Below are 57,166 nucleotides of genomic sequence, written 5' to 3' on the forward strand. Positions count from 1 at the left end.
CCAGTGCGGCCTACGCCGTCCTGGTCGGGATCTGCGCCGGGCTGGCCGTGCGGGTGTCCCTCGGGGTCGTGCCGGCACGGCCGTCCGAGCTGGCGATCCGCACGGTGCTGGAGCGCGGCGGGCTGCCGGTCACCTCGTTCCAGCCGCACGACGACGCCGCGGGCCGGATCACCTACCTGGCCGCCGACGGCACCGGCCGGACGCTGGTGGTGACGGTCATCGACCCGGACCGGCGCGGGGTGCCGCTGGCGCGCCGGGCCGGCCGGGTGGTCCGGCTGCGCGCCGCCGTCGTCGGGCATCCGGCGCTGTCGCTGCGCGGACAGCTGGAGCGCCGGGCGCTGACCACCTCGCTGACCACTGCCGCCGGGGTCACCGCGCCGCAGGTGCTGGCGCTGCTGTCGGCGGGACGGGCGCTGGTGCTGGTCGAGCAGCCGATCGGCGGCGAACCGCTGCGCGCGGCCGCCGACGGCGCCGTCCCGTCGGACCTGGGCCCGGCCTTCGCGGCCCTGCGCCGGCTGCACGGCACCGCCGTGGCGCACGGCGCGCTGAGCGCCGAGACGGTGCTCGTGCAGCCCGACGGCGGCGTCGGCTTCGCGGACTTCACGCTCGCCCAACCGGCGGCCACCGAGCTGCAGCGGGAGCTCGACGTCGTCGCGCTGCTGGTCGCCGCGGCGGTCGTCGTCGGGGTGGCGCCGGCCGTGGCCGGGCTGCGGTCCGGGTACCTGTCCGACGCCGTCGCCGAGGCCCGGCTGTCCGCGCTGCTCCAGCCTCTCGTGCTGCCCCGGCCGACCCGGCGGGCCCTGCGCGGCACGTCCGTGCTGGCGGACCTGCGGGCCGCGCTGGCCCACCCGGCCGTGGCCCGGGCCGCCGGGCGCCCGCCGCGGCTGGAGCGGCTGCGCCCGCGGACCGTGGTCAGCGTCGTCGGCGGCACGGTGGCCGCGTACGTCCTGGCCACCCAGCTCTCCCACGTCAACCTGGCGCAGGTCTTCGCCCACGCCCGCCTGGGCTGGCTGGGCGCGGCGGTGCTCGCCTCGGCGGTGACCTACGTCGGTGCGGCGCTGGCGCTGCACGCGTTCGTGCTGGTCCGGCTTCCGCTCGGCCGGACCACACTCGTCCAGCTGGCGTCGTCGTTCCTCGCCCTGGTCACCCCGCCGACCGTCGGCCACGTCGGCCTGAACATCCGCTACCTGCAGCGCAGCGGGGTGCCCGCCGCCACCGCCGCCGCGGACGTGGCGGTCAAGGAGGCGGTCACCGTCGCCGTGACCGTGCCGGTGCTGCTGGTCTGCGGCTGGCTGAGCGGGGTGTCCGGGTCCCGGCTGTCCTTGCTGCCCAGCGGCGACGTGCTGGTGGTGCTGGCGGCGACCGCCGCCGCGGTCGCCGTCGTCGCCGTGCTGCCGCCCACCCGGCGCCTGGCCTGGCGCCGGTTGCAGCCGCTGGTCCGGCAGACCGTGCCCCAGCTGGTGGCGGCGCTGAGCAGCCCGCGCCGGCTGGTGCTGGCGGTCACCGGGGTGCTCGTGCTGGACGCCGGGTACGTGCTGGCCCTCGGCGCCTCGTTGCGCGCCTTCTCCGCCGAGTTGCCCATCACCGTGCTGGTGGTGGTCTACCTGGCGGCATCGGCCATCGGGTCGGCCGCACCCACCCCCGGCGGCCTCGGCGCCGTCGAGGCGGCGCTGGTCGGCGGGCTGACGGCCACCGGCATCCCGGTCGCCATCGCCATCCCGGCGGTGCTGGTGTTCCGGGCGGCGACCTTCTGGCTGCCCGCGCCGCTGGGCTGGGGGGCGTTCGTCCTGCTGCAGCGGCGCGGCCGCATCTGACCGCGCCGGCCGCGGCGTGGCGGATCAGGTCCAGTACAGCAGGCGGGCCCCGGGCAGCCGGGTCGCGACGGCGTCGCTGAACCAGCCACGCAGGTCGGCCATGACGTCCGCCGGGTAGACGTACTTGACCCCGCCGAACTTGGAGCGCTTGGCGCGGCGGCGGTCCTCGTCCATCTCCAGCCGGGTGGCCGGGTACCAGCCGAGCAGCACGTCCTTGCTGGCCGGCGTGAACCGGTGGGTGATGATCTCGGCCGTCAGGTCGACGTCCGGCACGCCGGCCAGCTCCGCGGCGACCCGGTCGAGCAGGCTGCCGTACGACTCCTGCCACCCCGGTACCGGCATGACCGGGGCGATCGTCAGGCCCACCGGGTACCCGGCCCGGGCCAGCCGGCCCAGGGCGTGCAGCCGCTGCGGCATCCGGGCGGTCCCGCCCTCGAAGCGGCCGGCGACCTCGTCGGCGTTGACCGAGAACCGGACCCGGGTGCGGCCGCCGTGCGGCAGTCCGGTCAGGCCCGCCACGTCGTCGAACTTCGTGGTGAACCGCAGGGACGGCGCGTCCCCGTAGCAGCCGGTGCCGACCCGGGTGATGGCCTCGGCGAGCGACCCGGTCAGATGCTCGATGCCCAGCGGATCGGTGTAGCAGGACAGCTCGAACGTGGTGCCCTCGTGGCCGCGGTCCGCGGTGCCGCTGGTGACGGCGCCCCGCCCGGCGTGCGTCCGGATACCGTCCAGCACCTCGTCGAGGTTGGCGTACGCCCGGGTCACCGGAGGTCCGGCCAGCGACCCGGCCAGGTAGCAGTACTGGCAGTGCGCCGGGCAGCCGCGCGCCAGGTCGATCCGCCAGTCGGCGCTCGGCGGGATGGGCTGTGGCTTGCGCACGCTCGGCGGGGCGACCACGACGGCCAGCGTCGACTTGGCGCGGGCGTACACCTCGCGCTCGTTGCCCTCCCGCAGGCCGGTCACCTGGTCGCCGCGGAGCACCTCGATGTCCTGGACGCCGGCGGCCTCGCACCGGGCGACGATCTCGCGCGTGTGCGGCAGCTCCGCGGCCGACCGGGTGATGCGGACGTGCCGCGGGATCCAGCGCCGCACCGCACCGTCGGGACCGGCCTCCGCGGGGGCGGGACCGGCCGGGGTGCGGGGAGCCCGGTCGACCAGGGCGACCGAGGCGGGCACGGGCGGCTCGAGCGGCTGGGGGACGGACGGGGCGACGACGGCGGCGCTGGGGGTCACACCTGGATCAACACCGCGGCGCTGCGCGGCCTTCCCCCCCGCCGACCGGTGATCGGGATCTGTCGTCCGGACGGGGAGCCGGGCGCGCGTGCCCCGGTCCACGACGAACCGGGTCGCCGCTCGTCACCGGTCGGCGTCGCCGTGCCGTCCCGCGACCCCGGCCCGCAGCAGCCCGGCCTGCACCAGCAGGTCCCGCAGCCGGCGGTCCAACCCCCGCATCGAGGCGTCCGCGCCGGCGGGGCGGTCGTGGGTGATCCAACACCGCTCGGCGGCCAGCAGCAGGGCGCGGTGCACGTCGAAGCGCTGCAGCTCGGGTCCCGCCGTCACGCCGTACGCCCGCACCAGCTCGGGTACCAGTGCCGGTTCGTGGTGCTCGACGTGCACCGCGGTCAGCGCCAGGTCGGCGAGCGGGTCGTCCCAGCCCGCCTTCTCCCAGTCGACCAGCCCGGACGGCGCCCGGTCGGGGGCGAGCAACAGGTTGCCGCCGTTGACGTCGTGATGGCACAGCACGGGACGCCGGCAGCCGGCCAGGGCATCGCGGCGGGTGCGCAGCAGCCGGCCGACGCCGTCCGCCAGCTCCGGCGGGCCGCCGCTCGAGCGGAACTCCGGCTCCAGCGCCACCCAGCGGCGGTGCACCCGTTCGACCGCGTCCGGACCCGGTCCGTCCGCTGCGGCGTCCCCGGCGTCGTCGTCCGGGACCACCGGCCCGAACCGCGCGCCGGTGCGGCGGTGCAGGGCCCGCAGCACGCCCGCGGCCGCCCGCAGGATGCCCGCCGTCTCGGCCACCGTGCACCGGGGGCGGACGTCCGACCACCGCTCCCCGGGGAGCCGGCCGATCACCAGGTAGGCACCGGCCGGCCCTCCCGGTCCCGCCGGTGCGGTGCCCCGTGCCGCGACGGCCGGCACCGGCACACCGGGCAGCCCGGCCGCGAGGCGCAGCGCGGCGTCCTCGACCAGCGCCCGCGACGCCGCCGGCGCCGGGAACACCTTGAGCACCCAGCGCGAGCCGTCCGGGGCGGCGAGGCCCGTCAGGTGGCCGACCGCGCCCTGCACCGGCGGCCGCCACGCGTCGGGGACCATCCCGAGCCGCGCCCGGACGTCCTCGAGCGCGGCGCGGACGGCGGCGTCGGGGGCCCGGGCGGCGGCGTCGGGGGCTGGGCCGGTCACCGGGACGGGCTGCCCGAATGGGGGCGGGTCACGCCAGCAGGCTGACGATGCCGGCCGTCACGCCGACCACCAGCCCCAGCAGCACGGCCAGCAGCAGCACCTGGCCCGCCGTGAGCCGTCGCCGGCCACCGGGCGCGGGCTGCTCCCGGGCGGGGGCCTCGCGCGCGGCCCCGGCCATCGCCCGCAGCGCCTGGGACAGCACGGTCTCCGGATCGCCGGGGCGGTCCTGCGGGCTCACCGCGCCCGCATGATGTCGCCCAGCTTGGCGACCGCGCGGCTGGCGGTGGACTTGACCGTGCCCTTGGACAGCCCGGTGGCCTCGGCGATCTCGGCCTCGGAGAGCCCGCCGTAGTAGCGCAGCACCAGCACCTCGCGCTGCCGGGGGGCGAGATCGGCGAGGGCGGACACGACCGCCTGGTGCTCGGCCGTGAGCAGCGCCAGCGACTCGGCCGACCGTTCGGTGCCCGGATGCGGCGGCACGTAGGCGCGGGCCGTGCGCCGGCGCCGCAGCATGGATCGCGAGCCGTTGACCACCGCCGTCCGCAGGTACCCGATGGCAGCCGCGGTGTCGCGCAGCCCCGACCAGTTGCGGAAGAGCCCGGCGAAGGCCTCCTGCACGACGTCCTCGGCGGACGCCTGGTCGTCGACCAGCAGGATGGCCAGCCGCACCATGCCCATTCTGTGGGTGCGGTAGATGTCGTCGATCGTCATCGGGCCGCCGGACGGCCGCTCGTCCGGCGGCATGGGGTTCAGGGTGACCAGCGAGCCGAGGGTCCGTTCCACGTCGGACTCGTAGCTCGGCGGGTCGGCGACCGCACCGTCCGGGGCGCCGTCGTGGTCCGCCGGGCGGGCGTCCGCCGACGCCCGGTCCTGCGCCATCCCGACCCCCGTCCGTCCGTCGTCGCGCGGTCCGACCGCCACCCAGCCGTCGCCCGGTTGGTTCCGCCGGCGGGCTGCCCCGATCCTGGCACGGCCGGCCGACGTCGGGGCGCACGGCCGCTGCCCGACCGGCGTGACGGTCGCCCGGTCGTGGCTGGTCGGAGGGGTTGTCGCGGCCGGTGACGGGCCCTGCGCGGACCGGCGCACCGCTGTGCGTGGCGTCGTCGGGGTTACGGGATTGTTACCGCTGGCGAGCGATCACGACTTGCGCATCGGCATTGCAAGCGTTTTCATGCTCAGGTGCTGTGAGCGCCCTCACAGCGGTTCGTGTCCAGGAAGAGAGGTCAGCCGAGTGTCACGTACGTCGGCCAGCAGAGCGATGGCGAGCATCGCCGGGATCGGTGCCGTCGCGCTGATCCTGACCGCCTGTGGCGGTAGCGACAACAGCGGCGGTTCCAGCAGTTCCAGCGCGTCCAGTGTGTCCTCCAGCTCCTCCGACACCGCCTCGTCCAGCTCGGCCGGCACCGGCTCCGGCAGCGAGAGCTCGCCGGCAGCGCCGAACTCCGGTTCCTCGTCTGCGTCGAGTGGCGGGTCTTCCGGTGGTTCGAGCTCCGGCTCGGCACCGACGAGCGGTGGGTCACTGCCCAACGACGACGCCACGTGGTGCGACGACACCAAGAAGGCCTTCCCCGACATCTCCGGCAAGACCGTCACGGTCTACGCCGGGATCACCGGCGACGAGGGCACGCAGCTGTCCAGCTCGTGGAAGGACTTCACGACCTGCACCGGCGTGAACGTCACCTACACCGCGGACAAGAACTTCGAGACCCAGATCGTCCAGCAGGCCACCGCCGGCAACGCGGCCAACATCGCCTTCGTGCCGCAGCCGGGCCTGCTGCAGCAGCTCGTTGCCACGGGCAAGGTCGTCGAGGCGCCGGCCCAGGTCGCCGCCAACGTCGACAAGTACTGGGACAAGGGCTGGAAGACGTACGGCACGGTGGACGGCAAGTTCTACGCCGCCCCGCTGGGCGCCAACGTCAAGTCGCTGGTCTGGTACTCGCCGAAGATGTTCAAGGCCAAGGGCTACACCGTGCCCACCACGTGGGAGGACATGGTCGCGCTCTCGGACAAGATCGCCGCCGACAACCCGAGCGGTCCCGCGGCGTGGTGCGCCGGTATCGAGTCCGGCACGGCCACCGGGTGGACCGCCACCGACTGGCTGGAGGAGGTCGTCCTGCGCCAGGCCGGCCCGGACGTCTACGACCAGTGGATCGCCCACAAGGTCAAGTTCTCCGACCAGCCGATCGCGGACGCGCTCAAGACCGTCGGGTCGATCTGGAAGAACAGCAAGTACGTGAACGCGGGCATCGGTGACGTCGCCTCGATCGCCAAGACCGCCTTCGCCGACGGCGGCCTGCCGATCCAGTCGGGCAAGTGCTACATGCACCAGCAGGCGTCGTTCTACGCCACGAACTTCAAGGGCACCCCGACCTTCGGGCCGGACGGCGACCTGTACGCCTTCTACGAGCCGGCGATGTCCGACAAGAACTTCGGCAAGCCGATCGAGGTCGGCGGCGAGTTCGTCGCTGCGTTCTCCACCAACCCGGAGGTCCAGGCGTTCCAGTACTACCTGACCACCGCGCACTGGGCGAACAACCAGTCCAAGTCCTCCAAGTCGCGCATCTCGGCGAACAAGGGCCTGGACATCAAGAACGTCGCAGACCCGATCAACAAGCTGTCCGTGCAGATCCTGCAGGATCCGACTTCGGTGTCCCGGTTCGACGCCTCGGACCTGATGCCGGCCGCGGTGGGTTCGGGTGCCGAGTGGTCGCAGCTGACCGCGTGGATCACCGGGCAGGACGACGCCACCACCCTCGCGGCGATCGACGCCGCATGGCCGGCCAGCTGACGCGCGGCCGGCTCCGCGGCTGACAGCTCGTGACAGCCCGGACCCCGTCGCCCGCACCCGGGGGGCGGACAGGCACTTCGTAGTGGGGGGGCAGGTGGCTCGACCCGGTTCGACCGGGTCGGGCCATCTGCTTCCCGCTTGTGCAGGACCTGTCGCGCCGGCAGGCGGTGCCGCACGACCGAACTTTCCGCTACCGCCTGACCGACGAGAGGAGTGAAGGCGAGTTGACTCAGACCCTGACCCGGCCGACCGAGCCGGCGCACGTGCGCAAGGAGCCCGCCGGCAACAACTGGATCACCTGGCTGGTCGGCGCGATCCTGGGCGTCATCATCGTGGCGCTGGTATGGATCGGCTGGAAGGCATTCACCGGCACCAAGATCCTGTTCGACTCGACGAAGTCGCACGGCTGGTTCCTGAACATGCTGTTCAACCCCACCTCGGCGGTCCAGAAGATCATCGTCATGGTGCTGGCCATCGCCCTGTTCGTGGGTGTGATGGCCTTGATCCTGTTCCTGGTGGACCGCGAGCGGGTGCCCAACGGCACCCTGGTGCTCGGCTTCCTCGGCCCGGTCATCGTCGCGGTGTCCGTCGGCTTGGTGTGGCCGGCGGTCAAGACGATCTTCCAGTCCTTTCGCAAGTTCGACCAGTTCGGCCGCGACCTGGGGTGGAACGGCTTCCACAACTACGGCTACATCTTGTCCATCGGCAAGGGTGACCTGATCATCAACACGGTGCTCTGGGTCTTCCTGGTGCCGATCTTCGCGACAGTGTTCGGACTGGTCTACGCGGTCCTGGTCGACCGCACCCGGTTCGAGGCGGCGGCCAAGGCCTTGATCTTCCTGCCGACCGCGATCTCGATGGTGGCCGCGTCGATCATCTGGCGGTACGTCTACTACGCGCCTGCGCCGTCCGGCCAGCCACAGGTCGGCTTGGCCAACGCCGTCGTCACCGCATTCGGCGGGTCGCCGTCGAACTGGACCCTGAAGTTCCCGCAGGCCACCTTCGCGATGATCGTCGTGATGATCTGGATCCAGGCCGGGTTCGCGATGACCACGCTCTCCGCGGCGATCAAGGCGGTTCCCGACGACATCATCGAGGCGGCTCGGATCGACGGCGCCAGCGGCATGCGGCTGTTCCGTTCGGTCACGGTGCCCACCATCCGACCGACCCTGGTCGTGGTCATCACCACCGTGGCGATCGCCTCCTTGAAGACCTTCGACATCGTCAACGTGATGGGCGGCAACCTGCCCAACAACGACATCCTGGCCAACGCCTTCTACCGGCAGATCACGGTCTCGCAGCCCGGCTTCGCCGGTGCGAGCGCGGTGCTGATCTTCGTCATCGTGCTGCCCGTGATCGTGTTCAACGTCCGTCAGATGAAGAAGTCGGAGGGCATCCGATGACGACCACCACCCCGCCGCTCATCGCGGCGCCCGAGCCGCAGCCGACCGGCCGCCGGCTGCGGGCCGCGCAGCGGGCGCAGGAGGCCAAGACCAAGCTCTCCTCGCCGTGGGCCTCCCTCATCGCGGTCGTCATCGCCGTCCTGTGGACCATCCCGACCATCGGTCTGCTGATCAACTCGGTGCGGTCGGAGCCGGGTCCGTCCAGCTCCGGCTGGTGGCGCCTGTTCGGCAGCGACGGGGTGGGCAACGTCATCCACTTCTCGTTCACCAACTACAGCCGGGCCTGGACCGGAAACGGCACCGGCAACCCGATGTCCGGGTTCATCCTCAACACCTTCGTGGTGACGCTGCCCGCGGTGTTCATCCCGGTGACCCTCGCGCTCCTGGCCGCCTACGCCTTCGCGTGGATCGACTTCAAGGGCAAGAACTTCCTCTTCGTGGCGATCTTCGCGCTGCAGATCGTGCCGATCCAGGTGGCGCTGCTGCCGCTGCTGACCATGTACTCCAACTTCGGGCTCACCAGCTCGTTCTGGTCGATCTGGCTCTCGCACACGATCTTCGGGCTGCCGCTGGCGATCTTCCTGCTGCACAACTTCATGTCCGAGATCCCCGGCAGCCTGGTCGAAGCGGCCCGGGTGGACGGCGCCGGTCACGTCAAGATCTTCCTGCGGGTACTGCTGCCGCTTCTGGTCCCGGCCATCGCGGCGTTCAGCATCTTCCAGTTCCTGTGGGTCTGGAACGACCTGCTGGTCTCGCTGACGTTCGCCGGCCCGAACACCACCCCGATCACCCGCGGCATCCAGGGGCTGACCACCCAGTTCGCCTCCGCGGCCAACGTGCTCCCTGCCGCCGCGATCATCGCCATGCTGATCCCGCTCGCCGTGTTCCTGTCGCTGCAGCGGTTCTTCGTCCGCGGCCTGCTGGCCGGCAGCGTCAAGGGCTGATCCCGTGAGCCCTCGCGCACTGGGTGGCGGGGGAAGCGCGACCGGCAGCACCGCCCTGCCCCCGGACCCCGACCGCATGGTCGGGGCCGGGGGCATCGTGGAGGTGGCGGCGCTGGCCGGGGTCTCCCCGGCCACCGTGTCCCGTGCCCTGCGCGGCCTCCCCGGCGTCTCGGCGAGCACCCGGGCCGCCGTCCGCGTCGCCGCCGAACAACTCGGTTACGTCGCCTCCGCGTCCGCCTCCGCGCTGGCCCGCGGCCGCACCAGTGCGGTCGGCGTCCTGGCCCCGTGGATCTCCCGCTGGTTCTTCGCCGCGGTGATCGAGGGCGCCCAGGAGCTGATCACCAGCCACGGGTACGACATGCTGCTCTACCCGCTCGGCGCCAACGCCGGTCCGGACGCCGGCCCGGTCGACGCGCGAGCCCTGCACAAGCGGGTCGACGGGGTGCTGGGCCTGAACGTGCCGGCGTCGATGCCCACCGACTCGCTGCGGGACCTGCGGGTCCCGCTGGTCACCGTCGGATCGACGGTGCCGGGCCTGTCCGGGGTCCAGGTCGACGACGTCCGGATCGGCCTGGAGGCCACCCGGCACCTGCTCGGGCTGGGTCACAGCCGGATCGGCTTCCTGGGTCTGGACCCGGACGACCTGTACGGCTTCACCGTCGCGGCCGACCGGCACCGCGGCTACGTCCAGGCGCTGGAGCAGGCAGGCATCGAGCCCGACCCGCGGCTGACCGAGGTCACCGGCTGGGCCGTGCAGGGCGGCGAGGCCGGGTTGGGGCACCAGCTCGAACTGGCCGCTGCCGCCGGCCGGACCCTGCCGACGGCGTTCGTGGCGGTGAGCGACGAGGTCGCCATGGGCGCGCTCTACGCAGCCCGGTGCCGCGGCATCCGCGTGCCCCAGGACCTGTCCGTCATCGGCGTGGACGACCACGACCTGTCGTACCTGTTCGACCTGACCACCGTGTCGCAGCCGGTCCGCCGGCAGGGCCGGCTGGCGGCGGAGCTGCTGCTCGAGCAGATGGAGGGCGGCGCGGCGGCCCGCCCGCGCGTCGTGCAGATCGACCCGGGTCTGGTGGTCCGGTCGACGACCGGGCCGCCGCGGGACTGAACGGCGGTCCCGGACACGCCGGCCCGGTTCCCTTCCGGCGCCCGACGGATCCGTGCGGCGGTGACCGGCGGCCTGTGGCCGGCGGCCCGGTGGCGGGCGGCGGGTGGCCGGTGCCGGATCCGGTGCGGTCGGTCCGTCGCGTCAGCCGACGAGCTCGGCCGCGGGTTCGGCGATCCGGCGGCGGTCGCCGGTGTAGCCGAGCGTGGCGGCGACCATGACGGCGCCCGCGACGGCCAGCGCGGCGCCGACCCACATCGTCGCGCGGTAGCCCAGGCCCACCTCGATGACCAGGGCGCCGAGCCCCGCGCCGATGGCGTTCGCGACGTTGAACGCCCCCTGGTTGGCCGCCGAGACCAGGCTGCCGCCGGTGCCGGCCTCCACGATGATCCGGTTCTGGACGACCGGGCCGAGCGAGAAGGCGACCATCCCGAACGCGACCAGCGTCACGACGGCCGGCACTGCGGCCGCCGAGGTCACGGTGAAGGCGACGAGCAGCAGGGCGACCACCGCCAGCCCCCAGGCCACGACCGGCATGCCCCAGCGGTCGCCGAACCGACCGCCGACCAGCGTGCCGACCGTCGTGCCGGCACCGAACAGCGCCAGCACCACGGTCACCCCGGTCGGACCGAGGCCGGACAGCTCCGTCAGGATCGGGGTGACGTAGGAGTACACGGCGAACAGCGAGCCGAACCCGACCGTGGTGATCGCGAGGCCGAGCCACACCCGCGGCCGGCGGAAGGCGCCCAGCTCGGCCCGCACGTCGATGCGGACCTGGTCCTCGGGCAGCAGCAGCCGCAGCGCCAGCACGGTGAGCAGGCCGATGCCGGCCACGGCGGCGAAGGTCAGCCGCCACGTCAGGTGCTGACCCACCCAGGTGCCGGCCGGGACGCCGACGACGTTCGCCACGGTCAGCCCGACGAACATCAGCGAGATGGCCTGCGTCGCCCGGTGCGGGGCGACGGCGCGCCGCGCCGCGATGGCGCCGACCCCGAAGAACGACCCGTGCGCCAGTGCGGTGAGGACCCGCGCCGCCAGCAGGACCTGGAACGAGGGGGCCAGCGCCACGAGCAGGTTGCCGGTGACGAAGACGGCCATCAGGGTCATCAGGGTCTGCCGGGTGGTGAGCCAGGTGGCGACCAGCGTGGTGGTGGGGGCGCCGATCACGACGCCGATGGCGTAGGCGGTGATGACGACGCCCATCGCCGGCACGGACACGTGCAGGTCGGCGCCGATCTGCGGCAGCAGGCCCATCATGACGAACTCGGTGCAGCCGATTCCGAAGGCGCCGACGGCGAGCGCGAAGAGTGCGCGCGACAAGAGGACTCCCAGAGGTGCGATTGAGGTACCGGGACGCCCCTGGCCCGCCACGGACATCTTGCGCCGTGCGAACAGATTTGTCGAATCGTTTCGACCGCGTTTTCGGGGCGCGACCCGGCCGCAGCGCCGGCTCACCGGCGCGGGATACTGTCGCGGACATCGGCGGCGCCAGCACGGCTCGTCGCCTCGCCCGACGGCCCGCGGGACAGCACCGGGCGACCATCTCGATCCCGCGGCTGCTCCACCGCCACGAAAGGACGCGTGCGCCATGCCTCTGGCCACTCCCGAGACGTACTCCGCGATGATCGACCGGGCCAAGGAGGGCGGCTTCGCCTACCCGGCGATCAACATCACGTCGTCGGAGACGATCAACGCCGCCATCAAGGGCTTCGCCGACGCCGGCAGTGACGGCATCATCCAGGTCTCCACCGGCGGTGCCGAGTTCGCCTCGGGCACCGGCATCAAGGAGATGGTCACCGGCGCGGTGGCGTTGGCCGAGTTCGCCGGCGTGGTCGCCGACAAGTACGGCGTCACCGTCGCCCTGCACACCGACCACTGCCCCAAGGACAAGCTGGACAGCTACGTCCGGCCGCTGCTGGCGCTGTCCGCCGAGCGGGTCAAGGCCGGCGGGAACCCGCTGTTCCAGTCGCACATGTGGGACGGCTCCGCGGTGCCGCTCGACGAGAACCTGGTGATCGCCGAGGAGCTGCTCGAGCTCACCCGGGCCGCCAAGGTGATCCTCGAGATCGAGATCGGCGTCGTCGGCGGCGAGGAGGACGGCGTCGCCCATGAGATCAACGACAAGCTGTACACGACGCCCGAGGACTTCATCGCCACGGTCGACGCGCTCGGGCTGCCGCAGACCAACGACTACATCGTCGCGGCCACCTTCGGCAACGTGCACGGCGTCTACAAGCCGGGCGGCGTGAAGCTGCGGCCGGCCGTGCTGAAGGCCGGCCAGGACGCGGTGGCCGCCAAGCTGGGCATGCCGGAGGGGTCCAAGCCGTTCGGGCTGGTCTTCCACGGCGGGTCCGGGTCCTCGGCCGAGGAGATCGCGGAGGCGGTGTCGTACGGCGTGGTCAAGATGAACATCGACACCGACACCCAGTACGCCTTCACCCGCCCGCTCGTCGGGCACTTCTTCACCAACTACGACGGCGTCCTGAAGGTCGACGGCGAGGTCGGCAACAAGAAGGCCTACGACCCGCGCTCCTACCTCAAGCTCGGCGAGGCCGGCATGGCGGCGCGCATCGTCGAGGCGTGCCAGCAGCTCGGCTCGGCCGGGACGTCGCCCACCGCCTGACCCTTCTCCGCGCTGCAGTCGCCGGCCCGCCCCCGTCCCCGGGGGCGGGCCGGTGGCATCTGCGCACCGGTCCGGCCGCCGCGCCGCTCCGTGGCGGCGCCGACGCCGTACCCACTGCTCCGTGACGGCTGGTGGTGCTCGGCCGGGTCCCCGACGCGGCGACGGCGGCGGACGGGTCGGACACCCAAGGCGGGCCGATCCCCAGTGGACACCCGGTCACCCATCGGTGTAATTCCAGATGTGTAATTCTGGACCGGCGTGTCGAGCGTGGGAACGCAGGGACAAGACGCTAGAACTGAGTGTGCTGGGACTCTTGTGACTTCTGTGACCGGCGTCGTACCGTACGTGCGGGCGACCGTCGGGGAAGCCCGTCGGTGCCCGCGGCCCCCGCCTCGCGCACCGGCACCGCGGTCGTCGCGGAAGCGGGCCGGGCGGGGCTGCAGCAGGGTCGGCGTCATGGGAAGAGGCACCGGCTCGGACGGCGAGGACGCCTGTCCCCGTGCGGCAGCGGCCACCGGAGGCAGGCATGCGCCGTACCTTGTCCATCGCATCGGCGGTCGCCCTGGCGGCGGCCTCGATGCTGGTCGCCGCGGGCACCGCGCTGGCCGATCCGTCCGCCGACGCCTGGGCGTCGGTCCGGAAGTGCGAGTCGAGCGGGAACTACGGCATCAACACCGGCAACGGGTACTACGGCGCCTACCAGTTCGACGTGGCCACCTGGCGATCGGTCGGCGGCACGGGGCTCCCCAGCGACGCCAGCCCTGCCGAGCAGGACTACCGGGCGCTGTACCTGTACCGGCTCCGCGGCTGGTCGCCGTGGATCTGTGCGGCGCTCTCGGGCGTCACCGAGGACTCCAGTGCCCGGTCCGGCCGGGTGCCGACCCGGGCCGAGGCGGCGTACATGAGCGGCGGCTCGGCGAGCTACTCGCCGGTGGACACGTCGACCTGCCGGGTCGGATCCACCACCGCGCCGCCGTGGGGTGGCGTTGCCTTCACCCAGGGCCACACCTACCGCGACCTCACCTGCTGGCAGCGCCAGCTGGGACAGCAGGGCTACGGGCTGCAGGGATCCGGGTACTTCGGGGCTAACACCCTGGCCGCGCTGCACCGGTTCCAGGCCGCGAAGGGACTGCCCGCGTCGAACTCGATCGACCAGCGGGCCTGGGTCGCCGCCTGGGGGACCTCCGGTGGCGTCAAGCCCGGCGTGACCCCGGTGCCGGCCAAGCCCGCGCCGGCCAAGCCCGCCCCCACCAAGCCCGCACCGGCCAAGCCCGCTCCGGCGAAGCCGGCTCCGGCCGCACCTGCGGTCGCGGTGTGGCCAGGGCTGACGAAGGCGGCCTGCCACGTGGGTGCCGCCACCGCGCCGGCGTGGCCCGGCAAGTCCTGGACGTCCGGGGCGTACGACCGCGACCTGGCCTGCTGGCAGATGCAGATGGGTGCCCGCGGCTACGACCTGCACGGCAACGGCTGGTTCGGGGCCAACACCCTGGCGGCCGCCAAGGACCTCCAGAATCGCAACAGGCTCGGCGGGTCCGGACTGATCGGCCCGAAGACCTGGAAGGCCGCCTGGGAGGGCAAGGCCCGCCGCTGACCGTCGGCCGGGACGGAGACACGTCGGGGGTGTCTCCGTCCCGGTCGACACCACGACCCCCGCACCGCCGTAACGCCCACCCGGGCGGCGGCGACATCCCTGGCAGGTCTGCCCCTGCGGACCCGCACCGACCGACGCACGGAGCCGGTGCATCGAAGAGGCCCGGAGCACGCCGCTCCGGGCCTCTTCGCTGTCCCGGGCCACTCACGCGACGCCACCGCACGTCTCGCAAGGCCGTGCCCGGGACGGTCGGGCTGCCCGGTGTGGTCGCCGCGGGCGCTCAGGCCGCCGGCAGCGCCTGCGCCGCCACCCGCAGGTCGGCGACCAGCCCGGCGAAGGCCTCTTCGCGGGTCTGCGGGTCGGCCCGGAGGACGGCCGAGGGGTGGATCGTCGCCAGCAGCAGGTGCGTCCGGGTCTGCACGCCGGCGTATGGTCCCGCCTCCGGCGGCCAGTCGAGCAGCAGGCCACGCTGCTGGGTCACCCGGAACGACGGGCCCATCAGGGCCTGCGCGGCGGTCGCGCCGAGCGCCACCACGACGTCCGGCTCGACCGCGCCGAGTTCGGCCCGCAGCCACGGGGCGCACGCCCGAATGTGCCCGGCGCCGGGGGTGGCGTGGATGCGCCGGGTGCTGCCGGCGGTGCTCTTGAACCGGAAGTGCTTGACCGCGTTGGTGACGTAGGCCCGCTCGCGGTCGATGCCGGCCTCGGCCAGCGCGCGGTCGAGCAGCCGTCCGGCGGGGCCGATGAAGGGCCGGCCGGCGCGGTCCTCGGCGTCCCCGGGCTGCTCGCCGACCAGCATCAGCGGTGCGCCGCGCCGGCCCTCGCCGAAGACGGCGTGGGTGGCGTCCTGGTACAGCTCGCAGCCGCGGCAGCCCTGCACCGCCTCGGACAGTTCCGGCAGGTCGGGGTCCGGCGTGTGCGGGAGGAACGGGGTCGCGTCGGTCCTGGCGGGCACGAAGCTCCCGGTTGCCCCGACGGGTGCCCCGCAAACGCGGTCCGGTGCGGGGCCCCGCCGATGGGACGTCGCGGCCCCGGGTGGGACGTCGCGGCCCCGGGGGGGACGTCGCGGGTCAGCCGGCCGGGGTGGTCGCCCGGAAGCCGAGGGCGCCGGAGCCGGCGTCGTAGAGGTAGTCCACCTGCGACAGCGCCCAGCGGCTGATGTTGAAGAAGCTGCTGTCGCCGTTCTCCGCGAGGTTGTGCCCCCACTGCACCGACCGCGGCGCGTCCGGGCCGCCGACGGTGAAGCTGTAGATCGGGGCGCCGCCCAGGGCGGGCAGGCCGACCTGGATCTGCTGTCCGGCGGCCACCGAGGGCCGGCCGCCGGTGCGGGACGCCGTCGTCGGGGGATCCACGCCGGCCGGTACCTGGACGATCGCGTAGGGCAGGCCGGTGTCCAGCAGCAGGGAGCCGCACTGCGCGGGCAGCCCCCGGACCGCCAGGCAGGCCGACGGAGCGGCCCAGTCCGCCGACTGGCTGCCGCCGGTCCGCTGCAGGCCGACCGTGCGGAAGCCGTCCGCGGTGTCCTGGCCGATCCCGAGGGTGACGGTGCCGCTGCCCAGGACGTATCCCGGCGTCAGCTGCCCGGCGTCCATGTCGGCCAGGTGCAGGAACGGGTTGATCGCCGGTCCGGAGTAGGTCGAGTCCGGGTTGTCGCTGCCGCGGTCGAAGCCCACGCCGAGCATGGCGACGCGCGCCGACGGGCTGCAGCTGCCGTGGGCGTCGCAGACCCGGTCGACCGCGCGGACCAGGATCGGCGAGGTCGTCGCCGGGCCGCCCGCCGCGTCGGTCGTCGACGAGAACTGCAGCGTGGTGCGGACCCACTCGCCCGAGTAGTGCATCCCGCTCGAGGAGTAGGTGAAGCCGGAGAACGTCTGTCGCGGCTGCAGCGGGGACCAGTCGTCGCCGAGGTACTGCCGGGAGATCACCACGCCGTTCGATCCGGTGTCCACCAGCATCGTCACCGGAGCCCCGCCGGCCGCGCGGACCGAGAGGTGGATGCCGTCCGCCAACCAGTCGGACGCCAACGGCAGCACGTGCGGGCTGCCGTGGCCGACGGCCGCCGCCGCGCCGGTGGGGGAGCCGCCCGACCCGGCCACCATCGCCGCCGTCCCGGTCACCGTCGCCGCCGACCCGGTCGCGGAGCCGCCGGTGGTGGCCGGCGATCCCTGCTCCGCACAGCCGGCGGCCAGCACCAGCGCAGCCACGCAGGCCGTGGTCAGCCGCCGACCGGTCCCGCCTCCGTGGAGGCGGTCCGGGTGGGGCGTCGCGCCGGGATCGCGGCAGGTGAACCGGGACATCGCATACCTCCACGATCGCTGTCTGTAGCGAAAGAATCGCAGACAGCGACGAGCGGCGCGGGTCTTTGACGGGATCCGTCGCCACCCCAGGCCGGTGGCGGATCCGCCTTCCCGTCAGGCGGCGGCGAAGATCGGCGGCAGTAGCAGGAACATGGACATCGACCAGGTGATGTGGGTCAGGATCGGCGCCAGGATGCCGCCGCTCGCCCGTCGTTGCAGGCCCAGCACGAAGCCGAGGGTCACCGCCGCGAACACCAGCATGATGTTGCCGCTGGCCAGGGTCACCGCGGTGTAGACGAGGGTGGAGATGAGCACCGGCTGCCGGACGCCGATGGCGGCGTAGAGGCCGCCGCGGAAGAAGATCTCCTCGGCGATGCCGTTGACCAGCGTGATCACCGCGACGAGCGGCGCGGAGCCCTCCCGTGCGTGCGCGAGCACCGAGTCGACCAGGCGGTGCAGGGGCGCGATGTCGCGGACGACGAGCGCGCCCGCCACGAACACGACGACGACGGCCAGTCCGGTGAGGACGGGGATCAGCACGGGCCGCCGCATCCGGCCGCGGGTGCGGCTGTAGCCCAGGTGCAGCGGCCCGGAGATCAACCCACCGGCCACCCAGACGGCGGCGAGTCCGAAGGTCAGCGGGTAGAACGCGGGATCGGCAGGACGGACCGAGAAGGAGAGCCCGAGCAGCAACCCGCCCGCGCACAGGGTGAGCGCGGCGATCACCCGCCGCCGTCGGAAGTCCCGGTCGGGTTCCTGGTGATCGCGGGCGACCTTGGTCACCAGCGCGTTGACGAAGATCCGGCGCCCGGCCGCCCAGAGCCCGTCGGTGCCGTCGGCGCCGCGGGCGATCGGCGTGCTGCCTGCTCCCGAGGCGCCGACGGCGCTGCCGGTCCGGCCGGGACTGCTGGTCCTGCTGGTCCTGCCGACGCTGCCTGCGCTGCCGGTGCCAGCGGTGCTGGCGGTGCCGCCTGCGCTGCCCGTGCCGCCTGCGCTGCCCGCGCCGGTCGGCGTGCCGGACTCGCCCCGGGTGGTCACGGCGCCTCGGCCGGCCGTGGAGCACCGGCGGGCGGCGTGCCCAGTGCGCGCTCGCGGTCGGCCAGCGCCAGCCGCACGGCTTCGTCGTACCCGGTCAGCTCGCCCGGCAGCAGGGACCGGATCGCCTGGTCGGTGACCACCACCTCGTTGGTCATCGAGTCGATCAGGTTGCGGCCCGTCTCGGCGTCCACGTCCGTGACCAGCGCCAACCATCCCGAGGACAGGCGCGGGGTGAGCAGCGGCACCGACAGCACGGGCAGCACCCGACGATTCATCACCAGCGCGGCCCGTTGCAGCATGTCGATGTACCGCAGCACCTCCGGCCCGCCGACCTCGTACGTGCGGCCGGCGGCCTCGGGGTGGTCGAGGACCCCGGCCAGGTACCGGATGACGTCCCGGAGGGCGATGGGCTGGGTGCGCGTCTTGACCCACCGCGGCGCGACCATCACCGGCAGGTGTGCCACCAGCTGCCGGGTGATCTCCCACGAGATGCCGCCGTGGCCGATGACCACCGCGGCGCGCAGCACGGTCACCGGGACGCCGCCCTCGGCCAGCAGGCGTTCCACCTCGCGGCGGGACCGCAGGTGCGGCGACAGCGTCCGCTCCTCGCCACCCAGTCCACCCAGGTAGACGATCCGTGAGACGCCCGCCTCGGCGGCGACGCGGCCGAAGGCCGTCGCCGCGTCGGCGTCCTTGCGGACGAAGTCGGTCGAGTCCAGCGAGTGCACCAGGTAGTACGCGGCGTCGACGCCGGCCAGCGCCGCCTCGAGCGAGGCCGCGTCGCCGACGTCGCCGTACACCGCCGTGCCGGGCCCGTCGTACTCGGCGGGGCGCCGGGTCATCGCCCGGACGTCGTGCCCCGCATCGGCGAGCGCCCGCACCAGGTGCGAGCCGATGAAGCCGGACGCCCCGGTGACCAGGATCCGCCGGCCGCCGCCGCCGGTCATTCGACCGGGTCGAGCACGACGACCGGGATCTGCCGGTCGGTCTTGGTCTGGTACTCGGCGTAGTCGGGCCAGACGGCCACGGCGCGCTCCCACCAGCGGTCCCGCTCGGCGCCCTCCGCGGTGTGGGCGCGGTAGGTGCCCACCTGCGCGCCGTCGCGGACCGTCACCACCGGGTCGGCCAGGATGTTCAGGTACCAGACGGGGTGGTCGGGCGCGCCGCCCTTGGAGGCGACGGCGGCGTAGCTGCCCTGGTGCTCGACGCGCATGAGCGGGGTGCGGCGCAGCGCGCCGGTCCGCCGGCCCGTCGTGCTGACCAGCATGATCGGCACGCCGCGGAGCGTGGTGGCCTCCTGCCCGTTGCTCTCCTCGTACTGCTCGGCCTGATCGGCCGCCCAGTCGCTGGCCCCCCGGAGGTACTGCCCCCGCGCCACCTGCTCCGCCATGCCGTTCCTCTCTGGTCGCCGCGTAGAACCGCGGTCGGTGTTCCCGGCCAGTGTGCCGGTCGGTCCCTCGCCGACGCCCCACTGTGCCGCGGGCCACCGACAGCGAGTGGATCCGGCGCCCGCCGCCGGGCCCGCGATCCCCACGTCGACCGGCTGTCCACACCCCCGGATCGGCTGCTGGGCCGGCGGTCGGGCCCGTCGCAGTCTCGGGTGCGACCGGCGCGGTGCCGGTCGTGCAGACGAGGAGGTCCGGTGCAGGGCATATCCATCACGTCCGACCGTGTCGTGGCCATGGGTGGCGCGGCGGAGGCGGTCGGTGCCGAGTTGACCAGGGAGATCGCCGCGGCGCGGGAGATCCTGGAGGGCATCAGGGCCGGGTGGCGGTCCGACCAGGCCGCGCCGCGCTACGCCGCCGCGCTGGAGGGCTATCTCCAGGAGGCCGCCGAACTGCGGGACGCGCTGGTCGGACACGGTGCCGCGCTCGAGCGGACCGGTAGGGCCTTCGCGGAGGCCGAATCCGCACTGGCCGCCGGCCTGCCCCAGGGGTCGTGATGGCCGTCATCGACGTGGACTACGGGGCGTTGGCGTCCGGCCACGACGGCCTGGTGGCCACCTGGCAGCGCATCGAGACCCACCTGGCGGACCTGGACCACGCCGTGGCCGCCGGCGGTGACATGCAGGCCGACGCGCTGACCGCCTACCGCGGGCTGCGCGTCCGCTGGACCCGGTCGGCCGCGGAACGGCAGCAGGTGCTCCGCATGCTCGGCGACCTCCTGCGGGCCGCGGCGGACCACTACCGCCAGGTGGACGCCGCGCTCGCGGCGCAGTTCTCGTGACTCGCGGGCGCCGGCCGGTCGTGGGCCGGTCGCGTCGCCCGGGGTGCGCGGTGTGGCAGCCGCCGGGTTCGGCAGGATGGCCGGATGACCTCAGGGAATCTGCTCGGGCCGCCTCCCGTCGAGCTGCCGGTCGACCCGGCGGAGCAGGAGCTCGCGGACGGTGCCGCGCCGGCGGACGTGGCGAGGCGGCACCCGACCTCCAGCCTGGCCTGGGCGACCCTCGCGGAGCAGGCGCTGGACCGCGGCGACGACGTCACCGGGTACGCCTTCGCGCGCGTGGGCTACCACCGCGGCCTGGACCTGCTGCGCCGCCACGGGTGGCGGGGCGCCGGGCTGGTGCCGTGGTCGCACGTGTCGAACCGCGGTTTCCTGCGTGCCCTGTCCGCCCTGGGACAGGCGGCGGCGCTCATCGAGGAGCAGGACGAGGTGGCGCGGGTGCGGGCATTCCTGCTCGATGCGGACCCGGGGATCCCGGCGGAACTTCTGCCCTGACGCCCCCGGCCGCCCGGGGGCGCTCCCGGTGGCCGGCGGTGGCCGGCTGCCGGCTGTCCCCGTCGCTGTCCCTGTCCCTGTCCGCTGACGCGGTCGCCCGCGCGCCGGGACGCCGGCTACTCCAGCAGGCCCCGCACCAGCCGGAGCGGTGCGGTGTGCCGGTAGAGGGTCCACCGGTCGGTCGGCCTGGACCGGGGGACGCCGTCGCTGACGACCGTCATCGGTACCCGGCTCGCGATCTGCACGGCCCGTCCGGTGCGGGTCCGCGGGCGGCGGCCGATGCCCAGGACCTGGCGGTGCAGCACCGTGACCTCGACGCCGCGTTCCTGGTCCGGGTCGACGACGAGCCCCGGGGCCCGTCCGCGCAGCAGCAGGTGCTCGTCCACGTACACAGGGCCGTCGACGGGGGACAGCTCGGCCCGGCCCACCAGCACGCCGCCGTTGTCGTCGCGGACCAGGGTCACCAGGTCCGGCTCGCCGTCCAGGGCGAGCCGGGCGGCCGCCGCCCCGATGGGCAGGGAGTGCAGCGCGGTCACCGGGGACCGCCGGCCGGCGACGTACCCGACCTGGTGGCTGCCGAGCAGGTCGGCCCGCAGCAGCCGCAGCACCACGGCGGCCAGGTCGGCGTCGTCCCCGAGGACGACGACCCGCCGGTCGGCGGGCCGGCGGCCGAGGACCGGGGTCCCGGCCGGCTGGTCCGCTACTGCGGGCGGGACGCCCTCTCCGGTGCCCGCGGCCGGATCGCGTGTCGCGTCGCGATGCTCGCCCGGCCGCCCGTCGGCAGGCTGCCCGTCAGCCGGCTGTCCGTCAGCAGGCTGCCCGTCAGCCGGCTGCGCGCCGGTCCCGGGTGTTGCGGCGGCCGGACCGCGTCGCCGGGCGTCCCGGACCACGCCGAGGGCCGGGTCGATCTCCTTGCCGGGTCGGGCACCGACGAACTGCACCGGGCGCCCGCCGAGCGCCGCCAGCCCGTCCCGGGTCACCGGGTCGGCCTCGGCGGCGGCGCGGTCGGGCCGGCAGCAGAGCACCACCAGGTCCGGGGTCGTCACCCATTACCCTTCCATCGGCTGCCGCAGGCCCGGATGGTCGTCCGGCGGCCGCGGAGGCGCGGCCGGCGGGGCGAGCCGGCGATCGACGGGAGTCTGCCATGACGGTGATGGTGCTGATCGGTGCCCAGTGGGGCGACGAGGGCAAGGGCAAGGCGACCGACCTGTACGGCGGCCGGGTGCAGTGGGTGGTCCGCTACCAGGGCGGCAACAACGCCGGCCACACGGTGGTGCTGCCGGACGGGCAGTCCTTCGCGCTGCACCTGATCCCGTCCGGGATCCTGACGCCCGGTGTCACGAACGTCATCGGCAACGGTGTCGTCATCGACCCGGGGGTGCTGCTCACGGAGCTGTCCGGCCTCGAGGAGCGCGGCGTGGACACGTCGCGGCTGCTGATCTCTGCCGACGCGCACCTGATCATGCCGTACCACGTGGCCATCGACCGGGTGTCCGAGCGGTACCTGGGTAAGGCCAAGATCGGCACCACGGGCCGCGGCATCGGGCCGGCGTACCAGGACAAGGTGGCGCGGCTGGGCGTGCGGGTGCAGGACCTGCTCGACCCGTCGATCCTGGCGCAGAAGGTCGAGGCGGCGCTGGACGTCAAGAACCAGCTGCTCGTCAAGATCTACAACCGCAGGGCGCTGGACCGGGCCCGGATCGTCGACGAGGTACTGGCCCAGGCCGAGGGTTTCCGGCACCGCATCGCCGACACCCGGCTGGTGCTCGGCGAGGCGGCCCGGCGGGGCGAGCACATCCTGCTCGAGGGCTCGCAGGGCACGCTGCTGGACGTCGACCACGGCACCTACCCGTACGTGACGTCGTCGAACCCGACCGCCGGCGGCGCCTCGGTGGGCTCCGGGCTCGGCCCGACGTCGATCACCGCCGTGCTGGGGATCCTCAAGGCCTACACCACGCGGGTGGGGTCCGGTCCGTTCCCGACCGAGCTGCACGACGAGTGGGGCGAGTACCTGCGCAAGACCGGCGGCGAGATCGGGGTGACGACCGGGCGGCTGCGCCGGTGCGGCTGGTTCGACGCCGTCATCGCGCGCTACGCCAGCCGGGTCAACGGCATCACCGACTACTTCCTCACCAAGCTCGACGTGCTGTCGTCGCTGGAGACGGTGCCGATCTGCGTGGCCTACGACGTCGACGGCGAGCGGGTCGAGGACATGCCGATGACGCAGACCGGGTTCCACCACGCCACGCCGGTCTACGAGCAGATGCCCGGCTGGTTCGAGGACATCTCCGGCTGCCGGACGTTCGAGGAGCTGCCGGCCAACGCCCGCGCCTACGTCCGGCGCCTGGAGGAGCTGTCGCTGTCGCGCATCTCGGCGATCGGGGTCGGCCCCGGACGGGACCAGACGATCGTGCTGCACGACGTGCTGTCCGGCAGCTAGCGCGGGCAGGGTCGACGTCCCGACCGGACCAGCGGCTCAGGTCCAGCTGACCTGCATCCCGGCGCGCCACAGGTCCTGCAGCCCCGCGGCGCCGGAGACCCGGACCCCGTCGCCGCGGTTCCACAGCCACAGGTAGAGCTCGGCGGCCGTGCCGCGGACCGTCGCGTCCGCCGGCTCGGATTCGTCCACACCGCGCACCGTGGCCGGCGTCGCATCGGACAGCCGGACCGTCCAGGCGGCGTCGACGTCGTCGGGCAGCACCGCGACGGTGAGCGGATCCGCCGTGCGGACCCGGCTGCGCGGCCGCGGCAGGAAGCCGCACAGCAGCTCGTCGATCCCGTCGGCGGCCACCGACGCCGGGACCCCGACCTCCGCGGCGACCGGCGCCCGACCCAGCCGGGCGGCGAGCGCATCCACCCGGTGCACGGACGTCTCGTGAGCCTGCCGCCGCGCCCAGAACAGCCGGGCCGGGGGCGGCTCGGCCAGGAAGCGCAGGGCGGACAGGTCGTCTGGGGCCCGCTCCACGGCGGCCGCCAGCTGCCGGGCGCCGCTGCGGAACCAGTCCTCGAGCTCGGCGCGACCGGCCGGCCGCGAGGCCTCGGCGTCCCGTTCCAGCGCCGCCCCGTCGGCCCGGTCGCCCAGCTCCAGGTGCCCGGCGGCCCAGCGGTGCACCACACCCTGGTGGGCGACCAGGTCGGCGACGGTCCACTCCGGGCAGGTCGGCACCCTGGCGTCGTGGCCGGCGGCGCCCGCGTGCGCGAGCAGCTCGTCGGCCGCCAGCGCGAGGACCTCGAGGTACCGCTCGACGGGCAGCAGGCCGTCGGTCCCGGCTCGGTCGGTCGGCATGACGGCAGCGTGCCAGGGACCGGCCGTTCGCCCGCGACGCCGGGCGGATCGTGGTGGCGAGGGCTGTCGGCGGCCGCCGCTACCCTCCCCTGGTGCACGTCTTGGTGATCGGGTCCGGAGCCCGGGAGCACGCCCTGCTGCGTGCCCTCGCGCGCGACCCCGGGGTCGACCGGCTCGACGTCGCCCCGGGCAACGGCGGGACCGCCGAGCTGGCCACGCAGCACGACGTCGCGGTCGGGCACCCGGTCGCCGTCGCCGACCTGGCCGAGCGGCTCGGCGTCGACCTGGTCGTCGTCGGGCCCGAGGTGCCGCTGGTCGCCGGCGCCGCCGACGAGCTCCACCGCCGCGGCATCGCCGTGTTCGGGCCGACGGCGGCCGCCGCGGCCATCGAGGGTTCCAAGCGGTGGGCCAAGGACGTGATGGCGGCGGCCGGTGTGGCGACGGCGGCCGCGGTCGTGGTCACCGAGCCGTCCGGGATCGACGCGGCGCTCGACCGCTGCGGCAGCCCGTACGTCGTCAAGGACGACGGCCTGGCCGCCGGCAAGGGCGTCGTCGTCACCGCCGACCGGGCGGCGGCCCGCCGGCACGCCGAGGACGTCCTGGCCGCCGGGCACCCCGTCCTGGTCGAGCAGTACCTGTCCGGTCCCGAGGTCTCGCTGTTCGCCGTCTGCGACGGGACGCGGGCCGTGCCGCTGCTGCCCGCGCAGGACTTCAAGCGGCTCGGTGACGGCGACACCGGGCCGAACACCGGCGGCATGGGCGCCTACGCGCCGCTGTCCTGGGCGCCGGCCGACCTTGCCGACACCGTGCGCCGGACGGTGCTCGACCCGGTGCTGGCGGAGCTCGCCCGCCGCGGGACGCCGTTCCGCGGGCTGCTCTACGCGGGCCTGGTGCTCACCGCGACCGGACCGCAGGTCATCGAGTTCAACTGCCGGTTCGGCGACCCGGAGACGCAGGTGGTGCTCGAGCTGCTGGAGTCCCCGCTTGGCGAGCTGCTGCGGGCGGCCGCCACCGGCGACCTGGGGTCCGTGCCACCGCCGCGCTGGCGGGACGGATCCGCGGTCACCGTGGTGGTGGCCGCGGAGAACTACCCGCGCACGCCGGTCACCGGCGACCCGGTGACCGGCGCCGACCGGGACGGCGTGCTGCACGCCGGCACGGTGCGCGCCGTGGACGGGACCCTGCGGTCGTCCGGCGGCCGGGTGCTGTCCGTCACCGCCCGCGGTACCGACCTGGCCGACGCGCGCCGGCGGGCGTACGAGCTGGTCGGCCAGGTGTCGCTACGCGGAGCGCAGTTCCGCACCGACATCGCGGCGGCGGCCGCGGCGGGACACATCGCCCTGCCGTCGGCCGCCACCGCCCCGGCGGAGGTCCGGTGACCGCCCGCGACCTGGCCGGTGAGGCCTCCGCGCTCCGCGCCCTGCACGAGCCGGGCCGCCCGCTGGTGCTGCCCAACGTCTGGGACGCCGCGTCCGCCCGCGCCGTCCACAACGCCGGCTTCCCGGTCGTCGCGACGAGCTCGGCGGCGGTCGCCGGCAGCCTGGGTTTCGTCGACGACGACATCGCGCCGGCGGCGGAGATGCTCGCCGCGGCGGCCAGGATCGCCGCCGCCGTCGACGTCCCGGTCACGGTCGACGCCGAGGCCGGCTGGGGTCTGGAGCCGGTCGAGCTGGTCGCCGCCCTGATCGACGCCGGTGCCGTCGGCTGCAACCTCGAGGACACCGACCACCGCGGCTCCGGGCTGACCGATCCGCCGGTGCAGGCCGACTACCTGGCCGGCGTCCGGGACGCCGCCGAGGCGGCCGGGGTGCCGCTGGTGGTCAACGCCCGCATCGACGTCTTCGAGCGGGCGGCGGACGGGGCGGACGGCGAGGAGCTGTTCGCCGAGGCGGTCGACCGGGCCCGGACGTACCTGTCCGCCGGAGCGGACTGCGTCTACCCGATCTCGCTGCACGACCCGTCCGCCGCGGCGCGGTTCTGCGCCGCCGTGGGCGGGGCCGCGGTGAACCTGCTGGGTTCGTGGACGCCGGCGGCGGGCCGGATCACGGTGGCCGACGCCGCGGCCGCCGGTGCGGCGCGGGTCTCCTTCGGGCCGGACCTGTGGCGCGCCACCCTCCGGCACCTGGACGTGCTGCTGCGTCTGTGACGGATCGGCACCTCCGGCCGTCCGCCGGCCGGAGGTCATCGTGCGGCCCGGCACCCCGACCGGGCGGCGCCCGGCGGTCGCCGCGCGCGCCCGACCGTCACGCCGTCCGGGCCCGCCCGGCCAGTGCGGCCAGCGCGGCGTCGGTGTCGGCCGTCGCGAGGGCCGCGTTGATGTGCGCGCCCGCCAGCGCCCCCGCCGCGGCCGACGCGCCGACCTGGGCGAACGGCTCGGTGACGTTGCCCGCCACCCACACCCCGGGGACGTCGGTCGTGCCGGCCATCCCGGAGCTGTAGCGACGCCCGGTCCCGCCGAAGGCGTCCTCCATCGGCAACCGCAGCCCGTCGAGCCCGTCGGTGCGGGCCTGCAGCGTGGTCGCGACGGCCAGCACGCGTCGGGGCACCACCTCACCGCCGGCGAGCCGCACGCCGGCGATGCCCCCGCCCGCGTCCTCGACGACCTCCTGGACGGGCAGGTCCACGACCCGGACCGACCGGGCGTCGAGGCGTTCCCGGGTGTCCGCGTCCAGCACGGTCCCGCGGGTGAACAGCACGACGTCGCGGCTCAGCTGCCGGAACAGCAGGGTCTGGTGCACCGAGGCCGGGCCGGCGGCGAGGATGCCGATCGGCTCGTCCCGCACCTCCCAGCCGTGGCAGTACGGGCAGTGCACGACGCCCCGTCCCCAGTGCCGCTCCAACCCCGGCACGTCGGGCAGCACATCGCGCACCCCGGTCGCCACGAGCAGCCGGCGGGCGACGAGCCGCCGGCCGTCCGCCAGGGTCACGGTGAAGCGCAGGTCACCGTCCTGCGGCGGCGCCGGAGCCGCGGACACCACCGTGCCCGCCACCACGCGGCCGCCGTAGCGCCGCACCTCGTCCCGGCCGCGCCGGTACAGCTCGGCCGGTGGCGTGCCGTCCAGCGCGAGCAGCCCGTGCACGCCGTCGGCCGGCGCGTTCCGCGGGGTGCCGCCGTCGACGACCACGACGGAGCGGCGGGAGCGGGCCAGCATGAGTGCGCCGTTCAGCCCGGCCGCGCCGCCGCCGATCACGACGACGTCGACGGTCCCGCCCGGCACCGTGTCGCTCCTGTCGGTGGCGTCGCTCTTGTCACGGACGTCCCGGGACTGTGCGGCGTCCCCGAGGTCGGTGACGGAGGTCTGCATGGCGGGGCTCCTGTCCGGATGCGGCTCCCCGGCGGAGCCGACGGCCCGACGCTAGCCCGGGCTTGCCGCTCACGCCGCCCACCATGCGCCTAGCGCAAGAAGTCCGCGCCGCTCACCCGCAGCGTCGAGCGGGGGTCACTCGCCCGCCCGGCCGGTTCGGTGGGTGCGCACCTTGGCGAGGTTGCCGCACCGCTCCATCGAGCACCAGCGCCGCGTTCCCGGCCGCGAGGCGTCCACGAACAGGAGCTGGCAGCCCGGTCCGGCGCACACCCGGATCCGGTGACCCAGCGGGCCGCCGAGGAGGTCGATGGCGTCCCGGGCCAGCGCCGACAACGCCTCCGCCGCGCTGACGCCGCCCGACGCGACGTGGCCGTCGAGGGTCAGCCGGGGGGCCGGCGGGGCTGCGACGGCGAACCGGTTCACGGTGTCCACGGCCCTGCGGGGCAGGTCCCGGTCCTGGGTGCGGGCGTGCACGAGCTGCCAGAGGGCGGTGCGCAACCGGAGGGCGGCGGCGACGTCGTCGGCGTCCACCCGGACGTCGGCGCCGTCCAGCACGTGCGACAGCCAGCGCTGCAGCGCCGGGGCGCCGTCGATCAGCTCGGGTTCTGCCAGTTCCGGCTCGCCGGCGGTGTGCGCGAAGTCCAGCGACACCCGCCCCGAGCGGAAGCGCTTGGCCAGTGCCGGAGTCAGTCCCGTCCGTCCCACTCCTGCATGGTAGACGCTGACACCGGTCAGAGGGGTGTCCAACACCTGTCAGACCGGTTACAGTGCCTGGACGGGGTGGCGGCCCAGCTGCCCGCGGACGTCCCAGCGAGGAGGAGTCGTGCCAGAGAACACCTTGATCGGTACCGGTCCCGAGGTGATCGAGGACCTCGTCGACCGGCTGGCCCGGTTCCGGCCGGTCCCGCGCGCCGGGCTCGGCGCCTGGCCGGGCCTGCCGGAGCCGGACCTGCACCGCCTGCTCGACCACTGGCGCACGAGGTTCGACTGGTCGGTGCAGGAGCACCGCATCGCCGCGTACCCGTGGGTGCAGACCGAGCACACCGCGGTGCCGGTGCGGTCGATCGTCGCCCGGGCCCCCGGCGACGCGCCGGTGGTGGTGCTGCTGCACGGCTGGCCGGACTCGGTGCTGCGGTTCGAGCGGGTGCTGCCCCTGCTCGCCGACGTCACCGCGGTCGTGCCCGCGCTGCCCGGCTACCCGTTCGCCGCCCCGGTCCAGGGGGGCGGCCTGTCGACCGTGGCGATGGCCGATGCCGTGGCCGACGCCCTGACCGAGTGGGGCATCGACCGTGCCGTCGTCTCGGCCGGCGACGTCGGTTGCGACGTGGCGGAGGCCCTGGCGGCACGGCACCCGGAGCTGGTCGCGGCCCTCCACCTGACGGACGTCTCGCAGCTGCACTTCCTGCGGGACCGCCCGACCGGACTGTCCGACGAGGAACGGCGGTACGTCGAGCGCGGCGAGCGCTGGCAGGCGGCCGAGGGCGGCTACTCGCACGAGCAGTCCACCCGGCCGGACACCCTGGCCGTCGGGCTGGGGGATTCGCCCGCGGGTCTCGCCGCCTGGATCGTCGAGAAGCTCGTGCGGTGGAGCGACTGCGACGGCGTCCTCACCGACGCCTGGGACCTCGACGAGGCCTTGACCTGGGTGACGGCGTACTGGGTGAGCGGCGCGATCGGCACGTCCTTCGCGCCCTACGCGGCGGGCGAGGCCAAGGACTGGCCGCGGGTCGACGCGCCGACGGTGTTCACCCTGTTCCCCCGGGACCTGGTCAACGCGCCGCGCCCGTTCGCCGAGCGGTTCTTCCGGGTCGCCGACTGGCGGGAGTTCGACCAGGGCGGCCACTTCGCAGCCTGGGAACGGCCGGCCGACTACCTCTGGGGCATCCGGCGGGCGCTCGAGCTCGCCGGACCGGCCGGATCGTGAGCGGGCCCGATCGCAGCGAGCCGGGCCGCACCGGCGCACCGGCAGGAGGAGCATGCCCGGGGACGACCAACCGGAAGCGAGGACGGCGATGACCGATGCGGAGCGCGTGCGTCCCTTCCACCTGCGGGTCCCCGAAGCCGACCTGGACGACCTGCGCGGACGGCTGCGCCGCAGCCGCCTGCCCGAGCGGGAGACGGTGACCGCTCCCGGCGGCCCCGGCGCCTGGGCGCAGGGCCCGCCGCTGCAGTACGTCACCGAGCTGGTGCAGCACTGGGCGGGTGACTACGACTGGCGCCGGGTCGAGGACCGGCTCAACCTCCACGGCCAGGCCCACACCGTGATCGACGGGCTCGACGTGCATCTGCTGCACGTGCGGTCCCCGCGGCCGGACGCCCGCCCGCTGGTGCTGACCCACGGCTGGCCCAGCTCCGTCCTGGAGCCGCTGGCGGTGGTCGACCTGCTCACCGACCCACCGTCCAGGGACACCCCGGCGTTCCACGTCGTCGCGCCGTCGCTGCCGGGCTTCGGCTGGAGCGGCCGCCCCGACCGGCCGGGCTGGACGGTGGAGCGCACCGCCGACGCCTGGGCCGTGCTGATGCGACGCCTGGGCTACCGGCGCTTCCTGGCCGCCGGCGGTGACTGGGGTGGCCGGGTGACGGCCGCCCTGGGCAGCCGTCACCCCGACCTGGTCGCCGGGCTGCACACCTTCACCCCGTACGTCCGCGAGCCGGAGGGCGGCTCGCCGACGCTGACCGAGACCGAGCGGCGCTGGGTGGCCGACACCCGACGCTTCTGGCGGGAGGGCGGCGGCTACTCGCTGCAGCAGTCCACCCGACCGCAGACCATCGGATACGCGCTGGTCGACTCGCCCGTCGGGCAGCTGGCGTGGATCCTGGACAAACTCCACCTGTGGACCGACCACCAGGGGTCGGTCGAGGACGCCGTCGGCCGCGACGAGATCCTGGACCTGGTCACGCTGTACTGGCTGACCGGCACCGGGGCGTCGTCCGCGCGGTTCTACTGGGAGAACTTCCCGGCCGACCGCGGCGCGGAGCCGGTGCAGGTGCCCTCGGCGGTCACCGTCTTCCCCGCGGACATGGAGCGGTTCCCCCGCTCGTGGGTGCAGGAGCGCTTCCGGGACCTGCGCTACTGGAACGTCGCGGATCGCGGTGGCCACTTCCCGATGGCCGAGGTGCCGGCCGTCTTCGCCGCCGAGCTGCAGCGGTCGCTGGGAGCGATGCCCGCGTGACCGGGGATCCCGGCGGCCCGGCCCGGAGGGTCGCCGTCGTCCGCGACGAGCTGCGGACCGAGCTCGAGCTGCTGCACCAGCGGGTGAACACCGTGCTGGCCGCGGAGGCGTTCCTGACCATCTCCTACACGGCCACCATGAGCAGCACCGGCCGGTGGGCGGTCCTGGTCGCGCCCACCCTGGCCGTCCTCGGTCTGGTGCTGGCCGTGCTGGCCTGGCCCGGCATCCACGCGGCCGCCCGTCTGGTCGCGCTGTGGACGCACCGGCTCGGCGAGGTCGAGGACGAGGACCACGAGCACGAGGACGACGTGCGGACGCGGGGCGCCGATGCCCCGCTCCGCGACGAGGTCCGCAGGCGCAGGGAACGCGACCAGCGGCGCGGCATGCTCTTGTTCCGGTGGGTGCCGCCGGTGTTCGCCGCGGTCTGGGTCGTCCTGCTGGTCACGTCGGTGACCCTCAAGGGCTGACCTCGACGCGCGGCCGGGCCCGGCGGCTCGTCCTTCGCGCCGTGCGGCAGGGTGAGCGCCATGTTCGACGGCTTCACCGAGTGGCACGTGTCGTTGCCCACGGGCCAGACGCTGCACGGCCGGTCCGGCGGGTCCGGACCCGCGGTGGTCCTGCTGCACGGGCACCCCCGGGCGCACACCACCTGGTGCCGGGTCGCGCCGGCGCTGGCCGCGCAGGGCTGGTTCGTCGTGTGCCCGGACCTGCGCGGCTACGGCCGGTCGTCCAAACCCGACCCGCTGCCCGACCACTCGACGTACTCCGACCGGGCCATGGCCGAGGACGTCGCCGCGCTGATGGACCACTTCGAGCAGCCGCGGTTCGCGGTGGTCGGCCACGACCGCGGGCAGGGGGTGGCGTACCGGACCGCCCTGGACCACGCCCCGCGGGTGACCGGCCTGGGCATCCTCGACGGGATTCCGTTGCTGGAGTCGGCGGAGCGCACCCACGCCCGGTTCGCCACGCTGTGGTGGCACTGGTTCTTCTACGCCGGCTCGCCGCACGCCGAGCGGGTGGTCACCGCGGATCCGGACGCCTGGTACGGGCTCGGTCCCGACCTGCGGCGGGCGATGGGCGCGGAGAACTACGACTACGTCGCCGCGGCGCTGCACGACCCGCTCACCGTGCGGGCGATGATCGAGGACTACCGCGCCGGCCTGTCCGTGGACCTCGAGCACGACCGGCAGACCCGCAGGGACGGCCGGACGGTCGACTGCCCGCTGCTGGTGGCGTGGTCGGTCCACGACGACCTGGAGCAGATCCACGGCGACCCCACCGCCATCTGGCGGTCCTGGGCGTCCGGACCGATCACCGGGCAGCGCATCGACAGCGGACACCACATGGCCGAGGAGAACCCGGACCAGCTGACCGCCGTGCTGGCCGGCTTCCTGGCCGGCCTGACCTGAATCGCGCCCCCGGACACCGCCCGCGCGCGGGGACGGCGGCCGCCGGTCACTGCGGCGGCCCCGCAGCGCGAGCGGCGGAGGCAGGCCCGTCGAACGGGCCGCGCGGGCACGGCACGATGGCTGCCATGACCGCCTCGCAGGCCCTGGCGTCCGCCCGCTCCACGGTGGCGCCCTTCCACGTCATGCGGGTGCTGGCGGCCGCGGCCGACCGGGCCCGCACCGGGCGGCCGGTGTGGGACCTGACCGCCGGCCAGCCCTCCACGCCGGCGCCGGCGCCGGTGCGGGACGCCGCCCGCCGGTTCCTCGACGGGCACCTGCTCGGCTACACGCCCACCGCGGGGATCCCGGAGCTGCGACAGGCCATCGCCGGCCACTACCGCGACCGCTACGGCCTGGACGTCGACCCGGGACAGGTGTTCGTCACCACCGGCTCGTCCGGCGGATTCCTGCTGGCCTTCCTGGCCGCCTTCGACGCCGGCGACCGCGTCGGCCTGGCCCGCCCCGGCTACCCGGCCTACCGCAACATGCTGCAGGCGCTCGGTTGCCAGGTGGTCGAGCTGCCGTGCGACGCGGACGCCCGCTACCAGCCCACCGTCGAGCAGGTCGCCGGCGCGGAGCTCGCGGGCCTGGTGCTGGCCTCCCCGGCCAACCCGACCGGGACCATGGTCACCGGCGCCCAGCTCGCGGCGCTGGCCGCGCACTGCCGGGACACCGGGGTGCGCCTGGTCTCCGACGAGATCTACCACGGCATCACGTTCGCCGAGCCGGCCCGGTCCGCGTGGGAGACCGCGCGCGAGGGCATCGTGGTCAACTCGTTCTCCAAGTACTTCTGCATGACGGGGTGGCGGATCGGCTGGCTGCTGCTGCCCACCGAGCTGGTCGACGCGGTCGACCGGCTGGCCGGCAACCTGGCCATCTGCCCGCCGGCGCTGGCCCAGTACGCCGCGGTCCACGCCTTCGAGGCGTACGACGAGTGCGACCGGCACGTCGCCCGCTACGGGTCGCAGCGCGACCTGCTGCTGGACGGCCTGCGCGCCCTGGGCGTGGCCACCACGGCACCACCGGACGGCGCCTTCTACGCGTACGCGGACGTGTCCGGCCTCACCGACGACTCCGCCGTGCTGGCCCGCGAACTGCTGGACACCGTCGGCCTGGCGCTGGCGCCGGGGGTCGACTTCGACCCGGTGGCCGGGCACCGCTTCGTGCGCCTGAGCTTCGCCGGCTCGGCCGAGACCATCGACGGTGGGCTCGCCGCGCTCGGCCGCTACCTGTCGGCGGGCGGCTGACCGCCGGTCGCGTGCCGGTGCGGCGCGGTTCCGTGCCGGTCCAGTGCGGGTCCAGTGCCGGTGTAGTGCCGGTGCAGTGCCGGTGCGATGCCCGTGCGATGCCGGGGGACGCCCGGGGACGGGCGCCCGGATCGGCGCCCGACCCGGGAGGGACCGGGGGAGACCCCGACGAGGTTCAGGGTCGGCCACCGAGGCGCCGCGACGGTCCGTCCCGGCATCGTGGACGTCGAGCGGGCGCCCGCACCGCCCGGGGACCGACCCCGCGGCGCCCGGCCAGCCCGCCGACCCGGCAGGCTTGCCGGGTCGAGCGGGCGCCCGCACCGCCCGGGGACCGACCCCGCGGCGCCCGGCCAGCCCGCCGACCCGGCAGGCTTGCCGGCAGGAGGCCGCACACGCGGCAGAGGGAGCAGTACCGATGGACAGGGTTCTGAAGATCATCGGCCTGGTGGTCCTGGCGTGGCTGGCCATCGGGCTGGTCGGCGCCGTGCTCGGCTTCCTGGTCAAGGCGGTGTTCTGGGTCGCGGTCATCGCCGGTGGCGTCTACGCGGTCGGCGCGATCACCGCCAACCGCCGGCAGGTCCGCTCGCACCGCTGACCACCCGCCGCGGACGGGCGGGCCCTGCGGCACCGCCCGTCCGCCCGGCACCGTCCGCCCGGCACCGCCCGTCCGCCCGGCACCGGCGCCCGCGTCACGCCGGGTGCGCCCGGCACCGCCCGTCGCGCCGCTCGGATCAGACGGGCAGACCCAGCCGCCGCAGGTCCGCGCGGGCGCTGTCGGCGTCGGTGAACCCGATGCCGTGAATGCCGGCTGTCCGGGCGCCCTCGATGTTGTCCGGTCGGTCGTCGACGAACGCCACCCGGGACGGCTGCGCCCCCAGCCGGCGCAGCAGCTCGGCGAAGATCGCCGGGTCCGGCTTGATGATGCCGAGGTCACCGGAGAACAGCAGGTACTCGAAGGCGGTGGACCAGTCGGACGACTCCACGATCCGGCCCATGGACGCCGGCGCGTTGGACAGCACGGCCAGCCGGACGCCCGCGTCGCGGAGGTCCTCGACGAGCCGCCAGACATCGGGGTGCACGACGTTCCATCCCCGGTCGTCGGCCTCGACCAGCGCCCGGACGACCTCGGGCTCCGGTTCCGGCAGGCCGAGGTGGCGGGCCACGCCGGTCCAGTACCGCGCGGGATCGGAATCCGTTTCGTACCCGCGGCGGCCCACCTCGTAGGCCGCCTCCAGGCGGCCCGGATCCGCGGCGAGCAGCCCGGCCAGCGTCGCGAAGGCCTGGCTGTGGGCGAGCACCACGTCACCGAGGTCGAAGACGACCCACTCCACCTGCGGGTCCACGGAATCCGTCACGGCTGTCGATGCTCGCACGGCCCGATCGCCGGCCCGACGGGTGGCCCGTCGCCATCCCATCACCCGTTCGACCGGCCACGGACGGACCCGGGAGAAAAGCCCGCCGCACGATCGGGCGCAATATTCGCCGTGCGTATCTACGCGATTACAGCTCGTTTACGCTGATTCCGAGGCGCCGGTGGTCGGCACCGGCCCGACGGGGCGGAAAGGGGCGGCGCAGCGTGGCTCATCGTCCCTCCCGCCCGCAGGCCGACGTCGTCGTTCCGGCGGCCCGGGTCCCCATCCCGGCCGCCCTCCCGCCGGCCCGAGCGGTGGGTCAGCAGTCCGCGGACGGCGGTGGCGACCCGCTGGCCGACCTGCGCGGGCGGCTGGCCGAGCAGACCGCCCTGCGCGTGCAGGCGGAGGCGTCGGTGGCCGTCCTCACCGCCCGCGTGCGGGAGCGCGAACGGATCCTGCGGGCCGCCCAGGAGCTCGCCCGGGTCGGGGACTGGTCCTGGGACCTGCGCACCGGGCACATGTACTGGTCCGAACAGGTGCACCGGCTGGTCGGTCTCGATCCGGCGACGTCGCCGGCCGACTTCGATCGGTACATGTCGATGGTCGTCGACGAGGACCGGGACAGCAGCAGGACGCACGTCCTGCGGGCGGCGGAGACCGGCGAGGACATCGAGCTCGAGCACCGCGTCCTGCGTGCGGACGGATCCGTCCGCGAGATGTCCGTCCGCGGGCTTGCCGAACGGGACGCCGCCGGGACCGTCGTCAAGCTGACCGGCAGCATCCAGGACGTCACCGAGATCCGCCAGGCGGCCCGGGACCTGCGGCGGTCGCGGGACCTGTTCGCCGGTGTGCTCGACGCGGCCACCCAGCAGTCGATCGTCGCCACCGATCCGCGGGGGCGGATCACCGTCTTCAACCGCGGTGCCGAGCGCATGCTCGGGTGGCTCGAGGACGACGTGCTGGGCACCTCGCACGAACGCCTCCACGACCCCGACGAGCTCGCCGAGCGCGCCGGGGAATCGGGGCTGCCAGCGGGTCACCCCGTGGTGCTGGCCCGGGCGGCCACCGGGGAGGCCGAGACCCGCCGGTGGACCCTGCGGACGCGGGACGGCCGCCGGCGCTGCGTCGAGGTGTCGGTGACCGCGATGCCCGGACCGGGCGGGACGACCGGCGGTTTCATCCTGGTCGGCACCGACATCACCGAACGGCTGGCCGCCGAGCAGGCCCTCCGGGAGAGCGAGTCGCGGTTCCAGGACATGTTCCGGTACGCCCCGAACGGGATGATGCTCATCCGCCTGGGTTCCGACGTCGGCCGCTTCTCCCAGGTCAACGCGGCACTGTGCCGGCTGACCGGCTACTCCGAGGAGCAGCTGCTGCAGATGCGGGTGGTCGACCTGACCGCCGACGAGGAGAAGCACCTGCACGTGGAACGGTTCGGCGCCATGGCCGCCGGTCAGCCGGCGGAGACCACGGCGGAGCGGCACTGGGTCCGCGCCGACGGGCAGGACCTGTGGGTGCAGTTCAGCGTGACGCCGCGGGCCGGATCCACCGACTCCTACCTCATCGGGCAGGTCGAGGACATCACCGCCCGGCGGCAGGCCGAGGCCCGGTTGACGCACCAGGCGTTGCACGACGGCCTGACCGGGCTGCCCAACCGCATCCTGCTCACCGACCGCATCGAGCACGCCCTGGCGTCGGCCAAGCGGTCCGGCCACGCCGTCGGCGTGCTGTACCTGGACCTGGACGGCTTCAAGTCGATCAACGACACGGCCGGGCACGCCGCAGGCGACGACGTGCTCGTGCAGGTGGCGGGCCGGCTGACCCGGGCACTGCGGCCCGGCGACACGGTGGCCCGGCTGGGCGGGGACGAGTTCGTCGTGGTGTGCGAGACCCTGGACGACGTCACGGTGGCCCAGCGCATCGCCCAGCGCATCCTGGACGCCGTCCGCCGCCCGTACCAGCACGGGAACCAGGTGCTGCGGCTCAGCGCGAGCGTCGGCATCTGCCTGTCGGAGACCGACGGCACGTCCACGGCCGCGCAGCTGCTCAACGCGGCGGACCAGGCCATGTACCGCGCCAAGGACGCGGGCCGCGACCGGATCCGGGTCAGCGGTGTGGACGACCCGGACCACGCCGCGCGCTCGGCCAGGGCCGCCCGCACCCTGCGGCTGCAGCGGGAGCTGACCGAGGCGGTGGCCCGCGACGAGTTCTTCTTCGTCGGGCAGCCGGTGCACCATGTGGACTCCGGCCGGGTGGCGGCGGTGGAGACCTTGATCCGGTGGCGTCACCCGGACCGCGGGGTGCTGGGCCCGGGTGAGTTCCTGGACGTCGCGGAGAGCGGCGACCACATCCTGGCGATGGGTCGCCGGGCGCTGTCGGAGTCCTGCCGGATGGCCGGCGACTGGGTCCGCGCGCTCGGGCCGGCGGCGCCGCCGGTGCACGTGAACGTCTCGGGACGGCAGCTTGAGTCCGGCAACCTGCACGACGACGTGCTGGCCGAGCTGGAAGCGCACGGGCTGCCGCCGGCGCAGCTCGTCCTGGAGCTGACCGAGACCCACATGCCGCTGCTGGCCGACTCGCTGCGCAAGGACCTGCTGCGCCTTCGGGAGCACGGCGTCATGGTGGCGATCGACGACCTCGGCACCGGCTACAGCAGCCTGAGCCGGATCACCGAGCTGCCCGTGGACATCCTGAAGATCGACGTCAGCTTCGTCGCCGGCATCCTGACCGATCAGGCCTCCGCGGCGGTCGCCCGCGGCATCGTCGCCATCGGCGAGGGCATGGGCCTGTCGGTCATCGCCGAGGGCGTCGAGACGCCGGAGCAGGCCACCACCCTGCGCGGGTACGGCTGTGGGCTGGTGCAGGGATACCACTACAGCCGGCCGCTGCCCGAGGACGCCCTGATGGACTACCTCCGCGCGCACAACGGCGGCGCCCAGGGCTGACCCGGCGGCCGGTCGGACCCCGGCACGGGCCCGCGTCCGCGGGTGGTGTGGCCGTCGGTGTCGGTCGGTGTCGGTCGGTGTCCCTCGGCGGCCGCGACGCCGGTCCACCGCACGCCGACCGGGCGTCGCCGTTTGGCGCGCCACGGTGCGGGAATCTCCGGCACAGATGTAGGTGGTCGCGCCGATCGGCGGGACCGGGCCTGGGTGGGCGTCAAAGCGTGGCGTCCCGGTCCGGCGGCCGCCGCAGGAGGTCGCCGTGTTCGACTCGTCCCCGTGCATCCGGTCCGGGACGGGCGGTCGCGCCTCCGGCCGGGCGGACTGACGTGGTGGACTCCGGGCAGGTGGCTCGGCAGCCGCGGCCCTGGGCCGGACGGTGACCGCCGCTCCCGGTGCCCTCTCGATCGACCAGGTCTTCCCCGCCGGCGCGCGCAGCATCGTCGCCGGTTTCGAGAGCACCCACCTGCCGGCCCACGGCGTGGACGTCGCCGAGCTGACCGGCCACACCACCCGGTGGCGGGACGACGTCGACGCGGTGCTGGCCGCCGGCGTTCGTCATTTCCGCTACCCGCTCCGCTGGCCGCGGATCGAGGCGGAGACCGGCCGGTTCGACTGGGCCGAGCCCGACCGGATCCTGGGCCACCTGCGGGACCAGGGCGCCGTGGTCGTCGCCGATTTGGTGCACCACACCAGCTATCCGCGGTGGATCACCGGAGGTTTCGCCGACCCGCGGTTCGGGGCGGCGTTCGTCCGCTACGGCCGGGCGGTCGCCGACCGGTACCCGTGGCTGCTGGCCTACACGGTCTTCAACGAGCCGTTCGCCACCCTGTTCCTGGCCGGCCACGAGGCGCTCTGGCCGCCGTACCACCGTGGCGACGACGGCTTCGCCGGGCTGCTGACCTCGGTGCTGCCCGCCGTCGGCGAGCTGTCCCGCTGGTACGCCCAGGCCCTGCCGGACGCGGTGCACGTGTGGGTGGACACCGCCGAGCACCACCGCGGGGTGCGCGACGGCCACGCGCACGCGGCGATGGCCAACGACCGGCGGCACGTGGTCCTCGACCTGGTGCTCGGCCACGACCTGCGCGGCGACCGGCCGTACCTGCAGACCCTGCGCCGGTCCGGCGGCGCGTCGCTGCTGGACCTGGAACCCGCACCGGTCGACGTGCTGGGACTGGACTACTACTGCCACTCCGAGTGGTTCTACGACGAGCGTGGCGGTCACGCGCCACCGCCGCACCCCATCGGCTTCGCCGCCGTGGCGCAGTACTACGCCGAGCGGTACCGGCGACCGGTGCTGCTCACCGAGACCAACATCCGCGGCTTCCCGTCCGACCGGGCGTCCTGGCTCAAGTACGTGCTGCAGGAGTACGAGGACGCCGTCGCCCGCGGCGTCGACCTGCGCGGCCTGTGCTGGTTCCCGCAGGTCGACTCCTGCGACTGGGACTCGTTGCTGGCCCGACCGGGCCGCCGTGTGGACCCCGTCGGGGTCTGGAGCATCGACTCCGCGGGCGGCCGCCGCGCCACCAGCATGACCAGGGCCTGGGCCCTGGCCGCCGCCGGGCGGCCGTCCGCGGACCTGCCCGCCTACCGCCTGCAGGAGCCGTGCGCCAGCCAGCTCTCCGGGTACGGGCCGGCCATGAGCGGCTGGTCGTTCCAGGATCCGCCGGTCGACGAACTCCACCCACCGATCCCCGTGTCGAACCGAGCCACGCCCGGTGCCGAGCTCAGTCCCCGAGAGGTCCCTGCGATGACACCCACCCCCGCGACATCCAGGCTGTCGACCGCCGCGGCGGAGCCGAACGCCCTCCCCGCTGCCCGGATCGGCAGTCGCACATCCGATCTCGTGGTGCTGTCCCACCTCCGCTGGGACTGGGTCTGGCAGCGACCGCAGCACCTGGTCTCGCGGATGGCGCGGACCCGCGCCGCCGCGGGTGCCCGCACCTGGTTCGTCGAGGAACCCGTCGCCGGACCGGTCGGGGAGCCGACCCTCCGGCACGAGGAGCGGGACGGCATCGTTCGGGTCCGGCTGGAAGTGCCACCCGGCGGCTGTCCGACGGAGCACCTGACCTTCGGTGCCGACGGCACCGCCTGCTACGGCGAGCTGCTGTCGGCCCTGGTCACCGGTACCGACGGTGCCGCCGGTGCCGAGCAGCCCGATCCGGACGTCTGGCTGTACACCCCGATGGCGCTGGAGACGGCCCGCGCGCTCGCCCCGGGTCGGCTGGTCTTCGACGTCATGGACGACCTGGCGGCGTTCCAGTCGGCGCCCGCCGGCCTGAAGCTGGCGCACCGGCGGGCGTTGACGGAGGCGGACCTGGTGTTCACCGGTGGCCGGTCGCTGGACCGCGGCGTCCGCGCGCAGCGCACCAGGGACGTGCACCTGTTCCCCAGCGGGGTGGACACCGGGCACTACGCCGCCTCGCGGGCGCTGCGGGCACCGCACCCGCGGCCGGTGGCCGGCTATGTCGGCGTCGTCGACGAGCGACTCGACCTGGACCTGCTGGCCGGCCTGGCCCGCGAGCTGCCGGACTGGGAGATCCGGGTGGTCGGGCCGGTGGCCAAGATCGACCCTGCGGATCTGCCGGCGGCGCCCAACCTCTGCTACGCCGGGCCGGCCTCCTACTCCGAGCTGCCGGCGGTGATGGCCGGTTTCGACGTCGCCCTGATGCCGTTCGCGCTCAACGAGGCGACCCGGTCGATCAGCCCGACCAAGTCGCTGGAGTACCTGGCCGCCGGACTGCCGGTGGTCTCGACCCCGATCGCGGACGTCGTCGCCGACCTCGGTGACGTCGTCGACGTCGCCACGGACGCCGTGGCGTTCGCCGCGGCGTGCCGCTCGGCGGTGGCCGGAACCGCCGCCGCTCGCCGACGACGCGCCACGGCGGTGCTGGCACAGCGGGGGTGGGACCGGATAGCTGAGACCATGCACCAGCTGCTCGAGGAGTGCCGCACGGACACCCGGGCCGCGACCGACCGACGGGGGGTGAGTGCGTGACGGCGCTCGACGACGACGTGCGTACCGGCGACCGCATCCGCCCCGCTGGTGGCACGGTCGGCGGCACCGCTGGTGGCACGGTTGGTGGAACCGCTGATGACACGGTCGGTGCCGCGCTCGGCGGCGGCGCCCACGCACGCCTCGACGGTGCGGCGCACCCCGACACGTCTGCACTCGCAGGCGATCTCGAGTTCGCCCACCGGCTCGGCGTAGGCGCCGCGGTGGCCGGCATCCAGGACCCGGCGCTCGAGACCAGCCGGCTGGCCGGCCCGCCGGCGGCCGTGGAGGCGGTCGCCGAGGCGGCGGTGAGTTCCGCGACGCCCTTCCTCCGGGCGCCGCTGCTGTCCCGGATCGCACACGCACTGCTGCTGCACGACGGCACCGGGGGACGGTGCCGCACCTGCGACGTCCCGGCGCCCTGTCCGACGGCCCGGGAGCTGACCCGATGACCGCCGCCACGCTGCGCGATCCCGCCGACCTGTCCGGTGCCGATCTGGTCGTCGTCGGCGCCGGTTTCTTCGGCCTCACGGTCGCCGAGCAGGTCGCATCGCTGGGGAAGACGGTGGTGGTGCTGGACCGTCGGCCGCACCTGGGCGGCAACGCCTACTCCGAGAGCGATCCCGAGACCGGCATCGAGGTGCACCGCTACGGCGCCCACCTGTTCCACACCTCGAACGAGCGGGTGTGGCGCTACGTCAACAGGTTCACCGACTTCACCGGCTACCAGCACCGGGTGTTCAGCGTCAGCGCCGGCCGGGTGTACCCGCTGCCCATCAACCTCGGCACGCTGTGCGAGTACTTCGGCCGCCAGCTGACGCCCGAGCAGGCCCGCGAGCTGATCCGCGAGCAGGCCGCGGAGATCGAGACCGGGGCCGCGGACAACCTCGAGGACAGGGCGATCTCGCTGATCGGCCGCCCGCTGTACGAGGCCTTCATCCGGGGGTACACCCAGAAGCAGTGGCAGACCGATCCCCGCGACCTGCCGGCCGAGGTCATCACCCGGCTGCCCGTGCGGTACACCTTCGACAACCGGTACTTCAGCGACCGCTACGAGGGCCTGCCCGTCGACGGGTACACCGCCTGGCTGCAGCGGATGGCCGACCACCCGCGCATCGAGATCCGGCTGTGCACCGACTGGTTCGACGTCCGGTCGACGGTCCGGCCCGGTACGCCGGTGGTCTACACCGGCCCGGTCGACCGGTTCTTCGACCACGCGGCCGGCCGGCTCGGCTGGCGCACCCTGGACTTCCGCTCCGAGGTGCTGCCGGTGGGCGACTTCCAGGGCACGTCGGTGATGAACTACGCCGACGTCGACGTCCCCTACACCCGGATCCACGAGTTCCGGCACTTCCACCCGGAGCGCGACTACCCCGCGGACCGCACCGTCATCGTCCGCGAGTACTCGCGGCCGGCCGGTGAGGGGGACGAGCCGTACTACCCGGTGAACACCCCGCGGGACCGTGCCGTGCTGCAGCGGTACCGCGAACTCGCGGCCCGGGAGCCCGACGTGCTGTTCGGCGGCCGGCTCGGCACGTACCAGTACCTGGACATGCACATGGCGATCGCCTCGGCACTCACGCTGTTCGACAACGAGGTGCGGCCCCGGCTGTCCTGACCGTCCGGCCCGGACCGCCGGGGCCGTGCCGTTTCAGGGCAGGGCGCGCCGGGTGATCGGGCCGAGCCGGGTCCCGTCCAGCGCCTCGCCGAGCACCGTCCGCCGGCGCAGCACCGGGCTGGCGGTGGCCTCCGCGGACCGCATCCCGATCATCAGGTCGCGGAGCGCGTCCCGCGCCGACCAGGTCGGCGACCAGCCGAGGTGCTCCCGGGCCCGGGTCGTGTCGATCAGCGGCGTGGCGAACGCCAGGTCGATCCACCCGGGGTCGAGCCGGTGCAGCCGCAGGGTCCAGCCGGCGGCCACCGCGGCCCGCACCACCGGCCGGGGCACCGCCACCGGCACGGCGTGCAGCACCTCCGCCAGCTCCCGCCGGGTGATCGGGTCGTCGGCCGACAGGTTGAACGCGCCGGCCACGCCGCGCTGCACGGCGTTGCGCACGGCCGCAGCGACGTCGCTGGTGTGCACGACCGGGATGGCGAACCGCTCGTCCAGGGGCAGCACCGGCACCAGGTCCAGGGTGGCGCGGGGCAGGAAGGCGGGCAGGCCGTAGCGCAGCAGTGCGCTGCCGGCCCGGCGCTGCAGGACGAGGCCGGGCCGCAGCCGGGTGATGACCGGCGGGTCGCCGGCCGCCTCGTGGGCGTCCAGCAGCCGCTCGGCCGCCGCCTTGTGCCGGCTGTAGGCCAGCGTCGGGATCCCGGTCGTCGGCCAGCTCTCGTCCACCCGGCCGCCCTCCGCCGGCCCGGCGGCGTAGGCGCCCACGGACGACATGTGGACCAGGTGGGGGATCTCCGCGCGGCGCGCCGCCTCCAGGACCGTCCGCAGCCCGCCGACGCCGACCCGTTCCAGGTAGCCGGTGTCCCGGGCGGGCTGGAAGGCCCAGACCAGGTTGACGACGGCGTCCGCACCGCGGAACACCGGCTCCAGCTCGTCGGCGGTGGTCCGGGCCAGATCCACCGACTGCCAGCGGGCGCCGTCGTACGGCGCTCCCTCCGGCGGCACCCGGCGGCACACGCCGACCAGGTCGTGGCCGTCCCCGGCGAAGGCCTCGAGCACGGCCGTCCCGACGTTGCCGCTGGCTCCCAGCACGACGATCCTCACGGGTCCGTCGGTACCCGGGCGGGCAGCGGCCGAACCAGCGGGGACGACCACGGCCCCGGCGAGGATCCGCCGGGGCCGTGGGGTGGTGCCTGGTGCGGCCGGTCAGGAGGCCGGCGGGGTGAGCACCGAGTCGATCAGGTAGACGGTCGCGTTCTTGGTCTGGACGCCGCCGCAGATCACCGAGGCGTCGCCGACCTTGAGGTCCTGGCCGGAGCCGGTCACCGTCACGGTGCCGCCCTCGACGGTCTTGTGCGTGCCGACGATCTGGTCGGGCGCGATCCGGCCCGGAACCACGTGGTAGGTCAGGATCTTGGTCAGCAGCGCGGAGTCGGTCTTCAGGGTGGCCAGCGTCGCCGCGGGCACCTTGGCGAACGCCGCGTCGACCGGCGCGAAGACGGTGAACTCGGCGCTGTCCAACGTGGTGACCAGGTCGACCTTGGGGTTCAGCTTGCCGGAGACGGCGGCGACGAGGGTCGTGAGCAGGGGGTTGCTGGACGCCGCCGCGGCGACCGGAGCCTGCGCCATGCCCTCGACGGACCCGGCGCCCGAGGGGTTGGCCTTGGCGTAGGCCGCGCAGCCAGGGCCGACCAGGCCGGCGGCCGCGGCGCCGCCCGACATGGCGCCCGACGACATACCCGACGACATACCCGACGACATCCCGCCCGACGACATCCCCGACGACATGCCCGACGACATGGCGCCGGACGACATGGCGCCCGACGACATGGCGCCGGAACCCGTCATGGGCATCGACGACGTGGACGACATCGCCGAGCTGGACATGCTGCTCGACGAGTCGGCCGAGCTGGTGGTGGACGTCGACCCTGTCGAGCTGGATCCGCAGGCGACGAGGACGACGGCGAGGGATCCGGCGGCGGCCAGGCCGGCCAGCTTCTTGACGAACATGGTTCTCCTTGGGGTGCAGGGCGTTCTCCGCCCGCTGTCGATCGGTGGACGCAAAGATCGTGTGTGGAAAGAGGTCCCGATGTACCTCCGGGGACTGCTGGTGTTTCGAGCCCGGTCTCGAACCGGATGGGTCGACAGGCCTGACGGCGCAAGACGTGACCGGTTCGTGACCCGAGCAGCGACCACCGATCGCGGCCGGCGCGCCTCCCCGACGCGACGTGCGGAGCGGGACCGGCGGATCGCCGGCGGTCAGGAGACGGTGATGCTGCGGGAGTCGTAGCCCGTGGAGCCGCTCGGGAAGGGCGGCCGCACCGCCTCGTCCTGCACGGTGCCGTCCCGGTCCACGGCCCGCACCCGGACGGTGTGCAGGCCGGGCGTCGCCGTCCACGCCCAGCGCCACTGCACCCAGGTGTCCTCCGACGGGACGGCGCCCAGCTCGGCGTCCCGCCACGGGCCGTCGTCGACCTGCAGCTGGACCGCGCGGATGCCGTGCTGCTGCGCCCAGGCGACGCCGGCGAGGACGATCTGCTCCCCGGCCCGGTACTGCGCGAAGCCGCGGGGGACGTCGATGCGGGAGGAGAGCCGGATGGGGCCCTGGGGTGCCCAACCACGGGCGGTCCAGTAGGCCGTCTCGGCCGCGAAGGTGGACACCTTCATGTCGACAACCCACTTGCAGGCCGACACGTAGCCGTACAGGCCGGGGACCACCATCCGGACCGGGAAGCCGTGCTCGACGGGCAGCGGTTCCCCGTTCATCCCGACGGCCAGCAGGGCGTCCCGGCCGTCGGTCAGCGCGGACAGGGGCGCGGTGAGGGTGAACCCGTCGACGCTGGTGCAGAGCACGCAGTCGGCACCGGCGGCCGGGCGGACCTCCGCCAGCAGGTCGTCGATCCGGGCGCCGACCCAGGTGGCGTTGCCGACCAGGTCGCCGCCGACCTCGTTGGAGACGCAGGTCAGGGTGATCGTGCGCTGGATCTGCTCGCGGGCCAGGAGGTCGTCGAACGAGAGCTCGAGCGGCCGCTCCACCATGCCGTGCACCTGCAGCCGCCACGCGTCGGTCGTCAGCGACGGCACCGCGAACGCGGTGTCCACCCGGTAGAAGTCGGTGGTCGGGGTGATCCACGGCTGCTGACCCTCGACGCCGAGCGACGTCCCGGCCGGCACGGTCTGTGCGTCCGCCGGCGCGGGCACCCGGAACCGGGCACGGCTGTCGGCGACGGCCGCCGAGCTCGGCACCCACCGGGCGAGCGCTCCGGCCGCCGCCGCGGCGACGACGCCGACGCCGGCCACCCGGAAGAAGTGCCGCCGGTCGGTGCCGGCCGCGCGGGCGGCGACCGGCGCGGAACCGGGCCGCGGGGACACCTCCGCCGCCACCTGCTCGGCCGCCCCGGCCGCGCCCGGTCCGGACGCCGGCACCGTCCGGCGAAAGGCCAGGACCAGCAGCACCGCCCCGGCGGCGCCGCCCAGCAGCACCGGCACGCCGTCGGCCGGCCCGGTGCCGGTGCGGGTCCACACCGCGGCCAGGGCGACGGCGACGAGCGCGCCGGTCAGCGCGAGGGCGGTCCGCGGGCTGCGCCGCGCCACCAGCCCGACGAGGAGCGCGACGAGGACCAGGGTCAGACCCATGCCGACCCGCAGGGCGTCCTTGTCGTGCTGCCCGAACTGCCGGATGGCGAACTCCTTGAGCCACTCCGGGGTGAGCTGGATGAAGGCACCGCCCAGCGCGGTCACCGGGGACGACGCGGCGTGCAGCACACCGGCCCACACACCCAGCGCGGACAGCAGCTCGGCGAGGCCGATGGTGACCCCGACCGCGACCAGACCGACCGCGGCGGCCGCCCAGCGGCCGGGCAGCCACGGGCGCCCGGTGTCGTCACGGCGTCTGGTCCGTCCGGCGGCTGGTGCGGTCGTCACGGCCGTGGTTCACCGCCGCCGGCCGCGCGGATGGGCGGTGTCGCCCGATCGTGACCGGCGGCACGCCGTGGTCCACCGGGTCGGACCGCGCCGATCCGGGAGGCCGCCGGCCCGGCGGCGTCCCTCAGACGACGTCGAAGGTGATGGCGTCCCAGCCGGTGGCCCCGTCGGGCACCACCGGCGTCTCGGTGCCCGTCTGCACCGCACCGGTGCCGTCCGTCGCGCGGCAGTGCAGCTGGTGCGTGCCCTCGACGGCCGTCCAGGCGAACCGCCACTGGCGCCAGGTGTCGGCGGACACCGCGTCCGCCAGCTCGGCCGCCATCCACGGGCCGTCGTCGATCCGCACCTCGACGGCGCGGATGCCGCGGTGCTGCGCCCAGGCGGTGCCGGCGAAGACCACGCGGTGGCCGGCGTCGTACTGCGCCTTGTGCTTCGGGACGTCGATCCGGGAGGCGGTCTTGACGGGGCCGTGGTCGGACCATCCCCGTTCGGTCCAGTAGGCGGTGACGTCGGCGAAGCGGGTGACCTCGAGGTCGACGACCCACTTCGTCGCGGACACGTACCCGTACAGGCCCGGGACGACCATGCGGACCGGGAACCCGTGCTCGACCGGCAGCGGCTCGCCGTTCATCGCCACGGCGAGGATGGCGTCGCGGCCGTCGGTGAGCACGTCCAGCGGGGTGCTCGCGGTCCAGCCGTCCTTGCTCGTCGACAGCACGCAGTCCGCCCCGGACTGCGGGCCGGCCTCGGCGAGCAGGGCGTCCAGCCGGGCGCCGAGCCAGCGGGCGTTGCCGGCCAGGTCGCCACCGACCTCGTTCGAGACGCAGGTCAGGGTGACGGCCCGTTCGATCAGCGGCCGGGCCAGCAGGTCGTTCCAACCGATGGTCAGCGGCCGGTCGACCATGCCGTGGATGCGCAGCGACCACTCCGCGGTGGTCACCTGGGGCAGCGCCAGCGCGGTGTCGATGCGGTAGAAGTCCGGGTTCGGCACGAGGTACGGCGTCGCGCCGTTGACGTCGATGTCGGTCGACCGCGGGATGACCTGCCGCGACACCGGTGCGGGCAGGGTGGTGGCGGCCCGGCTCTCCTGCACCTTGGCCGCGCTCGGCACCCAGCGCGCGACGATCCCGGCCAGCGCGGCGGCGCCCGCCGCCCACCCCGTCATCCGCAGGAACCCACGGCGCTGCACCGGCAGCGGACCGGCCGGCACCGCGGCCGGGCCCACCGGGCGCACCGTCCCGACCGGCGGGATCGGCGCGTCGGCCACCGCGGCCACCGCGCGGTCGGGATCGGCGGGCGAGGGCGCCGACCCGGCCGCAGCCGGCCGCGCGACACCGGCGAACAGTCGCCACAGCACCACCAGTCCCACGGCGGCACCGACCAGCACCGGCAGGCCGTCGAGGGCGGTGGCGCCGGCCCGCACCCAGACCGCGACCAGCGTCACCGCGACCAGCACCCCGACGGCGACCGCCGCCGCGGTCCGCGAGCGCCGCGCCCACACCCCCAGCCCGGCGGCCACCGCCACGATGACCACCACCATGCCGGTCCGCAGCGCATCCTTGTCGTGCGTGCCGAACAGCTGGACGGCCAGGCTCTTGAGCCACTCCGGGGTCAGCCGGATGAACCCGCTGCCGAGCGAGTCCAGCGGCGACGACGGGACGTGCAGCCACCCCGTCCACTGGCCGAGCGCGGCGAGCAGCTCGGCGACGGCGAACGCGAGCGCCACGGCCACCACGCCGCCGAGAGCCGCCGCCCACCGCCCCAGCGGCCGGCCCGCCGCGGGGGTGCCCGGCCGCGTGTGAACCGTCGTCATGGTTCCTCCGCAGAACTGAGTCGTCGTGTCCCGTCCAGTCTGCGCCGCCGTACCGCCGAGCAACTGGGCCGCGCAGCCAAACCTGCGCAGACGGGTGAAATCGTTGGGGTCCGTCCGCCCGATGGGCCATCCACCCGACTGGGGGTGCCGAAGCACCGGGCGTGAACCCCAGGTCTGCCGGGACGGCCGCATCCGCTCGGGTCGTCTCCCTGAGCCGGGTGCGGCAGGAGAGAATGGCGAGCATGACCTCCCCCGGACCGCATTCGCGCGGTCATTCCGCGGTGCCCAACGCGAGCCCTTCGCCACCGGCGGCCGGACAGACGCCGGAAGAGTTGCTCCGCCGCACGGCTGTGGGGGAGGAAGCGGCCTTCGCGTCGCTCTACGACCTGTTCTCGACGCGGGTGTTCGGGCTGGCCAAGCGGATCGTCCGGGACCCCAGCCAGGCCGAGGAGGTCGCCCAGGAGGTGTTCCTGGAGATCTGGCGCCGCGCCAGCCGGTTCGACGCCGGCCGCGGGTCGGCGCTGTCCTGGGTGATGACCCTGACCCACGGCCGCTCGGTCGACCGGGTCCGGTCGGCCCAGGCCGCCGCGGACCGCGACCTGCGGGTGGCCCAGTCCTCGACCGAGCGGGATGTCGACTCGGTCGTCGAAGCCGTCGAGGCGTCGTTCGAGCGACGCGCGGTGCAGCGCTGCCTGGGTTCACTGACCGAGTTGCAGCGCGAGTCGGTCACCCTGGCCTACTACAGCGGCTATTCCTACCGGGAGGTCGCGGAACTGCTCTCTGCACCGCTGCCCACCATCAAGACCCGACTCCGCGACGGCCTGATCCGACTCCGCGACTGCCTGGGGGTGGCGACATGAGGCCCGATCCGCACCTGCTGACCGGCGCCGCAGCCTTGGACGCGTTGCCCGACGACGAGTCCGCGGAGCTCGCCGCGCACCTCGCCGAGTGCGAGACGTGCGCCGCCGAGCTGGCCGGTTTCGTCGAGACCGCGGCCCTGCTCGGCGCCGTCACCGCGGACACGCCCCCGGCGCGGCTCCGGGAGTCGGTGCTCGCCGCGGCCCGGGCGACGCCCCAGCTGCCGCCGGCCACCGGTCGCGTCGCGGACGCCGGAGCGCACCGCGCCCCCGAGCCCGCCGACCGCGCCGCCGACGGGGCGCCTGCACCGGCCACCGGAGCGGACGTCGTCCCGCTGCGCCGCCCCTGGTACCGCCGGCCGCAGGCCCTGCTCGCCGCGGCCGTCGCGGCCGTCGTGCTGGCCGCCGGCACGGCCGTCGTGGTGGTCACGTCCGCTCCCGACCGGGACGTGGCGACCTGCGTGAGCACCGCCGCCGACGCGCGCGTGGTCGCGCCGAGCGTCGGGACCGGCGGCGAGGTGGTCGCCTCCGGTCAGTGCAACCAGGCGACCGTCACGGTCGCCGGCCTGCCACCGCTGCCGGGCGGCAAGGTGTACCAGCTCTGGTACCTGCGCGGGCAGGAACCGGTGTCCATGGGGGTGCTGGCGACGTCCGCCACCGGGTCACTGCAACCGGTGACCGCGCCGCTGGCCGCCGGCACCACCGCGTTCGCCGTCACGGTCGAACCGACCGGCGGATCGGCCGCGCCGACCACCAGCCCGGTCTGGGTGGTGCCGCTCTAACCGGCGACCGGTCCCGTGGCGCGGCCCGCGGCCGATCCGGACGTGGGGCACAATCCTCCCGGTCGCCGGCGCATCCCGGCGAACGCCCCGGGCGACCCGTGCAACGGGCCTGCCGGTCGGTTCCGTCCAGGGTGCAGGAGCGGGGGTCGCCGTGCACCGCGACGAGGAGGAGGCGTTCTCCTCGTACGTCGCGGCCCGCAGGGATCGGGTGCGGCGGATCGCGTTCCTGCTGTGCGGTGACTGGCACCGTGCGGACGACCTGACGCAGACCGCGTTCGTGAAGCTGTACGGAGCATGGGACAAGGTGCGCGACCGCGGTGCGTTGGACGCCTACGTGCGGTCCTGCCTGGTCCGGGCCGTGGTGGACGAGTCGCGGCGGCCGTGGCGTCGTGAGCGGTCGGTGGACGTGCTGCCGGAGGTCGCGGGACTGGACGACCTGGCGGAAAGGGTCGTCGACCGCGACCGGGTACGGGCGGCCCTCGCCGCCGTGCCGCCCGGTCAGCGAACCGCCCTGGTGCTGCGGTACTTCGAAGGCCTGGACGTCGCCGCGACCGCGGCCGCCCTGGGCTGCTCCGAGGGGACCGTCAAGTCGCAGACGGCCCGCGGGCTGGCGGCGTTGAAGCGGGAACTCGAACGCGCTCCGGCGCGTGGTCCGGCGGAGGGAGGTGCGTCGTGACGGACGAACCGGTCGACCGGGCGGGCAATCCCGACGATCCGGCCGCGGCGCCGCTGGCCGCACTGTTCGCGGCGGCGCTCCGGGACGAGCCGCCCAGCCGGCTGTCGACCGAGGGCGTGCTCGCCGACGCCCGCCACGCCAGCACGTGGGAGCGGATCGACCGGCAGCACCGGCGCGACCGCGTTCGCAGCTACCTGCTCGCCGCCGCCGTGCTGGTCGTCGTGGTGCTCGGCGGGACCTGGGTGTTCCGCCACGGGGCCGTCACGACGGCCAACTCGGCCGGCTCCTCCTCGTCCTCCTCGTCCGCCTCCTCGTCGTCGGCTGCTTCGTCGGCTGCTTCGTCGGCTCTGTCGTCGGCCGCGGCGTCGGTGCGGTCCCCGGCGGCCGGGTCCGCGGGCTCCGGGTCCCGCGCGGCCGGCGGCTCCGTGGAGTACACGGGAGCAGTCACCGGAGGGTCGACGTCCGCTGCGTCGTCGTCCGCCTCGTCCGAGTCTGCGTCCGGGTCTGCGTCGGCCGGGTCCTCGTCGTCCTCGTCGGCCGGATCCTCCGGGGGGTCCTCGGCCGGTTCGGCGTCCGGCGCGTCGGGGTCCGGGGTGGCTTCCGGGGGAGCGACCAGCGGCGGTGCCGCGACGGCGTCCGCCGGCTGCCCGGTCCTGCCCGTCGCCGCGACGTCCGCGGCGGTGGCCGCGCGGCCGGACGGCGTCAGCCCGATCACCCGGCGGGCGGCCCGGTGCGCGCCGGCCGTCACCGGTGCGGTGACGGTCGGCTCCCCGCGGCCCGGTGCGCTCACGGTCACGGTGCGGGTGTCCCGGGCCGCCGCCGGCGCCTGCACCCGACCCGCGTCCGGCACGCCCTGCCGGCGCACCGGCGCCGACACGTACGCCTTGGGCTGCACCTCGCGGTGCTTCTCGGTGTGGGTCTACGCCGGCGGCCGGCAGGTCGAGGTCACCGGCGACACCGGCGTCCCCGGCCGGCCGTGGACGGACCGGGACGGGCTGGAGCGGACCGCCCGGGCGGTGCTCGCAGCGTTCGGCTGACGGCGCCGCCGCCGGCCGCCGCGCCGGCAGGTCCGTCGCTGCGTCACCGGGCGGTCTGGCAGCATCACGTCGAGTGGGGGACGAGTCGGTCAGCGGGGGGCACGACGGTCACCGCACCGTGCACGGCCACGCCGAGCCGTTCCGCTCGATGTGGTCCAGGGTGGGCGGCGCCAACTCGACGGCCGCGCTGTACGGCGCGGTGGTCGCCGCGGGCCTGCTCTCGGTCGCCGACGAGCAGGAGAACCCCACCGGCGACGTCCTGATCGGCTCCCTGGGCATCCTCGCCGTGTTCTGGCTGGCCCACTCGTACACCCACGTGCTGGGCACCCGGCCGGCCGGTGCCGGCGGCACCCTCATGCGGCACATGCTGCGGACCATGCGGCACGAGGCGGCGCTGGTGCTCGGCGGCCTGCCGGCCCTGGCCTTCGTCGGCGTCGCCGTGCTCGCCGGCCTCCGGCCGGAGGTGGCGGTCGTCGCGGCGATCGCCGTCACCGGCGTCGTGCTGACCGTCTGCGGCCTGGTGTACGGCCGCCGCTGCGGCGCCCGTGGCTGGGATCTCGCACGGGAGACGGCGACCGGGGCGGTGCTCGGCGCCGTCGTGCTGCTGCTCGAGATCGTGGCGCACTGAGCGGGGGACCGCCCCGCGGACCGGTCGGCCGGCGGGCGGTGCACCGGCGGGCGGATCCGGCCGGCTCCGCGGCCGCGGCGGACCGCCCGCACGGTGCTGAGAGGATGGCGGGGTGACCTCGCCGGCCCCCGTCCCCCGCAACGTCCTGGCCGCCCGCTACGCGTCCCCGGAGATGGTGGCGATCTGGTCCACCGAGAACAAGATCGTCGCCGAGCGCCGGCTGTGGCTGGCCGTGCTCCGCGCCCAGGCCGCCGCCGGGGTCCCGGTCGAGGCCGGCGTGCTCGCCGACTACGAGGCCGTCGTGGACCGGGTCGACCTGGAGTCCATCGCGGTCCGGGAGCGGGTGACCCGGCACGACGTCAAGGCCCGCATCGAGGAGTTCAACGCCCTGGCCGGCCACGAGCAGGTCCACAAGGGCATGACCAGCCGCGACCTGACCGAGAACGTCGAGCAGGCGCAGGTGCTGGCCGGTCTGCGCCTGGTCCGGGACCGGACCGTCGCGCTGCTCGCCCGGCTGGCCGAGCGGGCCACCGAGTACGCCGACCTGGTGGTCACCGGCCGCACACACAACGTGCCCGCCCAGGCCACCACGCTGGGCAAGCGCTTCGCGTCCGCCGCCGACGAGGTGCTGGCGGCGTATCGCAGGGTCGAGGACCTGCTCGCCCGGTACCCGCTGCGCGGGATCAAGGGACCCGTCGGCACCGCGCAGGACATGCTCGACCTGCTCGGCTCGGCCGAGGCCGTGGCCGCCCTCGAGTCCGCCGTCGTGACCGAGGTGGCCGGCACCGACCGGGTGCTGACCTCGGTCGGCCAGGTCTACCCGCGGTCGCTGGACTGGGAGGTGGTCACGGCGCTGGTCCAGGTGGCCGCCGGGCCGGCCTCGCTGGCGACGACGATCCGGCTGATGGCCGGCGCCGAGCTGGCCACCGAGGGTTTCCAGCCCGGGCAGGTCGGCTCGTCCGCCATGCCGCACAAGATGAACAGCCGGTCCTGCGAACGGGTCTCGGGTCTCGCGGTGGTGCTGCGCGGCTACGCCGCGATGACCGGCGAGCTGGCGGGGACGCAGTGGAACGAGGGCGACGTGTCGTGCTCGGTGGTGCGCCGGGTGGCGCTGCCGGACGCGTTCTACGCCGTCGACGGGCTGCTGGAGACCATGCTCACCGTGCTGGCCGACTTTGGCGCCTACCCGGCGGTGATCGACCGCGAGCTGCGCCGGTACCTGCCGTTCCTGGCCACCACGAAGATCCTGATCGCCGCCGTCCGGGCCGGGGTCGGCCGGGAGACCGCCCACGAGGTGATCAAGGACCACGCCGTCGCCGCCGCCCTGGCGCTGCGGGAGACCGGTCAGGACGCCAACGACCTGCTCGACCGGCTCGCCGCGGACCCGCGGCTGCCGCTGGACCGGGCCGGCCTTGACCGCCTGCTCGGCGACCCGATCGACTTCACCGGGGCCGCGTCGGCGCAGGTCGCCGTGGTGGTCGAGCAGGTGCGGGAGGTCGTCGACCGCCACCCCGACGCCGCCGGGTACCGGCCCGGTCCCATCCTCTGACCCGCCCGCCGGCCGGGCCCCGCACCAGCTCCCGAGAGGACACCATGACCGCACCGAGCCTCGATCCGGCCAACCCGTTCGCCGCGCCGTCCTCGCTGCCGTTCGGACTGCCGCCGTTCGCCGCGATCCGCGACGAGCACTACGCGCCCGCGTTCGAGGCGGGGCGGGCCCAGCAGCTGGCCGAGGTCGAGGCGATCGCGTCGGACCCGCGGCCCCCGGACCTGGAGAACACCCTGGTCGCGCTGGAGCGGTCCGGGCAGCTGCTGGAGCGGGTGGCCGCGACGTTCTACAACCTCGTCTCCTCGGTCGCGACGCCCGAGCTGCGGCGGATCGAGGCGGAGCAGGCGCCGCTGATGGCGGCGCACCGCGACGCCATCCGGTTACACCGGCCGCTGTTCGCCCGTATCGACGCGGTCCACCGCGGGCGCGAGTCGGCCGGGCTTGGTCCGGAGTCGCGGCGCCTGGTCGAGCGGTACCACCTGGATTTCGTGCTGGCCGGCGCCCAGCTGGATCCGGCCGGACAGGACCAGCTGCGCGAGCTGAACCGGGAGATCTCGGTCCTGACCACCACCTTCCAGCAGAACCTGCAGCAGGCCACCGAGGCGGCCGCCGTGCTGGTGACCGAGGAGGCCCAGCTGGCCGGCATGTCCGGGGAGGCCAGGAACGCCGCCGCCGCGGCCGCCCGCGCCCGCGGGGTGGACGGCGGGTACCTGTTGCCGCTGGTGCTGCCGACGTCGCAGCCGGCGCTGGCGGTGCTGTCCGACCGCGACACCCGCCGCCGGCTGTTCGAGGCCTCGGTGAGCCGCGCGTCCGCCGGCGAGCACGACAACGGACCGGTCGCCGTGCAGATCGCCCGGCTGCGCGCCTGCCGGGCCCGGCTGCTCGGCTTCGCCACCCACGCCGACGCCATGGTCGCCGACCAGACCGCCGGCAGCAGCGCCGCCGTCGACGGACTGCTCTCCCGGCTGGTCGCGCCGGCGCTGGCCAACGCGCGGATGGAGGCCGCGGCGCTCGCGCAGGCGGCCGCCCGCGACGGCGTCGAGCTGGCGCCGTGGGACTGGGCGTACTACTCCGAGCGCGTCCGCGCCGAGCGGTACGCCGTCGACACCGCGGCGCTGCGGCCGTACTTCGAGCTGGACCGGGTGCTCGCCGACGGCGTCTTCCACGCCGCCGAGCAGGTCTACGGGATCCGGTTCCGCCGCCGCCCCGACCTGTCGGGCTACCACCCGGACGTCCGGGTGTGGGAGGTGCTCGACGGCGACGGCACCTCGCTCGGGCTGTACCTGGGCGACTACTTCGCCCGGGACGGCAAGCGCGGCGGTGCCTGGATGAACTCCTACGTCGAGCAGTCGGCACTGCTGGGAACCCGGCCCGTGGTGGCCAACAACCTCAACGTGCCGGCGCCGGCGGCGGGGGAGAAGGCCCTGCTCACCCTCGACGAGGTCGACACCTTGTTCCACGAGTTCGGGCACGCGCTGCACGGGCTCTTCTCGGACGTCACGTACCCACGGTTCTCCGGGACCAGCGTGCCGCGCGACTTCGTCGAGTTCCCCAGCCAGGTGAACGAGATGTGGGCGATGTGGCCGGAGGTGCTGCAGCACTACGCGTTCCACACGGTCACCGGGGAGCCGCTGGACCCGGCCGTCGTCGAGGCCATCCGCGCCGCCCGGCAGTGGGGGGAGGGGCACGCGACCACGGAGTACCTCGGCGCCACCCTGCTGGACCAGGCCTGGCACCGCATCGGACCGGACGAGGAGATCCGGTCCGCCACCGACTTTGAGGTCGCCGCGCTCGAACGGGCCGGGATCGCCTTCGATCTCGTGCCACCGCGGTACCGCACCACGTACTTCCAGCACATCTTCGCCGGCGCCTACTCGGCCGGCTACTACTCCTACATCTGGTCCGAGGTGCTGGACGCCGACACGGTCGAGTGGTTCCGGGAGAACGGCGGGATGCGCCGGGAGAACGGCGACGTCTTCCGACGGCGGCTGCTGTCCCGCGGGGGAGCGGTCGACTCGCTCGCCGCGTTCCGCGACGTGCGCGGCCGCGACGGTGATCCCGGGCCGCTGCTGCGCCGGCGCGGGCTCGACCGGACGGTGGCCTGACCGGTGGCGGGGAGCGCGCAGGCGGTGCAGCTGACGGACTACCGGCACCTGGCCTCGGGCAAGGTGCGCGAGCTGTACGAGGTGGACGACGAGCTGCTGCTCCTGGTGGCCACCGACCGGATCAGCGCCTACGACCACGTGCTGCCCACCGGGATCCCGGACAAGGGGCGGGTGCTGACGGCCATGAGCGTCTTCTGGTTCGAGCTCCTCGCCGACCTGGTGCCGGGGCACGTGGTGGCCACCGAGGACCGGCGCATCCCCGCGTCGGTGCGTGGACGGGCGCTGCTGGTCCGGCGGCTGGACATGGTGCCGGTGGAGTGCGTGGCGCGCGGGTACCTGACGGGATCGGGGCTGGCCGACTACCGCAGCACCGGAGCGGTCTGCGGCATCACCCTCCCGCCCGGGCTGGACGAGGCGGACCGGTTGCCCGAGCCGCTGTTCACCCCCGCCGCCAAGGCGGAGCTGGGCGCCCACGACGAGAACATCGGCTACGACGACGTCGTCGCCACGGTCGGTGCCGAACGTGCCCAGCAGCTCCGGGATCTCACGCTGGCGCTGTACGCCAGGGCGGCCGAGCACGCGGCCGGCCGGGGAGTGCTGGTGGCGGACACCAAGTTCGAGTTCGGCCTGGACGGCCACCGGATGGTGCTCGGCGACGAGGTGCTCACCCCGGACTCCTCCAGGTTCTGGCCGGTCGACGGCTACCGCCCGGGGCGGGTGCAGCCGTCGTACGACAAGCAGTACGTCCGGGACTGGTTGACCGGACCCGACTCCGGCTGGGACCGGCGGACCGACGCGCCGCCACCCCCGCTGCCGGCCGAGGTGGTCGACGCGACACGGCGCCGCTACGTGCAGGCCTACGAGCTGGTCACCGGCCGTCGCTTCGACGACTGGCCCGGCGGCGACGCCGGGTGGACCGCCGGCGCATCACCGGCGCATCACTGACGCGGTACCACGGGTCCCGGCGCGCCGGGCGTGGCCCGGTTGCAGCGTGCCTGCGGACCTGCCACGGCCGGCATGGCGACGCCGCCGGCCGGGCTCGCGGGGAGCCCGACCGGCGGCGTGGACAGGGGGCGGTCCGGGACCGCGACGACGCCCGGGCGCGTGCGCCGGGCGCCGGTGGCGCGGGCCGGGAACGCCGGATCGGCACCTGATCGGCACCGCGCCGCGGCCGCGCAGGGTTTCGGATCAGGTGTGGACGACGGACCCGGCGTGGTCGATGACGTGGGCGTCGGGGTCGTCGAACCAGACGCCACCCTCGCCGAGGTAGCGGAAACGGATCTCGGTGCCGTGCGGCACGGCCACGCTGACGCTGCGGGTCCCGTTGCTGCGCTTGACGAGTCGGTGCACACCCGGCTGCCAGTCGTTGAAGGTGCCGACCGCGGACACGGCTCCCTCGTGCACGTCGTCCGGCAGGACGAACTTGACGGTGGTGGTCTTCGGGTTCTGCTGGATGCGGATCGCCATGTCGTCTCCGGGTCGTCACGTCTCGGGCTTGCGGGTGTGACGTTACGAGACGAAACGCGGGACGGCGGCGTGCCGCGCCGGGGCCCGCCGCAAGTCACACCGGCGGCGCGCCGGGCGCCGGCTCAGTCGAGGACGTCCACGGCGGTGCGGTGCGCGGTGACCGCGGCGGTGGCCTCGTCGAGGGCGGCCAGCAGCACCGCGATCTCGGCCGGCGCCGGGACCGAGCCGGCCTTGCCGGCCAGTTCGGCGA

53 protein-coding genes (2 of these 53 only partly in view) are annotated in these 57,166 nt (G+C 74.6%); 32 read left to right on the plus strand and 21 right to left on the minus strand.

The window, feature by feature from the left end; translation table 11 throughout:
• Positions 1 to 1,814: the 3' portion of a lysylphosphatidylglycerol synthase transmembrane domain-containing protein gene (locus tag IEY37_RS15070; RefSeq protein WP_188942975.1), read on the plus strand. 580 nt of this gene lie to the left of the window's left edge; only the last 1,814 of its 2,394 coding nucleotides appear in the window; its start codon lies beyond the left edge, outside the window; its stop codon occupies positions 1,812 to 1,814.
• A 24-nt stretch (positions 1,815 to 1,838) separates the two neighbouring features.
• On the opposite strand, the gene IEY37_RS15075 is transcribed toward IEY37_RS15070, so the two are convergent.
• The 4 genes from IEY37_RS15075 to IEY37_RS15090 all read right to left on the minus strand — a co-directional run bounded on the left by IEY37_RS15075 (position 1,839) and on the right by IEY37_RS15090 (position 5,093).
• Positions 1,839 to 3,047: a spore photoproduct lyase family protein gene (locus IEY37_RS15075; RefSeq protein WP_229674475.1), complete on the minus strand. Its 1,209-nt coding sequence runs from the start codon at positions 3,045 to 3,047 to the stop codon at positions 1,839 to 1,841.
• 123 nt (positions 3,048 to 3,170) lie between these two features.
• Complete coding sequence (locus tag IEY37_RS15080) at positions 3,171 to 4,214, minus strand: phosphotransferase family protein (protein WP_188942976.1); 1,044 nt, start codon at positions 4,212 to 4,214, stop codon at positions 3,171 to 3,173.
• A gap of 28 nt (positions 4,215 to 4,242) precedes the next feature.
• Entirely contained in the window at positions 4,243 to 4,452 is a 210-nt protein-coding gene (locus tag IEY37_RS15085; RefSeq protein ID WP_188942978.1) for a hypothetical protein, read from the minus strand.
• Positions 4,449 to 5,093: a SigE family RNA polymerase sigma factor gene (locus IEY37_RS15090; RefSeq protein WP_188942980.1), complete on the minus strand. Its 645-nt coding sequence runs from the start codon at positions 5,091 to 5,093 to the stop codon at positions 4,449 to 4,451. The genes IEY37_RS15085 and IEY37_RS15090 overlap by 4 nt, the downstream gene beginning before the upstream one ends.
• Positions 5,094 to 5,472: 379 nt before the next feature.
• On the opposite strand from IEY37_RS15090, the gene IEY37_RS15095 reads away from it, so the two are divergent.
• The 4 genes from IEY37_RS15095 (at position 5,473) to IEY37_RS15110 (ending at position 10,457) form a co-directional block, all read left to right on the plus strand.
• Positions 5,473 to 7,002: an ABC transporter substrate-binding protein gene (locus IEY37_RS15095; RefSeq protein ID WP_188942982.1), complete on the plus strand. Its 1,530-nt coding sequence runs from the start codon at positions 5,473 to 5,475 to the stop codon at positions 7,000 to 7,002.
• Positions 7,003 to 7,226: 224 nt separating this feature from the next.
• On the plus strand, positions 7,227 to 8,405 hold the full coding sequence (locus tag IEY37_RS15100) for a carbohydrate ABC transporter permease (protein ID WP_229674476.1): 1,179 nt from the start codon (positions 7,227 to 7,229) through the stop codon (positions 8,403 to 8,405).
• Complete coding sequence (locus IEY37_RS15105; protein ID WP_188942985.1) at positions 8,402 to 9,349, plus strand: carbohydrate ABC transporter permease; 948 nt, start codon at positions 8,402 to 8,404, stop codon at positions 9,347 to 9,349. The genes IEY37_RS15100 and IEY37_RS15105 overlap by 4 nt, the downstream gene beginning before the upstream one ends.
• A 4-nt stretch (positions 9,350 to 9,353) precedes the next feature.
• Complete coding sequence (locus tag IEY37_RS15110; RefSeq protein WP_188942987.1) at positions 9,354 to 10,457, plus strand: LacI family DNA-binding transcriptional regulator; 1,104 nt, start codon at positions 9,354 to 9,356, stop codon at positions 10,455 to 10,457.
• A gap of 141 nt (positions 10,458 to 10,598) precedes the next feature.
• Here IEY37_RS15110 and IEY37_RS15115 read toward each other — a convergent pair whose 3' ends face one another.
• A complete protein-coding gene (locus IEY37_RS15115) occupies positions 10,599 to 11,774 on the minus strand; it encodes an MFS transporter (protein WP_188942989.1) in 1,176 nt (391 codons plus the stop codon).
• A gap of 268 nt (positions 11,775 to 12,042) precedes the next feature.
• Here IEY37_RS15115 and fbaA point away from each other — a divergent pair, with 268 nt between their 5' ends.
• Positions 12,043 to 13,077, plus strand: a complete 1,035-nt coding sequence (gene fbaA, locus IEY37_RS15120; RefSeq protein WP_188942991.1) for a class II fructose-bisphosphate aldolase — start codon at positions 12,043 to 12,045, stop codon at positions 13,075 to 13,077.
• 526 nt (positions 13,078 to 13,603) lie between these two features.
• Positions 13,604 to 14,668, plus strand: coding sequence for a transglycosylase family protein (locus IEY37_RS22565; RefSeq protein ID WP_188942993.1), 1,065 nt, complete (start codon positions 13,604 to 13,606; stop codon positions 14,666 to 14,668).
• A gap of 280 nt (positions 14,669 to 14,948) precedes the next feature.
• Here IEY37_RS22565 and IEY37_RS15130 read toward each other — a convergent pair whose 3' ends face one another.
• The 5 genes from IEY37_RS15130 to IEY37_RS15150 form a co-directional block, all read right to left on the minus strand.
• The gene (locus tag IEY37_RS15130) at positions 14,949 to 15,623 is read right to left on the minus strand and encodes a UdgX family uracil-DNA binding protein (RefSeq protein ID WP_188942995.1); all 675 of its coding nucleotides are present in this window, start codon (positions 15,621 to 15,623) and stop codon (positions 14,949 to 14,951) included.
• A 115-nt stretch (positions 15,624 to 15,738) separates the two neighbouring features.
• Positions 15,739 to 16,872 (minus strand): pepsin/retropepsin-like aspartic protease family protein, encoded by a 1,134-nt coding sequence (locus IEY37_RS15135; protein WP_188942997.1) that lies wholly within the window; start codon positions 16,870 to 16,872, stop codon positions 15,739 to 15,741.
• Between the two features lie 207 nt (positions 16,873 to 17,079).
• The gene (locus tag IEY37_RS15140) at positions 17,080 to 17,766 is read right to left on the minus strand and encodes a CPBP family intramembrane glutamic endopeptidase (protein WP_373298361.1); all 687 of its coding nucleotides are present in this window, start codon (positions 17,764 to 17,766) and stop codon (positions 17,080 to 17,082) included.
• Positions 17,767 to 17,999: 233 nt separating this feature from the next.
• Entirely contained in the window at positions 18,000 to 18,950 is a 951-nt protein-coding gene (locus tag IEY37_RS15145) for an NAD(P)H-binding protein (protein ID WP_188942999.1), read from the minus strand.
• Complete coding sequence (locus tag IEY37_RS15150; RefSeq protein WP_188943001.1) at positions 18,947 to 19,393, minus strand: nitroreductase family deazaflavin-dependent oxidoreductase; 447 nt, start codon at positions 19,391 to 19,393, stop codon at positions 18,947 to 18,949. The genes IEY37_RS15145 and IEY37_RS15150 overlap by 4 nt, the downstream gene beginning before the upstream one ends.
• Before the next feature lie 252 nt (positions 19,394 to 19,645).
• Between IEY37_RS15150 and IEY37_RS15155 the strand changes: the two genes are divergently transcribed.
• The 3 genes from IEY37_RS15155 to IEY37_RS15165 all read left to right on the plus strand — a co-directional run bounded on the left by IEY37_RS15155 (position 19,646) and on the right by IEY37_RS15165 (position 20,721).
• On the plus strand, positions 19,646 to 19,945 hold the full coding sequence (locus IEY37_RS15155; RefSeq protein WP_188943003.1) for a WXG100 family type VII secretion target: 300 nt from the start codon (positions 19,646 to 19,648) through the stop codon (positions 19,943 to 19,945).
• A complete protein-coding gene (locus IEY37_RS15160) occupies positions 19,945 to 20,229 on the plus strand; it encodes a WXG100 family type VII secretion target (protein WP_188943005.1) in 285 nt (94 codons plus the stop codon). The genes IEY37_RS15155 and IEY37_RS15160 overlap by 1 nt, the downstream gene beginning before the upstream one ends.
• Positions 20,230 to 20,313: 84 nt before the next feature.
• The gene (locus IEY37_RS15165; protein ID WP_188943007.1) at positions 20,314 to 20,721 is read left to right on the plus strand and encodes a DUF3151 domain-containing protein; all 408 of its coding nucleotides are present in this window, start codon (positions 20,314 to 20,316) and stop codon (positions 20,719 to 20,721) included.
• A 116-nt stretch (positions 20,722 to 20,837) separates the two neighbouring features.
• On the opposite strand, the gene IEY37_RS15170 is transcribed toward IEY37_RS15165, so the two are convergent.
• Complete coding sequence (locus IEY37_RS15170) at positions 20,838 to 21,767, minus strand: hypothetical protein (protein ID WP_188943009.1); 930 nt, start codon at positions 21,765 to 21,767, stop codon at positions 20,838 to 20,840.
• A 98-nt stretch (positions 21,768 to 21,865) separates the two neighbouring features.
• On the opposite strand from IEY37_RS15170, the gene IEY37_RS15175 reads away from it, so the two are divergent.
• Entirely contained in the window at positions 21,866 to 23,161 is a 1,296-nt protein-coding gene (locus IEY37_RS15175) for an adenylosuccinate synthase (protein ID WP_188943011.1), read from the plus strand.
• A 36-nt stretch (positions 23,162 to 23,197) separates the two neighbouring features.
• Here the strand turns inward: IEY37_RS15175 and IEY37_RS15180 are convergent, their stop codons facing one another.
• Positions 23,198 to 24,007 (minus strand): maleylpyruvate isomerase family mycothiol-dependent enzyme, encoded by an 810-nt coding sequence (locus IEY37_RS15180; protein ID WP_188943013.1) that lies wholly within the window; start codon positions 24,005 to 24,007, stop codon positions 23,198 to 23,200.
• Between the two features lie 92 nt (positions 24,008 to 24,099).
• Between IEY37_RS15180 and purD the strand changes: the two genes are divergently transcribed.
• Positions 24,100 to 25,386 (plus strand): phosphoribosylamine--glycine ligase, encoded by a 1,287-nt coding sequence (purD, locus tag IEY37_RS15185; protein ID WP_188943015.1) that lies wholly within the window; start codon positions 24,100 to 24,102, stop codon positions 25,384 to 25,386.
• Positions 25,383 to 26,153, plus strand: coding sequence for an isocitrate lyase/PEP mutase family protein (locus IEY37_RS15190; protein WP_229674478.1), 771 nt, complete (start codon positions 25,383 to 25,385; stop codon positions 26,151 to 26,153). The genes purD and IEY37_RS15190 overlap by 4 nt, the downstream gene beginning before the upstream one ends.
• 97 nt (positions 26,154 to 26,250) lie before the next feature.
• Here IEY37_RS15190 and IEY37_RS15195 read toward each other — a convergent pair whose 3' ends face one another.
• Both IEY37_RS15195 and IEY37_RS15200 read right to left on the minus strand, forming a co-directional pair.
• Entirely contained in the window at positions 26,251 to 27,312 is a 1,062-nt protein-coding gene (locus IEY37_RS15195; protein WP_188943017.1) for an NAD(P)/FAD-dependent oxidoreductase, read from the minus strand.
• Between the two features lie 135 nt (positions 27,313 to 27,447).
• The gene (locus IEY37_RS15200; protein WP_188943019.1) at positions 27,448 to 28,017 is read right to left on the minus strand and encodes a CGNR zinc finger domain-containing protein; all 570 of its coding nucleotides are present in this window, start codon (positions 28,015 to 28,017) and stop codon (positions 27,448 to 27,450) included.
• Positions 28,018 to 28,135: 118 nt separating this feature from the next.
• On the opposite strand from IEY37_RS15200, the gene IEY37_RS15205 reads away from it, so the two are divergent.
• From IEY37_RS15205 to IEY37_RS15230, 6 genes are all read left to right on the plus strand, one after another.
• Entirely contained in the window at positions 28,136 to 29,236 is a 1,101-nt protein-coding gene (locus IEY37_RS15205; protein ID WP_229674479.1) for an epoxide hydrolase family protein, read from the plus strand.
• Positions 29,237 to 29,324: 88 nt separating this feature from the next.
• Positions 29,325 to 30,485 carry an epoxide hydrolase family protein gene (locus IEY37_RS15210; RefSeq protein ID WP_188943021.1) on the plus strand — a complete coding sequence of 387 codons (1,161 nt, stop codon included), beginning with the start codon at positions 29,325 to 29,327 and terminating at the stop codon, positions 30,483 to 30,485.
• Positions 30,482 to 30,952 (plus strand): RipA family octameric membrane protein, encoded by a 471-nt coding sequence (locus IEY37_RS15215; RefSeq protein WP_188943023.1) that lies wholly within the window; start codon positions 30,482 to 30,484, stop codon positions 30,950 to 30,952. The genes IEY37_RS15210 and IEY37_RS15215 overlap by 4 nt, the downstream gene beginning before the upstream one ends.
• Before the next feature lie 60 nt (positions 30,953 to 31,012).
• Complete coding sequence (locus IEY37_RS15220) at positions 31,013 to 31,894, plus strand: alpha/beta fold hydrolase (protein WP_188943159.1); 882 nt, start codon at positions 31,013 to 31,015, stop codon at positions 31,892 to 31,894.
• Between the two features lie 125 nt (positions 31,895 to 32,019).
• Positions 32,020 to 33,180: a pyridoxal phosphate-dependent aminotransferase gene (locus tag IEY37_RS15225; protein ID WP_188943024.1), complete on the plus strand. Its 1,161-nt coding sequence runs from the start codon at positions 32,020 to 32,022 to the stop codon at positions 33,178 to 33,180.
• A gap of 415 nt (positions 33,181 to 33,595) precedes the next feature.
• Entirely contained in the window at positions 33,596 to 33,775 is a 180-nt protein-coding gene (locus IEY37_RS15230; protein ID WP_188943026.1) for a hypothetical protein, read from the plus strand.
• Positions 33,776 to 33,911: 136 nt separating this feature from the next.
• On the opposite strand, the gene IEY37_RS15235 is transcribed toward IEY37_RS15230, so the two are convergent.
• Positions 33,912 to 34,535 (minus strand): HAD family hydrolase, encoded by a 624-nt coding sequence (locus IEY37_RS15235; protein WP_188943028.1) that lies wholly within the window; start codon positions 34,533 to 34,535, stop codon positions 33,912 to 33,914.
• Positions 34,536 to 34,756: 221 nt separating this feature from the next.
• Here IEY37_RS15235 and IEY37_RS15240 point away from each other — a divergent pair, with 221 nt between their 5' ends.
• The 4 genes from IEY37_RS15240 (at position 34,757) to glf (ending at position 42,084) form a co-directional block, all read left to right on the plus strand.
• Positions 34,757 to 37,477 carry a sensor domain-containing protein gene (locus IEY37_RS15240; protein WP_188943030.1) on the plus strand — a complete coding sequence of 907 codons (2,721 nt, stop codon included), beginning with the start codon at positions 34,757 to 34,759 and terminating at the stop codon, positions 37,475 to 37,477.
• Positions 37,478 to 37,850: 373 nt separating this feature from the next.
• Complete coding sequence (locus IEY37_RS15245) at positions 37,851 to 40,469, plus strand: glycosyltransferase (RefSeq protein ID WP_188943032.1); 2,619 nt, start codon at positions 37,851 to 37,853, stop codon at positions 40,467 to 40,469.
• Positions 40,466 to 40,918 (plus strand): hypothetical protein, encoded by a 453-nt coding sequence (locus IEY37_RS15250; RefSeq protein WP_188943034.1) that lies wholly within the window; start codon positions 40,466 to 40,468, stop codon positions 40,916 to 40,918. Before IEY37_RS15245 ends, IEY37_RS15250 begins: the two co-directional genes overlap by 4 nt.
• Entirely contained in the window at positions 40,915 to 42,084 is a 1,170-nt protein-coding gene (gene glf, locus IEY37_RS15255; RefSeq protein WP_188943036.1) for a UDP-galactopyranose mutase, read from the plus strand. The genes IEY37_RS15250 and glf overlap by 4 nt, the downstream gene beginning before the upstream one ends.
• A 33-nt stretch (positions 42,085 to 42,117) precedes the next feature.
• Here the strand turns inward: glf and IEY37_RS15260 are convergent, their stop codons facing one another.
• Together IEY37_RS15260 and IEY37_RS22200 are read right to left on the minus strand one after the other, a co-directional pair.
• Entirely contained in the window at positions 42,118 to 43,182 is a 1,065-nt protein-coding gene (locus tag IEY37_RS15260) for an NAD-dependent epimerase/dehydratase family protein (protein WP_188943038.1), read from the minus strand.
• 102 nt (positions 43,183 to 43,284) lie between these two features.
• Positions 43,285 to 43,878, minus strand: coding sequence for a fasciclin domain-containing protein (locus IEY37_RS22200; RefSeq protein ID WP_373298363.1), 594 nt, complete (start codon positions 43,876 to 43,878; stop codon positions 43,285 to 43,287).
• Here IEY37_RS22200 and IEY37_RS22205 point away from each other — a divergent pair.
• Entirely contained in the window at positions 43,799 to 44,368 is a 570-nt protein-coding gene (locus IEY37_RS22205) for a hypothetical protein (RefSeq protein ID WP_229674481.1), read from the plus strand. The genes IEY37_RS22200 and IEY37_RS22205 overlap by 80 nt on opposite strands.
• Here the strand turns inward: IEY37_RS22205 and IEY37_RS15270 are convergent.
• Positions 44,338 to 46,002 carry a molybdopterin-dependent oxidoreductase gene (locus tag IEY37_RS15270; RefSeq protein ID WP_229674482.1) on the minus strand — a complete coding sequence of 555 codons (1,665 nt, stop codon included), beginning with the start codon at positions 46,000 to 46,002 and terminating at the stop codon, positions 44,338 to 44,340. The genes IEY37_RS22205 and IEY37_RS15270 overlap by 31 nt on opposite strands.
• A gap of 124 nt (positions 46,003 to 46,126) precedes the next feature.
• Positions 46,127 to 47,815: a molybdopterin-dependent oxidoreductase gene (locus tag IEY37_RS15275; protein ID WP_188943042.1), complete on the minus strand. Its 1,689-nt coding sequence runs from the start codon at positions 47,813 to 47,815 to the stop codon at positions 46,127 to 46,129.
• A 242-nt stretch (positions 47,816 to 48,057) separates the two neighbouring features.
• On the opposite strand from IEY37_RS15275, the gene sigK reads away from it, so the two are divergent.
• The 8 genes from sigK (at position 48,058) to IEY37_RS15315 (ending at position 56,394) form a co-directional block, all read left to right on the plus strand.
• Entirely contained in the window at positions 48,058 to 48,675 is a 618-nt protein-coding gene (gene sigK / locus IEY37_RS15280) for an ECF RNA polymerase sigma factor SigK (protein WP_188943044.1), read from the plus strand.
• Positions 48,672 to 49,454: an anti-sigma factor gene (locus tag IEY37_RS15285; protein WP_188943046.1), complete on the plus strand. Its 783-nt coding sequence runs from the start codon at positions 48,672 to 48,674 to the stop codon at positions 49,452 to 49,454. The genes sigK and IEY37_RS15285 overlap by 4 nt, the downstream gene beginning before the upstream one ends.
• 151 nt (positions 49,455 to 49,605) lie before the next feature.
• Complete coding sequence (locus IEY37_RS15290) at positions 49,606 to 50,130, plus strand: SigE family RNA polymerase sigma factor (protein WP_188943048.1); 525 nt, start codon at positions 49,606 to 49,608, stop codon at positions 50,128 to 50,130.
• Positions 50,127 to 51,167 carry a hypothetical protein gene (locus tag IEY37_RS15295; RefSeq protein WP_188943051.1) on the plus strand — a complete coding sequence of 347 codons (1,041 nt, stop codon included), beginning with the start codon at positions 50,127 to 50,129 and terminating at the stop codon, positions 51,165 to 51,167. Before IEY37_RS15290 ends, IEY37_RS15295 begins: the two co-directional genes overlap by 4 nt.
• Positions 51,168 to 51,240: 73 nt before the next feature.
• The gene (locus tag IEY37_RS15300; protein ID WP_188943053.1) at positions 51,241 to 51,795 is read left to right on the plus strand and encodes a hypothetical protein; all 555 of its coding nucleotides are present in this window, start codon (positions 51,241 to 51,243) and stop codon (positions 51,793 to 51,795) included.
• Positions 51,796 to 51,967: 172 nt separating this feature from the next.
• Positions 51,968 to 53,344, plus strand: coding sequence for an adenylosuccinate lyase (purB, locus tag IEY37_RS15305; protein ID WP_373298364.1), 1,377 nt, complete (start codon positions 51,968 to 51,970; stop codon positions 53,342 to 53,344).
• 44 nt (positions 53,345 to 53,388) lie between these two features.
• Positions 53,389 to 55,449, plus strand: coding sequence for a M3 family metallopeptidase (locus IEY37_RS15310; RefSeq protein ID WP_188943057.1), 2,061 nt, complete (start codon positions 53,389 to 53,391; stop codon positions 55,447 to 55,449).
• A 3-nt stretch (positions 55,450 to 55,452) separates the two neighbouring features.
• Entirely contained in the window at positions 55,453 to 56,394 is a 942-nt protein-coding gene (locus IEY37_RS15315) for a phosphoribosylaminoimidazolesuccinocarboxamide synthase (RefSeq protein ID WP_229674484.1), read from the plus strand.
• Positions 56,395 to 56,637: 243 nt separating this feature from the next.
• On the opposite strand, the gene IEY37_RS15320 is transcribed toward IEY37_RS15315, so the two are convergent.
• Complete coding sequence (locus IEY37_RS15320) at positions 56,638 to 56,916, minus strand: isoamylase early set domain-containing protein (RefSeq protein WP_188943059.1); 279 nt, start codon at positions 56,914 to 56,916, stop codon at positions 56,638 to 56,640.
• 122 nt (positions 56,917 to 57,038) lie between these two features.
• Positions 57,039 to 57,166 carry the 3' portion of a hybrid sensor histidine kinase/response regulator gene (locus IEY37_RS15325; RefSeq protein ID WP_188943061.1) on the minus strand. 3,070 nt of this gene lie beyond the right edge of the window, so the window shows 128 of its 3,198 coding nt (coding positions 3,071–3,198); its start codon lies beyond the right edge, outside the window — the gene reads right to left on this strand; it ends in the stop codon at positions 57,039 to 57,041.

This window comes from Nakamurella endophytica (genome assembly GCF_014646215.1).
Classification (GTDB): Bacteria; Actinomycetota; Actinomycetes; order Mycobacteriales; family Nakamurellaceae; genus Nakamurella; species Nakamurella endophytica.

Bases quoted from the DNA above. Each gene is read 5' to 3' on its own strand.
- IEY37_RS22205 (WP_229674481.1), top strand. From the start codon at position 43,799: ATGGCGCCCGACGACATACCCGACGACATACCCGACGACATCCCGCCC.
- IEY37_RS15165 (WP_188943007.1), top strand. From the start codon at position 20,314: ATGACCTCAGGGAATCTGCTCGGGCCGCCTCCCGTCGAGCTGCCGGTC.
- IEY37_RS15225 (WP_188943024.1), top strand. From the start codon at position 32,020: ATGACCGCCTCGCAGGCCCTGGCGTCCGCCCGCTCCACGGTGGCGCCC.
- IEY37_RS15310 (WP_188943057.1), top strand. From the start codon at position 53,389: ATGACCGCACCGAGCCTCGATCCGGCCAACCCGTTCGCCGCGCCGTCC.
- IEY37_RS15090 (WP_188942980.1), bottom strand. From the start codon at position 5,093: ATGGCGCAGGACCGGGCGTCGGCGGACGCCCGCCCGGCGGACCACGAC.
- purB (WP_373298364.1), top strand. From the start codon at position 51,968: ATGGTGGCGATCTGGTCCACCGAGAACAAGATCGTCGCCGAGCGCCGG.
- IEY37_RS15210 (WP_188943021.1), top strand. From the start codon at position 29,325: ATGACCGATGCGGAGCGCGTGCGTCCCTTCCACCTGCGGGTCCCCGAA.
- IEY37_RS22565 (WP_188942993.1), top strand. From the start codon at position 13,604: ATGCGCCGTACCTTGTCCATCGCATCGGCGGTCGCCCTGGCGGCGGCC.
- IEY37_RS15320 (WP_188943059.1), bottom strand. From the start codon at position 56,916: ATGGCGATCCGCATCCAGCAGAACCCGAAGACCACCACCGTCAAGTTC.
- fbaA (WP_188942991.1), top strand. From the start codon at position 12,043: ATGCCTCTGGCCACTCCCGAGACGTACTCCGCGATGATCGACCGGGCC.
- IEY37_RS15230 (WP_188943026.1), top strand. From the start codon at position 33,596: ATGGACAGGGTTCTGAAGATCATCGGCCTGGTGGTCCTGGCGTGGCTG.
- IEY37_RS15150 (WP_188943001.1), bottom strand. From the start codon at position 19,393: ATGGCGGAGCAGGTGGCGCGGGGGCAGTACCTCCGGGGGGCCAGCGAC.
- IEY37_RS15220 (WP_188943159.1), top strand. From the start codon at position 31,013: ATGTTCGACGGCTTCACCGAGTGGCACGTGTCGTTGCCCACGGGCCAG.
- IEY37_RS15285 (WP_188943046.1), top strand. From the start codon at position 48,672: ATGAGGCCCGATCCGCACCTGCTGACCGGCGCCGCAGCCTTGGACGCG.
- IEY37_RS15095 (WP_188942982.1), top strand. From the start codon at position 5,473: ATGGCGAGCATCGCCGGGATCGGTGCCGTCGCGCTGATCCTGACCGCC.
- IEY37_RS15145 (WP_188942999.1), bottom strand. From the start codon at position 18,950: ATGACCGGCGGCGGCGGCCGGCGGATCCTGGTCACCGGGGCGTCCGGC.
- IEY37_RS15105 (WP_188942985.1), top strand. From the start codon at position 8,402: ATGACGACCACCACCCCGCCGCTCATCGCGGCGCCCGAGCCGCAGCCG.
- IEY37_RS15160 (WP_188943005.1), top strand. From the start codon at position 19,945: ATGGCCGTCATCGACGTGGACTACGGGGCGTTGGCGTCCGGCCACGAC.
- glf (WP_188943036.1), top strand. From the start codon at position 40,915: ATGACCGCCGCCACGCTGCGCGATCCCGCCGACCTGTCCGGTGCCGAT.
- IEY37_RS15180 (WP_188943013.1), bottom strand. From the start codon at position 24,007: ATGCCGACCGACCGAGCCGGGACCGACGGCCTGCTGCCCGTCGAGCGG.
- IEY37_RS15195 (WP_188943017.1), bottom strand. From the start codon at position 27,312: ATGCAGACCTCCGTCACCGACCTCGGGGACGCCGCACAGTCCCGGGAC.
- IEY37_RS15175 (WP_188943011.1), top strand. From the start codon at position 21,866: ATGACGGTGATGGTGCTGATCGGTGCCCAGTGGGGCGACGAGGGCAAG.
- sigK (WP_188943044.1), top strand. From the start codon at position 48,058: ATGACCTCCCCCGGACCGCATTCGCGCGGTCATTCCGCGGTGCCCAAC.
- IEY37_RS15275 (WP_188943042.1), bottom strand. From the start codon at position 47,815: ATGACGACGGTTCACACGCGGCCGGGCACCCCCGCGGCGGGCCGGCCG.
- IEY37_RS22200 (WP_373298363.1), bottom strand. From the start codon at position 43,878: ATGTCGTCGGGCATGTCGTCGGGGATGTCGTCGGGCGGGATGTCGTCG.